This is a genomic window from Ancylobacter pratisalsi, assembly GCF_010669125.1.
GTDB lineage: Bacteria > Pseudomonadota > Alphaproteobacteria > Rhizobiales > Xanthobacteraceae > Ancylobacter > Ancylobacter pratisalsi.
Genome location: NZ_CP048630.1, coordinates 3089929 through 3144736 on the forward strand (window position 1 = coordinate 3089929; position 54808 = coordinate 3144736).

Below are 54808 nucleotides of genomic sequence, written 5' to 3' on the forward strand. Positions count from 1 at the left end.
GGCACCGGCACCGAGCTGTCACGCGGCGGCATGAAGACCAAGATCGAGGCCGGCAAGATCGCCACCACGGCCGGCGCGCACATGGTCATCGCCTCCGGCAAGGTGAAGAACCCGCTGCGCGCGGTGGAGCAGGGCACGCGCTGCACCTGGTTCCTCGCCCCCGCGACGCCCGTCGCCTCGCGCAAGCGCTGGATCGCCGGCGCGCTGGAGCCGCGCGGCGTGCTGCATCTCGACGCCGGCGCCGTCGCGGCGCTGCGCCGGGGTTCCTCGCTGCTGCCGGCGGGGGTGAAGCGCGTGGAAGGGGTGTTCGAGCGCGGCGACGCCGTCATCCTGCGCGGCCCCGACGGCGCCGAAGTGGGGCGTGGGCTGGTGGCCTACGACCACGACCACGCCGAGCGCATCAAGGGCAAGTCCTCCGACGAGATCGTCGGGATCACGGGGTTTGAAGGGCGCTCCGCGATGGTGCACCGGGATGATCTGGTGCTGGGTGGTTAGTGGGGGTGAGGGGGGTCTAAGTTTCTGGATTCTTTACTTATTAGTGAGACGCGCTAATATAACAGCATAACAGGAGGGCAAGTGTGGACCTCGCCCTCCTGTTATTCCAACACCCTTTTGGACGGGGCTGGGAGGCGAGCCGCGTTAGCGGCCAACTGATGTTGTACGGGCTATGGACCACATAGCGCTTCCTCCTTTCTCTCCGGGGTAGCCTCGCGCGCTTGAGCTCTGCCAAGTGTCGTGCGCGTAAGGCGAGACATCTAAAACGGCTCCCTAGATCTGCTTGGGGGCCGTTTTTATTTGAATCTCCTCATCTTCACCTTTGTAGATGAGCGAAAATGCATTAGCTGCAAGCATAAGCCATTTAATACGATCTTTATGGGGCCACTCCTTGCCCTCCTCGGGAAGCGTGGCAAGAAGTCCCTCTATGAAGGGGTGCCTTTTTGAAACGGAATTATGCCCATTACGGTCCGGCTTAACACTATTTTCTTCGAGACGAGTTTTTTCTACTTCCCCTTCGATTCCGCGCCTTTCTGACATGCCGCTTGACGCTGCTGGCTTAGAGCGCCGGCCGGAGTCACTGTTTCTGCTAGCGGGCTTTAGCCGTTTAGATTTACGCTCGGAAATTACACCAGCAGCCTCAAAAAGCCCGAGAAACAGCGTGACCATTCTGTCCTGCTGTCCTACCGGATTATAACCGCGAAAAGCGTCGCGTATCTCGGTTTCGTCGGCTCTTGCCGGGTCGACGTATGTAAGAACGTCTGCGTACGCGGAATTGAGCCACTCAACCAAGCAGCTTCGGTACTCGCTTTCGGGGGCAAGGCGCAGTCTCTCAAAAGTCTGCGTTGGCCGCCCTTCGGCGTCGATAAGATCGAGGCACTGCAATGCGTACAGCGTCCGTGAATTCAGGCTGTCAGAGATCCCAGCACGAGAGAGTACTTCCGCGTTGATAGGGGTAGGCATTCCCTTATTTCGAAATCGCTCGACCAGAGACAGGACCGACACCGTTGGTGCGTAAGGTCCTGGGGCATTTTTGGTAACCGGCATGGCCACGTCCTCGACTGTTAAGTCAAAGTATCAGATTCGCACACTGAGTCAACAGAATCTGTAATCGTAAGCGTCTGTTTTTGTAATCGTTTAAAGTACTGTAATATAACAAGAAAAGTGACGTAATCTGATCCTTCGCAAGGGGGAGGTAACGGTCGCCTGCCGAAATTGCGCGCCATCAGCCGACGCCGCTGTCCTGGGTATCCGAATCGCTGAGGCGGCATCAAGGCTAGTTGAATGTGTCATTGCCCCTTCCCGCCCTATCTTCCGGCGGATGAAACGCCGTACACTCCTCGCCGCCCCGTTCCTGCTGCTCACATCCTCGCTCGGGCGTGCCCAGGCGCTGCCCGCGCCGACGCCCGCTCCCCCGCCCGCTGAAGCCTCGCCGGCCGCGCTCGCCCCCATCCTCGACCGTGCCGCCGCGCTCGAACCGTTGCGCACCGTCCTCGTTGCGCATGAGGGCGCCCGCGTCGCCGCGCGCGCCTATCACGGCGCTCGGCTCGATTCCCCCACCAACATCAAGTCGGCCTCCAAGAGCATCGTCTCGGCCCTCATTGGCATCGCCATCGACAAGGGCGTGCTGGAAGGGGTGGACCAGAAGATCGCGCCGCTGCTCGCGCGCGACCTGCCGGCCGATCCCGATCCGCGCCTCGGTGAGGTCACGCTGGGCAATCTGCTCTCCATGCAGGCGGGGCTGGAGCGGACCTCGGGGCCGAATTACGGACGCTGGGTGGCGAGCGGCAACTGGGTGCGCGCCGCGCTGGTGCGGCCCTTCGTCGACGCGCCGGGCGGGGCGATGCTCTATTCCACCGGGTCGACGCATCTGCTCTCCGCCATTCTCACCCGCGCCAGCGGGCGCTCGACCCTGGCCTTGGCGCGGGAGTGGCTGGGGCCGATCGAGGGGTTCTCCATCGCCTCCTGGGCGCGCGACCCGCAGGGCATCTATTTCGGCGGCAACCAGATGGCGATGACGCCCGCCTCGCTGCTCGCCTTCGCCGAGTGCTACCGCAATGAGGGGCGCAATGCCGCCGGCGCGGCGGTGGTGCCGCGGGAGTGGATCGCGCAGAGCTGGCGCGTGCGCACCTTCTCGCGCTTCACCGGGGATGGGTACGGCTATGGCTGGTTCACGCGCGAGATCGCGGGCGCGCGCGTGCACTATGGCTGGGGCTATGGCGGGCAGATGCTCTATGTGGCGCCCGCGCGCGGGGTCAGCATGGTCATGACCTCCGATCCCACGAGCCCCAGCGGCCACACTGGTCACCGTGACGCTACTCACGCTCTGGCCGGATCGATCCTCGAAACGCTGGGGTGAGGGGTGGGGACGCGGCGGCGCCCGTTCCGCATGCAGGCTCACGGATAGGCATGATCAAAAACGCGCCATCCGTCGCGCCACGCGGGCCTGCGCCGCGACCGCCGGGTGCGCGTTCGCGAGGCGCGGGGCGGGAGTGGTCGTGTGTATACAATCACTTCGTCGGTTCTGTGCAACGCAGCAATCGCTGGCACGCTTCCTGCTCAAGACCCCCCGGCACGATCGCCCAGACCAGAGCAGGGGAACTGAAGCCGTGACGAAGAAGCCTGACGCGACCAACCCGTCGATCGAAACGCTGCTCGCTGCGCGCAGCTTCACCCGCCGCGTCCTGTTCAAAGGCGCCCTCGCCGCCGGCACAATGGCCGCCGCCGGCCCCTATCTGGTGCGCAACGCGTTCTCATCGTCCGGTGAGCTGAACATCCTAAACTGGTCCGACGAACTTCCGGACCCGGTGCTGCCCGAATTCACCAAGAAGACCGGCATCAAGGTGAATTCCACCCCGTTCTCGCAGAACGAGGAGCAGATCAACAAACTGCAGGCGACCGAAGGCGAAGGTTTCGATCTGTGCGCGCCCACCCGCGACCGGGCGCCCCAGTTCAAGGAACTCGGCGTACTCGCGCCCTTCGACACCTCGAAGCTGAAGCTCGACAATGTTCTGCCGGCGATGCTTGAAGGTTCGACCAGCGTGTGGACCTGGGATGGCAAGCTTTACCATGTGCCCCATTGCTGGGGTTCGGAAGCGATCGCCTGGCGCACCGATCTTGCGACGCTGAAGTATGAGGACCTCAGCTACGGCACGCTCTGGGCGCCGGAGTTCAAGGGCAAGATGCAGGGCCGCCCGCACTCGCTGCTGCTCGGTATCGGCCTGTGGTGGGACAAGACCGGCAAGCTCCCGTCCAACCGCATGCTCGATGCGTTCAAGGACGAGGAGACGATGAAGAAGATCTACGATCCGATCCTTGAGTTTGCTGTCGCCAACAAGGGTCAGGTCAAGCAGTTCTGGGATTCGGCGGACAACACCAAGTCCGGTTTCATGGAAAATGGCTGCGTGATTGGCCAGACCTGGGACGGGCCGGCACTGTCGCTTAAAAAGGATGGCAAGCCGGTCACCTACATGGCTCCGCAGGAAGGCGCGATCGCTTGGATCGACGGCTGGGCGATGACCAAGGCCGCGCAGAATGTCGAGCAGGCCTACGAGTTCATCAACTTCCTGCATACGCCGGAAGTCGCCGCGATGGTGGCCAACGGCTCGGGTTACAACCCGGTAGTGAAGGGCGCGGGTGCCTTCCTCTCGGAAGTCGCCAAGAAGAACTTCGCCGAAGCTTATCCCGGTAACGCGCTCGACAATCTTTGGAACCGTCCGCCGGAGCCGTCATGGTACGCCGAGCTTCGCACCCAGTATGCCGAGAAGTTCAAGGCAGCCTGAGCCGCCTGCCGTCCGCTGTTGTCCTGGACGCGCCACCGGCGTTGTCCGGGACAACGGGATATCCGTCGTTACGGCGACAAAGGGGCCGGACTGGTGCGCAGCCAGTCGGGATCGGGGCGCAGCAGCGGCCCATTGGGCCGTCATCGCAAATTCCGCTGAGTTGGAGAACCAATGGCCGCAGCCGTCGAGCTAGAGGGCGTGAACGTCACCTTCGGGGATTTCGTCGCGGTACGTGAGGCGAATCTCACCATTGAGCCGGGCGAGTTCTTCTCCTTCCTGGGCCCTTCGGGCTGCGGCAAGACCACGTTGCTGCGGACCATATCCGGCTTCATCGAGCCGACGCGCGGTACCGTGCGCATCGGTGGGAAGGACATGAAGGGCATCGGTCCGAACAAGCGGCCGACGGCGCTCATCTTCCAGAACCTTGCCCTGTTCCCGATGATGACGGTGGCCGAAAATATCGGCTACGGCCTGCGCGTGCGCGGCGTGCCGCGACACGAGCGTGACGAAAAGGTGAAGAACCTGCTCATCCAGGTCGCGCTCTCCGAGCATGGCCACAAGCAGGTTTCCGAGCTTTCAGGTGGCCAGAAGCAGCGCGTCGCCATCGCCCGCGCCCTGGCGGTGGAGCCATCTGTCCTGTTGTTGGACGAACCGCTGTCAGCGCTCGACCTCAAGCTGCGCCAGCACATGCGTGCGGAGCTTCGCGCCATTCAAAAGCGGGTGGGCATCACCTTCATCTACATTACGCACGACCAGGGCGAAGCTCTGACGATGTCGGATCGCATAGCGGTGATGAATGCCGGCGTTATCGAGCAGGTCGGCGACGGGCGCTCGGTTTATGCCGAACCGCGCACGCCGTTCGTGGCCTCCTTCGTGGGCGAGAACAACTCTATTCGTGGCCGCGTCATTTCGGCCGAGGACGGCATGGCGACGTTGGAGACGCCGCTCGGCATTCTGAAGGGACGCAACCCGGTTGGATTGCCCGCCGGTCAGGAAGCACTTCTCTTCGTGCGGCCTGAGGCGATGAAGCTCAATGTCGGTGGCTTGGCCTCCGGCTTTGATGGCGAGACGCTGGACGTCGCTTATGAGGGCAGCGTTACCCATGTGACCCTGCGCGTGCGGACAGGTCAGAAAGTGACAGCGACGGTTGCAGGTGGGGCGGGCATGCCACAATCAGGGCAACGCCTGCACATCGGCTTCCAACCCGAGGACGGGCTGCTGCTCGCCAGACCGGAGCGCACCTTATGAGTGGGCCCGGCGGCATAGCTCTCGTCTTCGGGCTGCCGATCGCGGTGGCGTTCATCTTCTTCGCGCTCGCCGCCTATGAGCGCCGTATGGGCATCGCGACCGGCCCCGGCTTCTTCCAGCGCAATGGAATGGCGATTGGCCTCTATCTGGTCATTGCGGTCAGCTTCTGGGCGTTTTTCATCATTCTGCTGCCGCAGCTGGCGATGGTGGACATGTCCTTCCGTCCCAAGCTGCCGCCGTCTCAGATGGGCGGACCCAAAGACCTCTACACGCTGGAGAACTATCGCTACTTCCTGTTCGGCTCGACCACGTCGACCGAAGAATGGAACTGGCTGCATATCAAGGCCTTCTTCCTCACGATCGGGGCGAGCGTCGCCATCACGCTGCTCAATTTCGCGATCTGCTACCCCCTAGCCTTTCATATGGCGCAGTCGGCCACTGCCGCGCGGCTCAGGGTATTGCTGCTGCTGCTCATCATTCCCTATTGGGTGAACGAGATCCTTCGCGCCTTCGCCTTCCGTGTGCTGCTATCCTCGGGTGGCATCATCAATCAGATGCTGATGGGCGTGGGTGCCGTGAACGAGCCGATCGATTTTCTCGGCGCCGATGTCGGGCTCTATATGGGCCTGAGCTACGCCTATCTGCTGATGATGATCTTTCCGCTCTACAACGCCATTGAGAGCCTGGACCGGAACCAGATCGAGGCGGCGCGGGATCTGGGCGCGCCCTGGTGGCACATTCATGCCTTCGTGGTCATGCCGCACGCCAAGCCGGGCATCGCATCGGGCTGCACGCTGGTGTTCATGCTCACGGCCGGCGCGCTCGCCGCGCCGCTGGTGCTTGGCGGGCCGCGCACGCTGTGGTTCACCCCCATCGTTTACGACCGCTTCTATCAGGCCTTCAACTGGCCCCAGGGGGCGGCGTATGCCTTCATCCTGCTCGTCAGCTGCATCGTCTTCGTGCTGGTCGTTCTGAAGGTGTTCAGGCTGAGCCTCGGGGAGATCACGCGATGAAGACCGGGGCGTTTCAGCGCGTCATGTTCGCGATTTATATCGCGATATTCTTCCTGTACCTGCTCGGCCCGCTGGCGGTTATGGGTGTGTCGTCCTTCAACACATCGCAATACCCGCAGGTCTGGCCGTTCGAAGGGTTCACGCTGTCCTGGTTCTCGGATCTCTTCGCCGATCAGGACATGATGTACGGGTTGCAGATGAGCGTGTGGATCGGGCTGCTTGTGGTGGCGATCTCGGTGCCCGTGGGGCTGGCCGGCGCCATCGTGATGACGCAGATTCAGCCTCGCATTCGTTCGACCTATTATCTCGTCGTAGTGTCACCGGTGCTCACGCCAGGCATCATCATCGGCATCTCGACGGTGGTGTTCTGGCGGCAGTTTACCGGGGTGACCGGCACCCGCTTTCTGTATGACGGGGTGGTGCTGACCGTTCTCGGCCAGGCGAGCTTCATTTCCGCCTATTGCATGCTGATCATCCTCGCCCGGCTGCAGCGCTTTGACCGTGCGCAGGAGGAAGCGGCACTCGACCTTGGCGCGTCCTATCCGCAGGTGTTCCGCCACATATTGTTGCCCTTTCTGAAGCCGGCGTTGTTCTCAGCCGGCGTGCTGGCCTTCCTGTCTTCCTTCGAGAACTACAACACGACCACCTTCTCCATTCTGGCCGACAAGACCCTGACCACCGTGCTGGCGGGTCGGGTACGCCAGGGCTCGACGCCCGCCATCAGTGCGCTGGCGGTGATGATTGTGGCGGCGACGCTTGCGGGGGCGTTGGTCTATGAGGTTGTGAAGCGTCGGGCGGACGCGGCAGCTGCGCGCCGCCAGCGCGCCGCGATTGCGGCCGAGGAGACGGAATTGTCGGGCGATGCCGGTGCCGTATTGGCGTGAATAGACGGACCGCGGCAAGCCTGACCCGTCCCGCTCGCCGCGGTTAAGCGAGCGGTCCCTCCGGCCGTCGGCGCGATCGGTCTCGTAGGCGGAACAGGCTTGCGGAAGGCCCCCGAGCAGATGTTGCCGTGCCGTCAGTCTCACGAACCCATGGGCTGAATCTCGAAACCGCGAGCGGGGCCGGCGGTATCGCCACCCGGAGCGGGGACATCCGAGATATCTCCCACCACTGGCGTGATGTGCAGTGTCATTAAGAAATGTATATAAATCAGTATCTTAGAAATAAATGGCCTCCCGGAAGGAACTGGACGGAGTCTTATAAATCAGAGGCTTAGTACTTGGTGGGAAAGAGATCTTATGCACGCAGTTGCTGGGTTTCGCAGGCGCGTCTTTCCCACAAGGATCGCCGGAACCCGCGCTTGTGGCGGGCCTGTGGCCCGGGTGCGAGGCGATAGAGGCGCCGTTCGATAATGTGCGTTGTGTTTGCATCCTCCCCGCCGCGCAAGATTCTGCGACTCCGCAATGGGTGGAAAAGCGGACTCTAGGCTCCGACCTTTGTTTCAGACCGTCTGATAATTGCACGTGTTTCGGCCATGCACACAGCTGCCACTTTTACTAACCATGCCGTTCCGCCGTCTGCATATAGGGCTCGCGCAGGGCTAAGCCGAGCGTTCTTGGCGAGATGATATGCCTCAGACTCGTACTTCAGCCGTCCTGAGAGCCAGATGAGACGAACTCGAAAGGCTGATGCTGAGTCGAGCATTGAGGCAAGTTCGGGGAAGTCGACCGCTCGAATTTTGAGCTCATCTTCGATGGGGAAGAGTTCAGGCACACGGCCATCGAGATGAAAATCTTGAAACTGGGTCAAGTCCCAATCATGAGAGATTCGATTGCGGGCGGAACGAACCCGATCAAGAGATTCCATTAGATCGGCAGAGAGAACATCGAACGCGTAAGCTAGGCGAATACGTTTTGATAAGTCAGAAAGCGGGCCGTATCCACTGAGCATCGCCGCCGTTCCACCCGGAATGCCTTTAGGCAGCGTCTTCTTGAATGCATTCTTTAGGAGATCATCGCCATACGCGCAGGTGACCACCGGCAAAAACCGCAAATCTTCCACTCCCAAGAGCCGAACAAGCTTCTCAAGATCGCTTAGATCGATCTGGTCGCGCGCAACAGATTCACGGAACTTCAGTATTGCATGGCTCTCGAACGACCGCGTGTAGTTCCGGTATATTTGGAGGCCTGCCTTCTCGCCTTGACCCAGTTCAAGAGCTTGAATGTCGGGATCGAGCCAATCGTCTTCCGTTTCCGGCATAGTGCCCCCCCGCGTAACTTGAGTGATGATCGACCAATCAGAGACGGCCCGCAACGAGTCGAAGGCCGACCTCGGCGGGTGAGGTTCCATTAAACCATTTATCGGCCGCACAGGCGGGGCTTCCCAAAAACAGCGAAATTCTGGTTGGAAAGAAAATAAGATAATGAAATCAATGACTTATTTTGGGTGGCCTCCCGGAAGGGAATCGAACCCCTGACCCCAGGTTTAGGAAACCTGTGCTCTATCCTGCTGAGCTACCGGGAGAGACCGAGCGTAAATGACTCCAATCGGGGGTGCGGATCAAGAGGGCAGGCCAATCGGGGCGAAGGAAAGTCCTCGCTCAGTTCCCTTGTTCCGCATCGACTTGGTGGGGCCGGGTGGCGTGATCCTGCCCCCTCAATTCATGTGAGTGTTCTTTAGAGCTCAATGACGACGGGACGACAGAAGCGGAGAGGCGCCGCCCTCGGCACGGCCCTTCTCGCCAATGACGCGGCATGTCCTTCTCAGGCCGCGCCCATTGCGTGATCCGGTCCTGATCTACTGCGTCATCGGAGTGGCGACGAAGGCGGGAGAGACGACGGCGAGACGAAGCAGTCAGCGGGTGGGCGGCGCGGCGCATCGGCGCTATGCTCGGACATTGCTGAAGGCGGAACGGCCAGGAGCACCGAGATGGTGTCAGGCTCAGGTGGAGGAGAAATGCCCCCGGCGCGCAAGGATGGCTTCGTTGAAGCGCCGGTCCACGATCACCCGGTAAGGGGTGCCTGCCGGGGCAGGTTCGGTGTGGGTGGCTCAACGGTGCGCGCCCGGCTTGCCCGGTTTCCAGGAGTGTTGCTCGGCGTCGTCCTCTTCGGTCTCGGGGCGACGGTTTCGGAATCGGCGCGTGCCGATGCCGAAACCTGCCCTTCGAGCTTCAGCGATCCTGTCCTCGTGAAAGAGATCAATGGTCTTGGCGACATTGTGCTGGCCGATGGGCGTACCCTGCGACTGGCAGCTGTGACCGTGGCCTCCCGCGAGGCTCGCGACGTCGCGATCTTCAACGCCATGCTGAAACGTGAGGTTGCGGGGCGCGCGATCGTCTTCGCATCAGTGACTGACGAGCCGGCCCGGTATGGCCGGCTTGCCGGGCTCGTTCGCCTGGCGGAAGATGAAGGCTCGATGAAGCCCAGCCTTCAGGAGCGTGCGTTGAGCGAGGGAGTTGCGGTGGGCGTGCCGGAGACAGGCTATCTGGGCTGCATGGAGAGGCTTCTTCTCGCAGAGCGTCCCGCGCGCGTGGGCAGGCGCGGCCTGTGGCGCCGTCTTCCGCTTGATGCGCGCGACGCGGACGCCGTGCGTGCTCAGATCGGGCGTTTCACAATCGTGGCAGGGCGGATTACCGGGGTTGGAAACGGACGCGCTGTGGATTACCTCAATTTTGGCCGGGTTTGGCGTCAAGACACGACCTTGCGGCTGACGGGCGAGGCGCGTGCAAAGCTGGAGCAGACGGACGTAACCACCGGAACCCTTGCGGGACAGATGGTTACGGCGCGTGGTGTCGTGTTCGAGGCCGGCGGCCCGGCGATCGACATTCGCTGGGTTGAACAGCTGCAGCATTGAGCCGAGGATGGTGGGCAAGCAGACGGAGAACGGGTGAAGACGTCGCAGCAGCGCGGAGAGGCAAGGCGAGCGGTGCAGTCAGGCTGGCAGGCCGGGCGCCGCTGGATGACGCTTGTCCTGGTCTGTGGAGCTGCTCTTGTCGCCGCTTCGTGCGCGAGCCTCGATGAATCGCGCACCGCCGATGCCAAGGTGCCCCAGCCTCCGCCGAAGCTCGAAGAGACGCTCACCCCTACGCAGCGCAAGGAACATGAGCGGCTGGTGGCGTCCTATGGCGGGGCCTATGACGACCCCAAGCTGCAGGCGATGATCCAGAACACCGTGACCCGGCTCGTCGCCGCCTCCGAGCGGCCGGACCTGAACTACCGGGTGACAATCCTCAATTCGCCCGCGATCAACGCCTTCGCGCTACCTAACGGATCGCTCTACGTGACCCGTGGCCTGCTGGCGCTGGCCTCCGACGATTCCGAACTCGCCTCCGTGCTGTCCCATGAGATGGCCCATGTCATCGCGAACCACGCGGCCACCCGCGAGGACCAGATGAAGCAGGCGGTGCTGGTGAGCCGGGTGATCTCCGATGTCGTCAACGATGCGGATCTCGGAGCGCTGGCTCTGGCGCGCAGCCGAATTTCCCTCGCCAGCTTCTCGCGCGGACAGGAACTCGAGGCGGACGCCATCGGCGTCGGCATCAGCGCGCGGGCGGGCTTTGATCCCTATGGCGCCGAGCGTTTCCTGACGACGATGGGCCGGCAGTCCTCGCTGCGTTCCAGCTCCTCCTCGATGGGCCAGAGCGCGAGTTCTCCCGATCAGACCGACTTCCTCGCCAGCCATCCGGCGACGCCGGAGCGGATTTCCATCGTGACGGCAAACGCGCGCGAATATGCATCGCCCAGCAAGCCGGGGGAGCGGGATCGCAAACAGTATATGGAGGCGATCGATGGCCTCGTGTATGGCGACGATCCCAAGGAAGGGTTTATCCGGGGGCAGCGCTTCTTCCATCCCAAGCTCGGCTTCACCTTCACGGCTCCGGGCGGCTTCACCCTGGAGAACACCTCGCAGGCCGTGCTTGGTGCCAGCACATCCGGGCGCGAGGCGTTGCGCCTCGATGCGGTGCGCGTCACCGGCGACCAGTCACTGGCGCAGTATCTTTCGTCCGGCTGGATCGAAGGGGTGGAGATATCCTCCGTCGAGACCCTGGTCCTGAACGGCTTCCCGGCCGCGACGGCGGTGGCGCGGGGTGATCAATGGTCGTTCCGCATGTTCGCCATTCGCTTCGGAAGCGATGTCTACCGGCTAATCTTCGCCGCGCGGGAGCTGACGCCCGAACTCGATCGTTCCTTCCGCGCAGCGGCGGAGACGTTCCGCCGGGTGTCGATTGAGGAAGCCGACAATGTGAAGCCGCTGCGCATCCGCGTGGTGACCGCGGGCATCACCGACACGCCGGAGAAGCTTGCCGCGCGCATGGACGTGCAGGACAGGGCGCTGGAGCGCTTCCTGATCATCAATGGCCTCGAGCGCGGCGCGAAGCTGTCCTACGGCGAGCAGTACAAGATCATCGCCGAATAGCCATCGCTAGGCCGCCCCGAAGGCGCCCCGCGGAACGTCCGGACCCTGCGTCAGGGCTATGCGCAACTTCTCAATGGCCCGGCTCTCGATCTGGCGCACCCGTTCCTTGGAAATGCCGAGCCGTGCGCCGAGAACCTCGAGCGTCTCGCCTTCCTCGGCTAGGCGGCGCGCGGCGATGATGCGCATCTCCCGCTCGTTCAGCGCTCGCAGGGCATCTTCGAGCCAACGCCGGCGGCGTTCGCCGTCGATATGCGACGAGGCCTGTTCGTCAGGCAGCGGGCCGGGCGCTATGAGCTGATCAATGCGCTCCGCGCCTTCGTCCTCGTTCGCCGACATTGGCGCGTTCAGCGAGAGGTCGGGAACATTGAGCCGGGCGTCCATGCGGGCGACCTCGACAGGGCTCACCCCCAGACTTTGCCCGATCGAGCGATGCATCTCTTCGCGCGGGATCGCACTGGCTCCGCCATTGGCACTGTCGAGCTTGGCGCGGATGCGGCGCAGGTTGAAGAAAAGCGCCTTCTGCCCGGAGGAGGTGCCGCCGCGAACGATGGACCAGTTGCGCAGCACGTAATCCTGGATCGAGGCTCGGATCCACCATGTCGAGTAGGTGGAGAAGCGCACGTCCCGCGCCGTCTGGAAGCGGGCCGCCGCTTCCATCAGGCCGATATGGCCTTCCTGCACAAGGTCCGACATCGGCAGCCCGTAATTTCGGAACCGCTTGGCAATGGAAATCGCGAGGCGCATGTGAGAATGGATGAGGCTGTGCAATGCCTTCTGGTCGCCCTGCTCGGACCAGCGCCGGGCGAGATCGTATTCTTGCTCCCTTTCAAGCAGTGGGGCCTTTCCAGCCGCACGCAGGAGGGGATCGTGTATGCTGCCCATCTGGTTCATGCGCCCTCTCCGGAAGAGATAGCGGGCCGGCGCGCGCTCTGCGGCGCGCCCCGGGCCAATTTGACCATCAACGTGGTGGGCGTGAAATGGTTCCGCTGCTGGCCTTCCGGACGCACAAAAAAGCCCGGCACGAAGCCGGGCTCTTTCGTTCAGGAGGAGGCGGCCGCGCTCAGGCGGCTTCTTCCGATTCTTCCTCGGTCGTCTCTGCTTCGGCTTCAGCTTCGGCCTCCGCCTCGGCTTTGCCGACACGACGCGGACCCTTCAGCAGGTTGGCCTCGATCAGCTTGATCGCCTCGGTTTCCGTCAGGTTGTCGACGGCGGCGAGCTCGCGGGCCATACGGTCGAGCGCAGCCTCATAGAGCTGACGTTCGCTGTAGGACTGCTCGGGCTGAGCCTCGGAACGGTACAGATCGCGCACCACTTCGGAGATGGCGACCAGATCACCGGAGTTGATCTTGGCCTCATATTCCTGTGCGCGGCGGCTCCACATGGTCCGCTTGACACGGGCGCGACCCTTAAGGGTTTCCAGTGCCTTCTTGAGGATGGTCGGCTCGGAGAGCTTGCGCATGCCTACCGATGCGATCTTCGGCACCGGAACACGCAGCGTCATCTTGTCCTTCTCGAACTGAATGACAAACAGCTCCAGCTTGAAGCCCGCGACTTCCTGTTCCTCGATCGCCGTGATACGCCCGACGCCATGGGACGGATAGACGATGTGTTCACCCGTCTTGAAACCCTGGCGGATGTTGTTGGCCGGCTTCTTCGTCGAGGTCATGCTTCGTCTGCTCCTGGGTCTCGGTTCGCAGCGCGCGCCATTATGGCGCGCAACCACCCCGCAAGGGCTGCTCGCGGGTAAAGAAACGCCGCGGCTCGGACAGGATGTCGAGCCGTACTTCAGCTGTCGACGGAAAATTCAGGGAAGCCCCTCGAGCGACTTGAACCGCACGTAGGACGAAGACCCGACATGAATTCCGGGAAGGGCGCTCCGGATCGGGAGCGTTGCACCATGGCAAACCCATTCGACTGCACACGCAGTCTTATAGCACAAACATAGCAGGAATCAAAATACTGCCGCAATGCAGCGCGCACGCCGAAGCGTCCGCCTGAGTCACTCGCGGCGGTCGGCGGGCATGGAAGGCCGAGGGGAGAGCCGCCTCGGATCAGTCCTGCTTACCCGGTTCGGCAGAAAGATACTGTAGCTTGTCGGGCACACCGTCCCAATCCTTCGCGTCGGGCAAAGGATCGTGTCGATCGGTGATGTTGGGCCAGGTCTTGGAATAGTCGGAGTTGATCTTGAGCCACTTCTCAAGTCCCGGTTCAGTGTCGGGCTTGATCGCTTCCGCCGGGCATTCGGGCTCGCACACGCCGCAGTCGATGCACTCGTCGGGATGAATGACGAGGAAATTCTCGCCCTCGTAGAAGCAGTCCACGGGGCATACCGAGACGCAGTCGGTGTATTTGCACTTGATGCAATTATCCGTAACTACGTAGGTCATTCATCCGGTCTCCGTGCGGGGCGTGTGATTTAGCCCACGGCCATCCCCTAGCGCACCGATCTGGGAGGCGCAAGGCGATTGGCTACGTCAGTTCGCATGGCTGCCCGGCGGATTGCTGGCGCCGATCTCCACATAGGTGGTCGCGGCGGTTTTCGCATCCCCGCGTCGTTGGGTGAAGCCCGTCACGCGCAGCACGCGCACGCGTGCGTCCAGCGCGACCGTTACCACGTCCTCCAGCCGAATCGAATGTCCGGGTGACGTGATGCGGGTGCCGTTCAGCCGCACGTGCCCGGCGCGCACCAGAGCCGTCGCACTTGTGCGACTGCGCACGCAACGCGCGTGCCACAGCCACTGATCGAGGCGCTGGCGCTCGGTTGGCGGCGTTGGGAAGGTGGCCAAGGTCGAATGGCCGCTTTCCGGTCAACCGCCGCCGTTCTTGTCCGATTCCATGCGTGCCTTCAGCGCCATGAGGGCGGCGAAGGGCGAATCGGGATCAACGGGGCGGTCGCGGCGCGAATCCGGCCGGGGTCCGGACGAGAAACGCTCCTGCGCGGGACGTGGCCGGTTGCCCTGGTCCTTTGCCGGACGATGGCTGCGGTTCTCCTGCCCGCGCTTGTCCGGCCGCCGGTCGTCGCCCCGGCCGTCCGGACGCCCGTCCGGTCGGCTCTCCGGGCGATTACGGCGCGGCTCGCGGGCCTCTGCGTTACGTGGGGCACCGCGATTCTCCCGCCGCTCGTCGCGGGAGGGCTGCCGATCATGCTTTTCGCCTTCAAGCCGCTCGGTCGCGGCTTCCGTGCCTTGACCACGCGGCGGCTGACGCCCGCCGCCCTTGCGGTGATGATTGGGGCGGGACTGTCCTGCCGGACGGCCGGGGCGCCACACCTCGATCATGGCGGGTTCCGCCGGCTCGGCGGAAACGGCCGGTTCACCAGCTGCATCCGCGAGTGCGGCTTCGGAGGGGCTGGCAGCCTCGGTGGCCGCTTCCTGGGTCTCTGCGCCCAGACTGTCAGCTTCCTGGGCGCCCGCTTCGGCGCCCGCCTCGTGCGCAGGCGTAGGTTCGCCCGCTTCGGCGACGCTCGTCTCGGCGGGGGCGGCAGCCTCAGAGGCGGTTGTCGCCGGCTCGACCGTGTCGGTCGCCTCGGCAACGGATTCGGTGGCGACCGGTTCGTCGGCCGCAGCATCAGAGGCCAGCGTATCGCCGGCCGAAACGTCGGCGGCCTGTGTCTCGGCCGCCGCGACTTCCGTAATGGTTTCCGGTGTCGCTGGCGCCTCAGCTTCCACCGGTGCGGGACGTCGCTCCATGCGATAGCCGAGCGAACGCAGGATCGAGGCGAAGTCGTCGCCCGCGCACCCTGCCAGTGACGTCATGGCGACAGTGGCAACGAAGCCGCTGCCGTCGAAGGCGCCCGCCGGTTTCTCTCCGGAAGCACCCGGCCGCCAGGCGAGCGCCGGGCGGATGAGATCTGCAAGGCGCTCCAGGATATCGACGCGCACGGCGCGCTCGCCGGCAACGCGGAAGCCAACAGCGCGGTAGAGGCCCTTCTGAATTTCCGGATCAACCGGGATCGAGGTGCGCCCGGAAGCCGCCAGATGCGGCAACTCGTCGATGCCCTTCTGCTGAAGGCCACCATGCTTCAGCGCCCAGAACTGGGTCGCCAGCGCACGCGGCGCGGGCTTGAGCAATGCCGGCAGGTAGATGTGGTGGGCACCGAAGCGCACCCCATGGCCGCGCAGCACGGCACGCGCTTCCTGCGCGAGGCTCTTCATTTCCTCCGCCACCTTGTGGCGTTCCAGAACACCGAGCGATTCCACCAGCTGGAAGGCGATGCCTCGTCCTATCCCGGTGATGTCCTCCGCTGCGCCAAGTGCGAGCAGCGGGCCGAGCAGCTTTTCGACATGCGCCTTGAGCCAGAGGTCGACCCGTGCCTGCACGCCATCGCGCGCGGTGCCGGTGAGATGCTCGTCGGCAATGACCTTGAGACGGGGGCTCAGCACCTCCTCGCCGGGGATCAGCTTGGCGACGGGTTCGCCGACCCAGCGCAACGTGCCGTCGGCGGACAGCACAAAGGCATCGTCCGGTGCTTCCGAGAGCCGCGCGGCGCGGGCCTCGATTTCACCAGCGAGAGCTTTCTGCGCCGTCGCGCGGAGTGCTTTCGCCTCCGGGCCGCCGGCCGATGCATCGGCTGCGAATTGGAAGCCAAGCAGATGGCCGATGACATGGCCTTCCACGACGACGTCGCCGGTCTTCGTAATTTCAGTCTCGAGCATCGCGTTCTCTCGCAGGCGCTTCATCAGCACGCTGGTCCGGCGATCCACGAAGCGGTGGGCCAACCGCTCGTGAAGCGCATCGGAAAGCCTATCTTCGACGCGCCGCGTCACACCTTGCCAGTGTTCCGGGTCGTCGAGCCAATCAGGTCGGTTCGCCGCGAAGGTCCATGTACGGATCTGCGCGATACGTCCCGACAGCGTGTCTATGTCACCTTCCGCACGGTCCGCCAAGGCCACTTGTTTGGCGAACCAGTCGGTGGATATACGCCCAAAGCGCATCAGGTCGCTATATACCGTCGCGACGAGGTCCGCATGGGAGGCTGGCGACACCTTCCGATAGTCGGGAAGCTGGCAGGCTTCCCACAGCCGTTCGATGGCGGCGGCTCCCGCCGCATGGCGGCGGATGTCGGGGTCGCGGGCGAGCCCTTCGAGGATCAGAACATCCTCGGCCGTGGGCGCCCGGGTCAGCCCTTCCTCGCGCGGAGCTTGAGCGAGGGTGCGGTGCAGAGCCTCGATCGAGGAGAAGTCCAGATCGCTGTTGCGCCACTGCAGAACGCGATGAGCATCGAAGCTGTGCGCCTCAAGCCGTTCGACCAGTTCGGCATCGAACGCATTGCAGCGGCCTGTGGTGCCGAAAGTGCCGTCGCGCTGCGCACGCCCGGCGCGTCCGGCGATCTGCGCCAGTTCGCCGGGGTTGAGCTTGCGGAACTGCCAGCCGTCGAACTTCACGTCGCCGGCGAAGGCAACATGATCGACGTCGAGATTGAGCCCCATGCCGATCGCGTCGGTGGCGACGAGATAGTCGACATCGCCGTTCTGGTACATTTCGACTTGCGCATTGCGGGTGCGCGGGGACAGTGCGCCGAGCACCACCGCCGCCCCGCCGCGCTGGCGGCGGATCAGCTCGGCAATGGCGTAAACCTCGTCTGAGGAGAAAGCCACGATGGCCGATCGTCGGGGCAGGCGGGTGATTTTTTTCTCACCGGCAAAGGTGAGCTGAGACAGCCGCGGGCGCACGAGGACATTTACCCCCGGCAGCAGTTTCTCCACCAGCGGGCGCATGGTGGCGGCGCCGAGCAGCAGGGTCTCTTCGCGTCCACGCCGGTTCAGCAGGCGGTCGGTAAAGATGTGGCCGCGGTCGAGATCAGCCGATATCTGGATTTCGTCGAGGGCTACGAAGGCGACGTCGAGGTCACGCGGCATCGCCTCGACCGTCGAGACCCAGAAGCGCGGATGGGCCGGTTTGATGCGCTCCTCACCGGTCACAAGCGCCACACTGTCCACACCGGCACGCTCGACCAGACGACCATAGACCTCGCGTGCGAGGAGGCGCAGCGGCAGGCCGATGAGCCCCGAGGAGTGGGCAAGCATGCGGTCAATGGCGAGGCTGGTCTTGCCCGTATTGGTGGGCCCGAGCACAGCCGTGACCCCGCGCGCGCGCAACGAGGGCGGGAGCGGCTTGGGTGATCTTGAACGGGAAGAAGCCGGCGAGGCGGCAATATTCATAGGCCGATAAGTCCGTCGAGCCGGCAGGAGCCAGTTCTTGTAGCACAGGACATCAAAATATAGGACCCCGCCGGTCCCTTTGCCCGCCGGATGAGAGAATTAAAGTGCTCGCTGTGGTCAGGGGGCGGCTGCCCGGGACGGACTGGCACGCTTGTCGACCATGGACTCGCTTATGAAGCTCTCCGCCTCAAGCTGCGCCACGCCGATGGCCGTGGTGACAGCGGCGCGGAACGGCACCAAGAGCCGCGTGCCCGCCACAGGTGCCAGCCAGACATACATTTCCTTGTTCTCGGTCATGTATTTCACCGCCTTGCGGCTGGGGCGGTGGCCGGAGACGGGGCGGTAGGCGATGCGGCAGACCACCGAGGGGCCGGCATAACCCTTCTCCGCTTTGACGTCCTCCATGCGCTCGTAGCTCAACGCGAGATCATAGCGCTGACGACCATCGAAAATGGAGAGGGTGCGCTCGCACGCTTTGGGTGAAACCGGGTCCTGCGTGCCGGGCACCATGATCAGCGTGGCTGTCATGGGGTCGAAAACGCCCTTCTTGTCCTTTTCGGTCACGGGGACACGGTCCTCGGACTGGTTGACCGGCGGCTCGACGCTCATATCGGTGACGCCGGCGCTGTTGAGCGCCAGACGGATCGCCTCGGACTTCTTGTCTGTTTCGGCCTCCATGGCGAAGGTGCGAGGGGCCAGCAGGCCGCGCTCCACAAGGCCACGCGCGCCGGCCGTTCCCTTGGCGGAAGCTACAGCCCTCACCACGCCGGTAAGCCGCGCACTGCCGGAGGCGGTATAGGTGCTGTCATCGACTTCGAGCAGAAAGGCCGCTCTGCCGAGCTCCAAACCCGCAAGCGACAAGCGATAACGTGCTTCGAGGCGCCCGTCCGCATGCGCGGGGTTCGTAACCGCACCAGCGCCGGCAAGTGCAACCACTGCCGTAAGGCACAACCGCAGCATCAAGAGGCCAATCCCGAATCGCCGGCGAAGCGCCGGTGTCCCAAATATGCCAGTTTCGGATGGGCTGGGAAGGCGGCGGAACTGTGACTCGCTTCCCTCACGAAAGCGACAGTCCTCGGCCCGGTATCGCGAGGCGGTGAATGCGGACAACCCGCCCTGACCCTGTGACGCGGTCTTGACGGGCGGCGGGCGCTTGCATATAGGAGCGCACTCTTAATCCTATGGATGCCGCATGCGGGATCGTCGGCTGTAAGATCAGCCTGCGGCGTTGCGGCTCGAACTTGAGGAAGTCCACGATGTCACGTCGGTGCGAACTTACCGGGAAGGCGGTTCTGACCGGCAATCTCGTGAGCCACTCGAACCGCAAGACCCGTCGGCGCTTTCTGCCGAACCTGGTGAACGTTACGCTCACCAGTGACGTGCTGAAGCGGTCGGTGAAGCTGCGCGTGAGCGCCAATGCGCTGAAGACTGTCGACCACCGCGGTGGCCTCGACGCGTTCCTCCTGAAGGCGCGCGTTGATGAGCTGTCGCCGAAGGCGGCGGATCTGCGGCGCGCTCTGGTGAAGGCCAACGCGGCAGCGGCGGCCTGATAGCGATGAAGATCGCCGGCACCGAGGTCACGATCTCGCAGCTCGCCTTCCCCGCGATTGCCATGATGGCAGTGGTGGCGGCGTCCAATGTGCTGGTTCAGTACCCCGTGCAACATTTCGGTCTTGCCGAGGTGTTGACGTGGGGTGCTTTCACCTACCCGCTGGCCTTTCTGGTCAACGACCTGACCAACCGTCGTTTCGGCCCTGCCGTCGCGCGGCGTGTGGTCTATTTCGGCTTCGCGCTCGCTGTTGTGCTGTCGATCTGGTTGGCGACGCCGCGCATCGCGCTGGCGTCGGGAACGGCGTTTCTGGTCGGCCAGCTTCTCGATATCGGCGTGTTCAACCGCCTGCGTCGCATGAGTTGGTGGCAGGCGCCGCTTGCCGGCAGCTTTCTCGGCTCGGCGATCGACACGGTCTTGTTCTTCTCCCTCGCCTTTGCGGGCGATGCCGAGATGTCGTTTGCGGTGACCTATCATCTCACCGGCATTACCGTGCCGCTGTGGGTCGGTCTCGCCTTCTTCGACTTCGTGGTGAAGATGGCGTGCGCGCTGCTCTCCCTGGTGCCCTATGGGGCGCTCATGGGGTGGCTCAAGCCGTGGGGCGGCGTGCAGGGTTCGCCCGCGCGCTAAGCTATTTCTGCTAGCGCAGGACCTTGAAGCGCAGCAGAAGCGTTCGCTGTAGAAGCGAAAAATTATTATCCGACAATAACGTGATGATGAGCTCGCCGGCTTCGTTCCGGTAAAGGCTGATCGCTTCCATATTGTCGATGGAGGCGGCGCGGTTCGCCGTGATCAGTGTTTCTCCCACGATCTCCGCCCCCGGCCGAACCTCGCTGAGAGGAAAACGGCGGATGCGCATGGCCACGCCACGTAACAGGTCGAAGCGGCGCTCCAGCAGGTAGACCATCTGATCGTCGGAGATCGCGGCATCAGTTGCCGAGAACTCGTCAATGCGCGCCAGTGAGAACGAGCCGGCGAGTTTCATCGGTTCGAGCGGATCGAACAGGAAGCCCTGCAGAATTCCGGCATTTGTCGGACTCTGTTCGGCAATCGCGATCAGGGGCGCGGGGGCGTTATCCGGCGGCGCGATGAGCGCCTCGATGCCTTCATTCGAGCCTAGCGCGTCGAGCGGGGGGCCGGAGAAAAGGCGCCGGGCGGGCGTGGCGAGCGGAGCCTGCCCGGGAAAGAGCCAGATCTCCTGCGTGCGTTCAATGCCGACGACGTAGCCGAGAGGGGTCCGGGTCAGCGATTCGACATCCCGGCGCCGCGATTTGGCGAGCGGCTTGCGGCCAGGTCCGAGCATTGGCGCCATGACTGCGCCGCTGATTCCGGTGGGGCGGTCGTCCTCGGCGGTTATCCGGCCCTTCAGCCAGAAGCCGTGATCGGTGACAGCGAGGAAATGGGCGCCATCGGGTTCAATCGACATTCCCGAAAGTCCGCCAAATTGCGGTGAGGTGGAGGTGAGCACCAGTCCGCCGAGGAAGCCGAGTGCGCCGAACTCCACAGCACCGCTTGCATCGAAGCGCATAAGCGGCGTCGCGGCGATGTCGAGCGGAACCGTTTGTGCCACGCCGGCGCCGGGACAAGCCATCAGAAGCAGCGTCGACAACACGGTGCGCAGGCGAGCGCCACGACCTCCACCGGCGCCGGTCGGTGAACCCATCATCGTATCTGAGGCCATTCGGTTTCAGTCTCGTGCCGGAAGCATGCGGGCGATGAGCCCGTCGCGACGGATGAAATGGTGCCAGAGGGCGGCAGCCACATGCAGCGCCACGATGGCGGCAATGACATAGGCGAGCGCGACATGGATCGGCCCGGTGCCAAGGCTCTTGCCGATCGCGGTTATGGTGAGGATGCCGAGAACCGGCTGCACCAGAATGGAGAGGTAGAGCAGGCCGTGGGTGGCATGTGCCGCGATCTCCATAGGACGTGACATGCCTGCCGGCAGAACGGGCGCGCGATGCGTGATCCGCCAACCCGTGCGTAGCACCGCCAACGCCAGTATGGCGTAGCCGGAGAACAGGTGGGTACGGAACAGATAGAAGCGCGGCTCCGTGCCGCGTTCGAAGAATCCCCATGTCCAGCCGGTGGCGAACTGCAGGATCACGAGCACGGCGACCAGCCAGTGAAGGCTCATGGCGACGCGGTCGTAACGGGTGGGCATCTCGGACACTCCTGTCGAACGATTCGATCCAGCGGGCGCGCTGCATATTGCAGTGCGAATATTTTCCGTGCCATGTCACCAGGCAGACAAGACGAGCAGGAGCCGTATTTGCCACGTGCCGCATCATCGGGAAGCCAGGCTGGGGTCGGGTCCTCCTCCTCCAAGACGGCACCGCAACATTCCGGCAAGCGCTCCGTCTATCCGAAGACGCCGCGCCGGCTGAAGCAGATCGAGGCCAAACGCACCGCTATCCTTGACGCGGCGCTGGGGCTTTTCTCCCGTTTTGGCCTGCATGGCACCACGGTGGAGCAGATTGCCGAGCAGGCATCGGTCTCCAAGACCAATCTTTTCTACTATTTCGCCTCCAAGGAGGAGGTGTATGTCGCCGTGCTGCGCCGCCTTCTGGACCAGTGGCTGGCGCCCCTGCGCGCGCTGGAGCGCGACAGCGACCCGGTGAAGGGCATCGGCGACTACATAAGGCGCAAGGTGGAATTTTCGCGTTCGCATCCGGAGGCGTCGCGGCTGTTCTGTCTCGAGATCGTTCAGGGCGCGCCGCTGCTGCGGGGTGAACTGGAGACCTCGCTGAAGGAACTCGTCGATGCCAAGGCGGAGGTGATCCGGGCCTGGGTTGTGGAAGGACGTCTTTCACCGGTAGATCCGCACCACCTGATCTTTGCCATCTGGTCCACCACCCAGCATTACGCCGATTTTGCCGTACAGATCGGCGCCTTGCTCAACACAGGGCTGGACGACAGCCAGTTTGCCGAAGAGGCTGTGCGCAACATTCAGCGCATCATTCTCGATGGTGTGCGCACCCGCCCACTTGCCTGAGGTGTGGGGCGATAGCCCCGCCCGACATTGCCTGCCACCGGAAGGAATTCGCCATGCACCGCCGTGCGTTGCTTCGCTCAGCCCTCGGCGTGTCGCTTGCCGCGACACTGATCGCTGCGCCGGGCGCCAACAAGAGCCAGCTCGCCGGTCGCACGCTCGACGTCGAGGCGTTGTTGTTCGACCCGGAAGCCCCGGTCGGTGGCAACCCCAAGGGTGACGTCACCGTGGTGGCGTTCTTCGACTATAATTGCGGCTACTGCCGTCGCTCCATGCCGGAGCTGGAACGCCTGGTGCGAGAAGATGGAGGTATCCGCCTCGTCTACAAGGACTGGCCGATCCTCGCGAAAAGCTCCGTCACCACCGCCCAGCTGGCTTTGGCAGCCAAGTATCAGGACAAGTATGAGGCCGCCCACAAGGCGCTGATGGAACTTGGCGGTCGTGCCTCCGCTGACCGGATCGATGCCGCGCTGACAAAGGCGGGGGTCGATGGAAAGATCCTGGCCGCCGACCTGAAGAAGCACGCCCGGGAAATCGGCGCGCTGCTCGGCCGTAACGACGAACAGGCCGAGGCGCTGGAACTGCCGGGCACGCCGGTCTATCTGGTCGGGCCGTTCAAGGTGGCTGCCGCGCTGGACTACGATGGCTTCCGCGATGTCGTCCAGGACGCGCGCAACCGCGCCGCCGGTAAATAGCGCCGCGGCTTTTCTTCCCCGTTCCGAGCGATCGGCGCTGGCACAGCCGTGCACGGCTTGCTGCGCCTTGGCCGGGGACTGTGAGCCATCGGATAATTCAATGTATGAGATTATTTAAAGTAATCGTTGGGCCGGCTTCTGATGTTCGGCTGACTGAAGTATACATGCCGTAGCTGGCGTTCTTCTGTCATAGATATATCCTATCCGGAGAATCGCAAAACCGTATATGCGTCTACGAAAGACTTCCATCCTTGGTGCGTCTCGCGCGAACGTTGGAAGAAAATTCATGAACGATTTGAGGATTTATTGAGATGAGCCTCCCTACTGGCGCTGCGGCGCGTTCGGGTTTCCAGTATGACGGCTATGGAACGCTCGGGCGGCTGGGCCTCATCTACATTGCCTCAAGCATCGTGATGGACGCCGAATGGGCAGCCATGGCCGCGCCGGGGCTCTCGATCCACACGACGCGGCTGCGCCTGCCAAAGGTCACGCTTGAAGGCATCGACGCGATGATGACGGCGCCGGAACTGGAGCAGTCGGCGCGGCTGGTCGGGTCGGCGCCGATCGACGTGATGTGCTTCGGGGGGACCAGCGCCTCGTTCGTCTACGGCACGGATTACGACAAGGCCTTGATCACACGCATGGAAAACTGGTCGCCGGGGGTGAAGGCGACCACGGCGTCGACCGCCTCCCTGGCGGCGCTCGCCAAGGTGAACGCCGGACCCGTGGCACTCGCGACACCTTATGTCGATGCGATCCACCAGCGCGCTATCAACTTCCTGGAATCCAATGGCCACAAGGTTTTGAACAGCGGCAACCTCGGCATTGACGAGGACTGGGCGCTGGCACAGGTGCCGCTGGAACAGGTGTTCGACCATGTCGTGGCCTGCGACCATCCCGAGGCGACGGCGATCTTTATTTCCTGCACCAATTTCCGCTCTTCCGGTGTCATCGAGGCGCTGGAGAGGGCGCTGGGCAAGCCGGTGATCTCGGCCGTGCAGGCCTCGTTCTGGCACTGCCTGGAGGTCACGGACATAAAGGGCGCACGGCCCGGCTATGGGCAACTCTTCCATGACCGTTTGGCATAGAAAGTCGTTTGAAATTAATAGCTTAAAGAGGATCCGCGATCATCGCCCGGGCACGAATTTCCGGGCGATGTAATGGTCCAGCGAGACCACGCCCGGCCCACGGGCGAGGATGATGAGCAGGCACGCGGCCCACGTGCCATGGGTGGGCCAGGCGTCGGGATAGACGAAGATTTCGATCACCAGCGTCATGCCCAGCAGTGCCAGTGCCGCGAAGCGGCTGGCGAGGCCGAGGACCAGCAGGACCGGGAACAGATGCTCCGCGAAAGCTGCCAGATGAGCGGCGATGACGGGGTCGACGAGCGGAAGTTTGTATTCGTTTTGAAAGAGATAGATCGCGGTGTCGTTGAGGTGCCAGCCCTCGACCTTGGTCTGGCCGGAGCGCCAGAACACCCCTGCGATCGACAGCCGGGCGATCAGGCTGATCGCATCATCGGGGATGTGGCTGATGAGGGCGATGAGGCGGACGATGAGGCCGGTGGGGCCGGTGAGTGCGGTGGCGCTCGATGGAGACGTCGCCGCGATGGGCGAGGGCGCGGCCACGGGTGGCTCGATCATCGCTGTTCTCCGAGGCTGAGGGTGGCGAACGCCCCGGCGCGCAGGGCGATGGCGAGGGCGAGGGACAGGTCAAAACCGGGCACTTCCGCCGCCATCTCGGCCGCCGGCCCGAGAGCCGCTCCCGAAACCAGTGAGCCGAGGAGCACGGCGGCGCCGGGCGGCAGGCGGTGGACTTCCACGCTGAGCCGGGGACGCACGACGAGGGCGTCCTCGCCGACCCATTCCTCGATCGGCGCCAGTGCCGCCTCGCCCGCATTCATCGCCCAGATGGTGACGACGGGGTGGGGCGAGCGCACCAACCCGAAGGCGGGATGAGGCGTCAGGCGAGCCTGCGCGAGGCTGTCGGGGGGAACGGCGGCCAGAACCGCCGGTTCCAGCGCGGCGACGTCGGCAGCGTGATAGGCGCGAGCCCGCGCCGATTCCAGCCGGGCAAGGTCCGGCAGATAGGCCAGCTCCCGCGCCGGCTCGAAGTCGGCGATGAAGTCGCCGAAATCGGCGGCGTAATCGAGCAGAAGCGGCGAGCGCGGCGGGTGGGCGCTGACATAGGCCGCGGCCATGGCGCCGAAGAAGTCCGACCCCACCACTTTCTCGACCGCTGGATAGCGCGACGCCACCGCACCGGTGAGGCCGGCCGCGACATTGTTGCGATAGACGCCGAAGCGCCGCGCCGGCGGGCCGGTCCACGCCGTGAGGCCGGAAGGCATGGGCATGGCCCGATCGACCAGAGCCGCGGCGAAGGCGGCCTGGGTGTCGTGCCGGGAAGGCTGCGGGTTGGGTTGAGAGGTGTACTGGGGCATCGGGGGCTCGCTTCAGGCCGCCCGGCGGCCAACGCGGCGCAGCAGGGTCTTGCCGGCATCGGCCTCGGCGCGGGCGAGCAGGGCCTGCGCCGCGACCGCCTCCGAGCGCAGCATCGGCCATTCCGGCACGTCATTGTCCCATTCGATCAGCGTCGCCACCGGCCCGGTGCGGGCCAGCACCTCCTCATAGAGCGCCCAGACCGGATCCTTGACCGGGGTGTCATGGGAATCGATCAGCAGCGGCGCGCCGGTATCGTCCACCGTCTCGGAATGACCGCTGAGGTGAATCTCGCGCACCCGTTCCAATGGGAAGCGGGCGAGATAGGCGCGCGGGTCGAGCCCGTGATTGGTGGCGGCGACGAACACGTTGTTGACGTCGAGCAGCAGGCCGCAGCCGGTGCGCGCGGACAGCTCGTCCAGGAAGTCGGTCTCCTCGATCGTGCTTTCCTCAAACAGCAGGTAGGTCGCGGGATTTTCCAGCAGCATCTGCCGTTTGAGGTGGGTCTGCACCTCGTCAATATGGTCGGCGATGCGGTTCAGCGTCTCGTCGGTATAGGGCAACGGCAGCAGGTCGTTGAGAAACACGGTGTCGTGGCTCGACCAGGCCAGATGCTCGGAGAAGCTTGCCGGCTCATAGCGCTCGCACACGCCCTTGAGCCGGTCCAGATGGGCGCGATCAAGCGGCTGCATCGAGCCGATGGACAGGCCGACGCCATGGATGGACAGCGCATAGTCCTCGCGCAACCGGCCGAGCTGGGCGTGCGGGGGGCCGCCCGCGCCCATGTAGTTCTCGGCATGCACCTCGAAGAAACCCAGCGGCTGAGGGGCGGCGATGATCTCGGCGAAGTGCTCCGGCTTGAAGCCGACGCCGGCACGGGCGGGAAGCGCTGAAAAGGCCATGGCGGTGTCCTTGGTTGGTTCGCCCCGGCAATCGCGAGGCAGGGCAGGCGCGGCATGTCGAGGGGCTGGAGGCGGGTGAGGCGGCGCGGACCGCGCCACCCGCCTCGCGGCCAGCGTCAGGTCGGAGCGGCGCCCTGGGTCAGGCTGCCCATGCCGTCGGGGGTCTTCATGGTGGTGCAGGTGCCGGTGGGGACGAGCTTCCAGGCATTCTTCTGGTAGTCGACCTTGGAGGTGCCGGCGCAGGTGGTGCCGGGCCCGGCCGCGCAATCGTTCTGCCCCTTCAGCGCGACGCCGTAGCACTTTTCCTTGGTGTCGGCGGCCGAAGCCGGCTGCAGGGCGACCAGCGAAAGCGCGGCGGTCAGGGATGCCGCGAGTGCCGCAGCGGGTATGCTTTTCATGGAAGGCTCCTGTGGTGCGTTACTCTCAGACGGGGCTGGAGACGACGCTCACATCGGCTTCAGCATGCCGTGACCCTTGGGGGTCATCATCTGGGCGCAGGTACCGGTGGGAACGAGCTTGAAGGAGGCCGGGTCATAGTCGACCATCGACTTGCCGGCGCAGTCATGCTTGCCGGCGGCGCAGTCGTTCTGGCCCTTCATGGCGACGCCGTAGCACTTCTCCTTGCCATCGGCGGCGGAGGCGGGAGTGATGGCGACCGTGGCGAGCGCGGAAGCGAGCGAGCCGGCGAGGGCGAGGGCTTTGAAGCTGGTGTTCATGGGTCTGTCTCCCTTGGAAGGTCAGATCATTCGTCTGACTTCCGGGCTACGCAGCCGGGCCGGGAAACGTTACAGAGAAGGCACGGATATTCGTGCCGCGGTGCGTGCGCTTTTTCCGGCGGCGGGTAAAAAGCGTGTCGAATGAAGAGTTTGCGGGTTTCATATGACGGTCGGTAACAAAATCGCGCGCGGCGACGTAAAGGAATGTATCGGGTGAGCCGTTCAGCTCGCGAGCAGGAATGGGCCGACTGGATGCGTCGCGCGATCGACGGAGACAGCGCGGCCTATCATCGTTTCCTGCATGCGGTGACGCCTCACCTGCGCAGCATGGCGCGCCGGCGCTGTGCCACCTATGGCGCGCCGGCGAGCGAGGCGGAGGATATCGTGCAGGAAGTTCTGCTGGCGGTGCATCTGAAGCGCGGGACGTGGGACCCGGCGCGGCCTATCGGCCCGTGGCTGGCGACCATCGTGCGCAACAAGCTGGTTGACGCCCTGCGCCGGCGCGGGCGCGAGGCCACGGTGACGGTGGACGACATTGCGGAGCTGCCGGCCATCGACGACCGCACCGACGGCTCGGACCGCGTGGATGTCGAACGCATGCTGGAGAAGCTGAAGGACCCGCAGCGCGATATCGTGCGCTCGATCTCGCTGGAAGGCGCGGGCGTGCGGGAAACCGCGACGCGGCTGCACATGAGCGAGGGCGCGGTGCGCGTGGCCCTGCATCGCGCACTCAAGTCACTGGCGGCAATCTATCGGAGGCAGAGCGGTGAAGACGACTGACCTGATCAGCCTGATGGCGGCCGATGCACCGGTGCGGATGCGGCTGGGCCGGATGCTGACGATCGCGCTTTTTGCCGGCATCGCGGCGTCGGCGATCCTGCTCCTGGCGTCCGTCGGGCTCAGGCCCAACATGGCCAGCATGATCGAGACCGCGCGGGTGCTGTTCAAGATCCTGTTCACGCTGACGCTTGCCGTGGCCGCCTCGGCACTGGTGTTCCGCGTCGGACGTCCGGGCGCGGAACTGGGGCGGCGCGGCCTGTGGCTGGCGGGGCTGGTCGGCGTGCTGCTGGTGGCGGTCGGCGCCGAACTCATGGTGTTGCCGCGCGGCGAATGGGTGGCGAGCCTGAAGGGCGGGCACGCGATGTTCTGCCTGTTCTTCATTCCGGTGCTGTCGCTGGCGCCGCTGGGCGGGTTTCTCATGGCCCTGCGCGAAGGCGCGCCCGACAATCCCGGTCTTGCGGGAGCCGCGGCGGGCCTGGCGGCCAGCGCGATCGGCGCGGCGCTCTATGCCTGGCATTGCCCGGATGACAGCCCGCTGTTCCTGGCGACGTGGTACATGCTCGCCGCCGCCATCGTTACCTTGGCCGGCTTTCTCATCGGCCGGCGCATCCTGCGCTGGTGAACGGGCGGAAATGAACGGGGCGCGCCGCGCGCGCCCCGCTCCGGGCCTTACAGGCCGCCGATGCAGACATACTTCATGTCGACATACTCATCGATGCCGTATTTCGAGCCCTCGCGGCCGACGCCGGATTCCTTCACCCCGCCGAAGGGCGCGACTTCCGTGGTGATGACGCCGGCATTGACGCCGACCTGGCCGTAGCTCAGCGCTTCCGAGACGCGGAAGGCGCGGCCGAGATCGCGGGTGAAGAAATAGCAGGCGAGGCCGAACTCGGTAGCGTTGGCGAGCCGCACCGCCTCTTCCTCGGTGTCGAAGCGGAACACCGGGGCCACGGGGCCGAAGATCTCCTCGCGCGCGAAGGCCATGTCCGAGGTGGCGTCGGCGATGACGGTGGGCTGGAAGAAGCGGCCGCCCAGCGCGTGGCGTCCCCCGCCGGTGACCACCCGTCCGCCCTTGCCGAGGGCGTCGGCAATGAAGCTCTCGGTCTTGGCAACCGCCTTGTCGTCGATGAGGGGGCCCTGCACCACGCCCTCCTCGAGGCCGGAGCCGACCTTGAGCGCGGCCGAGGCGGCGGCGAGCTTCTCGACGAAGGCGTCGTAGATGCCGGCCTGGGCATAGAAGCGGTTGGCGCAGACGCAGGTCTGGCCTGAATTGCGGTACTTCGAGGCAATGGCGGCCTCGACCGCGGCGTCGAGATCGGCGTCGTCGAAGATGAGGAACGGCGCATTGCCGCCCAGCTCCATCGACACCTTCTTCACCGTGTCGGCGGCCTGGCGCATCAGCACCTTTCCGACCGGGGTGGAGCCGGTGAAGGTGATCTTGCGCACGGTCGGGTTGGCGGTCATCTCGCCGCCGATCTTCGTTGCCGAGCCGGTGAGGATGTTGACCGCGCCGGCGGGGAAGCCGGCCTGCTCGCACAGCACGCCCCAGGCGAGGCCGGAATAGGGGGTCTGCGTCGCCGGCTTCACCACCGAGGTGCAGCCCGCCGCCAGTGCCGGGCCGATCTTGCGCGCCAGCATGGAGGAGGGGAAGTTCCACGGCGTGATCGCCGCGACAACGCCCACGGGCTGCTTGGTGACCAGAATGCGCCGGCCGCCCCAGGGGGAGGGAATGACATCGCCATAGATCCGGCGCGCCTCTTCCGAGAACCACAGCACATAGGCCGCGCTCATGCCGACCTCGCCCATGGATTCGGCGAGGGGCTTGCCCTGCTCGACGGTGAGCAGCTCGGCGAGCGCGCGCTGGTTGTCCATGATCGCGGCGTGGAGACGACGCAGCAGCTTGGCGCGCTCGTCGGCGGTGGTGCGCGAGAAGGTCTCGAAGGTGGCCTGCGCCGCGGCAATGGCGCGTGCGGTCTCGGCGGTGCCGCTGTCGGGCACGGTGCCGATGATCTCGCCGGTCGCGGGATTGGTGACGTCGATGGTGGCGCCGCTGTCGGCGCCGACCCAGGCCCCGCCAATGAAGTTCGCCTCGCGCTTGAAGTCAGCCCAGCTCATCTTGTGTTGCCTCCGGTGGCTTTGATGGTAGCCGTTCTGACAGAACGGAGCGCGGGAGGCTATGCCCGGTTGGTTGCAAGGGCGGTGGCGCCCCTACACCACGATATTGGCACGTGGCATGCTTCCGTAGCGCCAGCCCACGTGCCTTGCGGGAGCACTCATGTCCGTCTTCATGGTGACCTTTGATATCGCAGATGCCGAAAATGCCGCCGCCATGGTCGAGGCGATCAGGCAGATGTCGTGGAGCCAGCTCGGCCCCACCACCTATGCGGTGAACACCGAGGAGACCGACGAGGACCTGTTCTTCCGGCTGCGCGCGTTCACGCGCGACAAGGACAGCCTCTATGTGGTGCTGATGCGCAAACCCTATCGTGGCGCGGGCTTTCGCGAGGTGAACTACTGGCTGGAAGACAATCTGCGCTGGTAGCGCGGGAGCCCGCCAACAAAAAAGCCCCGGCACGGGCCGGGGCTTTCACCGTCAGGAGGTGACGCGCGCTCAGTTGTTGCGGTTGCCGAACAGCTGCAGCAGCATCAGGAACAGGTTGATGAAGTCGAGATAGAGCGTCAGCGCGCCCATGATCGCCTTACGGCCCGCGACGACGTCGTCGTCACCGGCGAAGTACATCTCCTTGATGCGCTGGGTGTCGTAGGCGGTGAGGCCGGCGAACACCAGGACGCCCGCGACCGAGATCACGAACTGCAGCATGGTGGAGCCGAGGAAGATGTTCACCACCATGGCGATGATGATGCCGATCAGGCCCATCATCAGGAACGAGCCCATGCCCGACAGGCTGCGCGAGGTGGTGTAGCCGTAAAGGCTGAGGCCACCGAACGCCGCCGCGGTGATGAAGAACACCCGGATCACGCTCTCATGCGTGTAGACGAGGAAGATCGAGGCCAGCGACACGCCCACCAGAGCGGCGTAAAGCCAGAACACGCCCTGCGCCGCGCCCACGCTCATGCGGTCGACGCGGAAGCTGAGGAAGAACACCGCCGCGAGCGGCGCCAGCATCACCACCCAGCGCAGGGGGCTGAAGAACAGCGCGACGCCGAATTCGTTGAGGTACAGGCCGGGGGCCAGCGCAGCCGAGGTCGGTACGTCCGAGACGGCAAGCATGTAGATGCCAAGCGCGGCGGCGCCGGTGATGGCCAGGCCCAGCGTCATGTAGTTGTAGACGCGCAGCATGTAAGCGCGCAGGCCCTGGTCGATCTCTGCCTGCGTCCGCGTCGCCGTCGCTCCGAAGCGCGGCACGGAGACGTTGCGGTTGAAGTCGGACATGGACGAAATTCTCCCAATGACTCAAGACCGGGCGGCTTCCGACAGCATGCCGGATAGTCCCCGAAAGGTATCCTGCCGGAATATGAGGTGCGGCCCGCCCGCTCGCAAGTGAAGTTTGCGACAGGTTTCCGGCGCCTGGCGCATTCGCCCGCTCACGGCGGGCTACAGATTGCGCAGGATGCGGGCAGGCTTCTGGCCGAGCGCGCGCCAGGTGCCGATGAGTCCGAAGCCCACGGTCAGCACCAGTGCGACGCCCGCCGCGCCGAGCGCGGCGCCGCTCGACCAGGCGAAGCCGAGCTTCATCACCTGCGTCACCACGACATAGGCCGCGATGGTGCCGGCGCCGACCGCCACCAGGGCGGTGACGAGGCCGAGCGCGGCATATTCCAGCGCATACGCACCGATGAGGCGGGCCCGCGTGGCGCCCAGCGTCTTCAGGATCACCGCGTCATAGACCCGGTGGTGCTGCCCGGCCGCGAGCGCGCCGGCCAGCACCAGCACGCTGGCCAGCAGCGTGACCAGGCTGGCGCCGCGGATCGCCATCACCAGATTGCCGACGATCTCGCCGATCTGGGTCAGCGCCTCCTTCACGCGCACCGCTGTGATGGCGGGGAAGTCGGCGGCGATGGCGCGGGCCACCGCCCGCTCGGTCGCCTCGCTGCCGCCGCCCGGCAGGGTCAGCGTGGCAAGCTGGGTGTGCGGGGCGCCGGCAAAGGTGTTGGGCGAGAACACCATGACGAAGTTGATCGCCAGACGTTCCCATTCCACCTCGCGCAGATTGGCGATCTTCGCGGTGATGGTACGGCCGAGCACGTTGACGGTGACCGGATCGCCGATCTTGAGCCCGAACGCATCGGCGATCTCCTTCTCGAACGAGACCAGCGGCGGGCCGGAATAATCGGGTGCCCACCATTCGCCGTCGACGATCGACGACCCTTCGGGCACGTCGCGCGCATAGGTGACCCCGCGATCGGACGAAAGCACCCAGGCGAATTCCGGCGGCGGGGTGATGGTGTCGACCGGGCGATCGCCCAGCGTGATCAGCCGCCCGCGCAGCATCGGCACGATCTCGACATCGCCTTCCGGTGCCTTCTGCTTCACGTAAGCGGCGAAGTGGTCGGCATCGGTGCTGGGAATGTCGAGGAAGAAGAAGCTCGGCGCTTGCGCCGGCAGGCTGGCGCTCAGCTCGCGCGTCAGGCTGCGGTCGATCAGCGCCAGCGTCACCAGAAGCGTCAGGCCGAGGCCGAGCGAGAGCACGATGGTGGGGGTGAGCGCCGCCGGGCGGTGGATATTGGCCAGCGCCAGCCGCATGCTGGTGTTGCGCGGACGCGGCAGCCGGCGGGCGAGCGCCATGATGGCGAGCCCGACAAGGCGCAGCGTGACCAGCACGCTCACCGCCGCGACAAGATAATAGACCGCGATCCGGCGCTCCTCGGAGGCCGCGACCGCGAGGCCCGCCAGCGCGGCGATGGCAAGGACCGTCATCACCACATAGGCCCGGCGCGGACGTCGCCGGCCATTTTCCACGTCGTCGCGGAACAGTGCCGAGACCGGCACGTCATGGGCAAGGCCGAGCGGCCACAGCGCGAAGGCCAGCGCAATCAGCGCGCCATAGGCGGTGGCCAGCACCAGCGCCATGGGTTGCACGCCGGGCTGGATCGGGACCGGCAGCAGGTAGCCGAAGGCTGCGTTGACCGCGAAGGGCAGCGCCGCGCCGACCGCGAGCCCGAGCGCGATGCCGACGGCGGCGATGAGCCCGACCTCGACCAGATAGATCGAGAACACCGTGCCGCCGGGCGCGCCCAGGCTTTTCAGCGTGGCGATGACGCCGCGCTTGGTGTCGAGATGGCTCTTCACCGCATTGGCGACGCCAACCCCGCCGACCAGCAGCGCGGTGAGACCGACAAGGGTGAGATATTCGGTGAACCGCCGGACATTGGTTTCCAGCCGGGGCGCGGCGGCATCGCGGGTGCGGACCTCGAATCCGGCCTCGGGTGCGCCCTGCTGCACGCCGTCGACGAAATCGGTCAGGGCGGCCGGCCGGTCGAGCTGCACGCGGTAATGCCAGCGCACCAGGCTTCCCGGCTGCAGCAGCGCCGTGGCGCGCAACGCGTCGAGCGAGACCATCAGGCGCGGGCCGAAGCCGATGCCGGTGGAGAGCATGTCCGGCTCGCGCGTGATCAGCCCGTTCAGAACCAGCGTCGCCTCGCCGAGATGGAAGGTGTCGCCGGGCTTGATGTTCAGCCGTTCCGCCAGAATCGGATCGGCGACGGCGCCGAACACGCCGTCATGGGCTGCCAGCGCCGGCTGTAGCGGCTGGGGCGGATCCAGCTCGACGGTGCCGACCATGGGATAGGCGGAATCCACCGCCTTGGCCTCGACCAGCGAGGAGACGAGCGCGTCGCCCTCGCCGGCGCGTGCCATGGCGCGCAGCGTCGCCACCGAGGACACCCGCCCGCCGGCGCGCAAGAGCGCCAGCTCGTCGGCCGAGGCCTCGCGCTGCACCAGCGTGAAGGCGGCATCGCCCCCGAGCAGCGAGGTGCCCTCGCGCGACAGCCCGTCGGTGAGCGAGCGCGAGAACGAGCCCACCCCGGCGATCGCCGCCACGCCGAGGGCAAGGCAGGCCAGGAACACGCCGAAGCCGCGCAGGCCCCCGCGCAGTTCGCGCAGCGCGAAACGCAGGGCGATGGAGAAGCGGGTGGTCAGGGCGAGCGGCGCGGGGTGCGCGGCGCCGGCCGTGGCGCCAAGGCTGGTGAGGCTCATGCCGGCGTTCCTGCCTGGGCCAACAGTTCTTCGCTTACGATCTCGCCGGAGCGCAGCCGGACGGTGCGGTTGCAGCGGCTGGCAAGCGTGGGATCGTGGGTGACGATCACCAGCGTCGCACCGCGCCGGGCCTGGGCGGCGAAGAGCAGGTCCATGATCTGCCTGCCCGTGTCCTCGTCGAGATTGCCGGTCGGCTCGTCGGCGACGAGAATGCGCGGCTCGGGCGCCAGGGCCCGCGCCACCGCCACGCGCTGCTGCTCGCCGCCGGAAAGCTGGGCCGGGTAATGATCGAGCCGGTGGCCGAGGCCGACCGCAGCCAGTTCCGCCGCCGCGCGCTCGAACGCGTCAGCGCGCCCGGCCAGTTCCAGCGGGACGGCGACGTTCTCCACCGCGGTCATGGTCGGGATGAGGTGGAAGGCCTGAAACACGATGCCGACATTGCGGCCGCGAAAACGCGCCAGGGCGTCTTCGTCCAGCCCGGTCAGCATTTCCCCGGCGACCGCCACGGTGCCGGCATTGGCCTGTTCCAGCCCGGCGAGCACCATGAGCAGGCTCGATTTTCCCGATCCGGACGGGCCCACGAGGCCGACCGCCTCACCCTGACCTATATTGAGCGACACACCCTTGAGGATGTGAACCCGCGCGGCGCCCGCGCCGAGGGAGAGTTCAACCTTGTCGAGGCAGATGGCCGGGGCGGCGGTGGCGGAAGTGGATTGGGAGCTGGACGGCATGGTGTCCTTTGCGTTCGTCGGTGCGTTTTTCAGCCTGCGGCGACCCTGCGTCAGGAATGCGGGCGGTCCGGCAGCATATGGTGCGCTGCATCCTGTCCGAAAGGTGCGCGGGGCCGTGTTGGGCCTGTTTGCCACCCTCGCTCTCGCCGGATTGATCGCGCCGGGGGCCGCGCACGCCGCGCCGCTGCGGCTGGTGGCGTTCGGCGACAGCCTGACGGCGGGCTACGGGCTGCCGGCGAATCAGGCCTTCCCCGCCCAGCTGCAGGCCGCGCTGAAGGCGAAGGGGCACGATGTCGTGATCGAGAATGCCGGCGTGTCGGGCGACACTTCGAGTGCCGGCCTTGCCCGCATCGACTGGTCGATACCGGAGGGCACCGACGGGGTGATCCTCGAACTTGGCGCCAATGACGCGCTGCGCGGCATCGACCCGTCCATCACCGAGACGTCGCTTTCCGGCATGCTGGCGCGGCTGAAGGAGCGCGGCATACCGGTGCTGCTGGCGGGCATGGTGGCGCCGCCCAATCTGGGCCGGGACTATGCGGAGCGCTTCAACCCGATCTATCCCCGGCTTGCCAGGCAATATGACGTGCCGCTCTACCCGTTCTTCCTCGACGGTGTCGCCGGGCAGGCCGGGCTCAACCAGGCCGACTCGGTCCACCCCACGGGGGAGGGCGTGAAGGAGATCGTCGCGCGCATGCTGCCGGTGGTGGAGGCGTGGCTCGCCACGCTTCAAGCCGGCAAGCAGGGCTGAACGGGACGGGGCTCCGGTCGCTCAAGGTGCTGGCCGGCTGAGGCCGCGCGCTTTGCCCAGTTTCCCTTTCGGTGGGTTGCGAGGCACGGGGCCGGGGGGATACACTTCGCGTCCAATCCCCCCGACATTTTCCGGACATTCGACATGCAATATCGCCCGCTGGGCCGTACGGGCCTTGAGGTCAGCGCCATTTGTCTGGGCACCATGACCTATGGCCAGCAGAACACCGAGGCCGAGGGTCATGCCCAGCTCGACTACGCGCTCGACCAAGGCATCAACTTCATCGACACCGCCGAACTCTACTCGATCCCGCCCAAGGCCGAGACGCAGGGCTCGACCGAGCGAATCATCGGCACCTGGCTGAAGGCACGCGGCAATCGCGACAAGGTGATCCTCGCCACCAAGGCGGTCGGACTCTCGACGATGACCTGGTTCCGCAAGGACGGCTCGCCCGCGCGCCCGGACCGCCGCCAGATCCGCGAGGCGATCGAGGGCAGCCTGCATCGGCTTCAGACCGATTATATCGACCTCTACCAGCTGCACTGGCCGGGTCGGCCCATCGCGCAGTTCGGCTCCAGCCCGTCGCGCTGGGTCTCCGCCGAGGGCGAGGAGACCCCGATCGCCGAGACGCTCGACGCCTTCGCCGAGCTGGTGAAGGAAGGCAAGGTGCGCCATATCGGCCTCTCCAACGAGAGCCCGTGGGGCACGATGCGTTTCCTCATGGAGGCCGAGCGCACCGGCGCCCCCCGCATCGCCTCGGTGCAGAACGCCTACAACCTGCTGAACCGGACCTATGAGACCGGGCTTGCCGAGATCAGCCTGCGCGAGGATGTGGGCCTGCTGGCCTATTCCCCGCTCGGGCAGGGTTACCTCTCGGGCAAGTACCAGAACGGCGCCCGTCCGGCCGGCAGCCGCACCGCGCTGTTCGAGCGTGGTCAGCGCTACGAGACGCCGGGCTGCGAGGAGGCAATCGCGGACTATCTCGCTATCGCCCGCGAAGCCGGGCTCGATCCCTCGCAGATGGCGATCGCCTTCTGCCTGTCGCGGGAATTCATGGCGTCGGTGATCATCGGTGCGACGACGATGGAGCAGCTCAAGACCGATATCGCCGCCATCGACGTCACCCTCACGCCGGAACTGGAGGCGAAGATCGACGCCGTGCACCAGCTTCGCGGCAACCCGGCGCCCTGAGCACGGGGCGCCGGCGCGTCACCGGACCGCCGCCGCAATGCCGCCGTTGCGACGGGGCAGTCACGACATCGGGGGGCGGGGCTTCGGCTCCGTCCTCCGCCGCCGCTTCGATCTGGCTCAGTCCTTCGCGGTGGGCGCCTGTTCCGGTTCGACGCCGTGCCGCGTCATCAGCGGAACCTGTGCCATGGCGAAGATCAGCGTCATCGGCAGATAGCCGAAGGTCTTGAACGCGACCCATGTGTCGGTGGACACGGAGCGCCAGACGATCTCGTTCAGCACCGCCATGACGATGAAGAACACGCCCCAGCGGATGGTCAGTTCGTGCCAGCCGCGCTCGGTAAGCTCGAACACGTCGCCCAGCACATAGGGCAGCAGCGGCTTTTTCAGCGCCAGCCCGCCGAGCAGCGCCACGCCGAACAGCGCGTTGACGATGGTCGGCTTCATCTTGATGAAGTGGTCGTCCTGCAGCCACAGCGTCAGCGAGCCGAACACCAGCACGACGCCCGCCGAAATGAGCGGCATGACCGCGATCTTGCGGGCGATGATCCACATCAGCGCCAGGGCGATGAAGGTGGCGACCATGAAGGCGCCGGTGGCGGCGTAGATTCCCGCCCGCCCGTTGGCGATGAAGAACACGACGAGCGGTCCCATCTCCAGCGCGAACTTCATCGCCGGGTGCATGGAACGCAGCTTGGTGTCGCCGGACGTGTCGTTCATGGCAGGATCGGCCTTTCGGGAGGTTCAGTCGTCGAGCCGGGCCGCTTCGGGCGGGAGGCTCATCGGGGGTGGGATCCGGCTGGATCGTGGACAGGGGGTCGAGGATGAGGCCCCACGCCGCGCCGAAGAGCCGCGTGGGGCTGGCATTCAATGGCAGTAGATCTCGCCCTTCACCTGGCAAAAATGTGTCTTGAAGGACTTCGGGAGTTTTTCTCCCTTGTCGATGACGAAAAACAGCACGGTCTTCTGCTTGTCGAGGCCGCCACGGGACTTGCACCAGTTGAAAGCGTAGTTGGCGGCGCTGGACATCATCTGCTCACGCTCCTTGCCGCAATCCTTCGCGTAGTTGTGGTCCTCGTACGACCTCGATTGGGCGGCGGCGGCGTCAGGGGGGCTCGCCAGCATCGCGGTGGTGGAGAACGCGACGGCGGCGGCCGCGGTGCGCAGTGTTCTACCGCCTTGCCGCGTCTTGTTGCCTTGCATCGATGTCCTGCCTTTCCGATCCGGTAATGGAATGAACGGGCTGGAGAACCTCGCAGGGGCCGGCTTCCAAGAGGCCGGGCCTGGTCTTCAGGGCTGGTCTTCGAGACCGACGATGGCGCGGGCGAAATCGCGGGCTTCGAAGGGCTGGAGGTCGTCGACGCCTTCGCCGACGCCGATGAGATGTACCGGCAGGCCGTATCTGGCCGCGATGGCGACAAGAATACCGCCGCGTGCCGTGCCGTCGAGCTTTGTCATCACCAGCCCGGTAACGCCGGCCACGCGCTTGAACGCTTCGACCTGGGACAGCGCGTTCTGCCCGACGGTGGCGTCCAGCGTCAGCACCACGGCGTGCGGGGCGTCGGGCTGCTGCTTCTTGATCACGCGGACGATCTTCTCCAGCTCGGCCATCAGTTCGGCGCGGTTCTGCAATCGCCCGGCGGTATCGATGATGAGGACGTCGGCTCCGTCCGCGCGCGCCTTCTGCAGCGCGTCGAAGGCCACGCCGGCGGCGTCCGCGCCGGGCTCGCGCGAGACCACCGAGGCGCCGGTCCGGTCCGCCCACACCTTGAGCTGTTCGATTGCGGCGGCGCGGAAGGTGTCGCCGGCCGCCAGCACGACCTTCTTGCCCTGCGCGTGGAGGGTCGCGGCCAGCTTGCCGATGGTGGTGGTCTTGCCCGAGCCGTTGACGCCGACCATCAGCAGCACGAAGGGCTTCACATCCGCCGCGAACACGATGGGATGCGCGACCGGCTTCAGCACCGTCTCGATCTCGGCGGCGACGAGGGCGCGCACCTCCTCGGGCTCGATGGTCTTGTCGTAGCGGCCCTTGCCCACCGCCTCGGCGATGCGGGTTGCCGTCTCCACGCCGAGATCGGCGCGGATGAGGATGTCTTCCAGATCGTCCAGCGTGGTGGCGTCGAGCCGGCGCTTGGTGAACAGGTCCGTGATGCCGGTGGAAAGGCTGGACGCGGTGCGCGTCAGGCCCTGCGTCAGGCGCTTCCAGAAACCGGGGCGGGGGGCGTCGTTGGTGGGGGCGTCGTTCATACGTGTCAGGCCGCGATCAGACGCGCGCCGTCGTGACCGGCGATGCGCAGGGAAAGAAGGGTGCCCGGCGGCAGGGGTCGTGACAGGCGCACCGGTGTGAAGCCGGGCGTGCGGCCGATGCCGCCACGCTCGGTGAGAATGTGGCGCATGGTGCCCACCTCGGCGGCGAGATGACGCTGCAGGGCACTCGCGCCCTTTTCGCGCAGGCGCCTCGCCCGCTCGCGCACCACCTCGGTGGCAAGCTGCGGCATCCGCGCGGCCGGCGTATCCGGGCGGGCGGAGTAGGGGAAGACGTGAAGATGCGTCAGCCCGCAGGCGTCGACCAGATCGAGCGACTGGCGGAAATGCGCCTCGGTTTCCGTCGGGAAGCCGGCGATGATGTCGGCGCCCAGCACCACGTCCGGCCGCCGCCGCCGCAGTTCGGCGCAGAATGCGATCGCCTGGCGGCGCGAATGGCGACGCTTCATGCGCTTGAGGATCAGGTCGTCGCCGGCCTGAAGCGAGAGGTGGAGGTGGGGCATCAGCCGTTTCTCCTCGCCGATCGCGGCCATCAGCTCGTCATCGACCTCGACCGCGTCGATGGAGGACAGCCGCAGCCGGCCGAGCGTGGGGCAATGGCGGAGCACCGCGCGCACCAGCGTGCCGAGCCGGGGCGCGCCGGGAAGGTCGGCGCCATAGGAGGTGAGATCGACGCCGGTGAGGACGATCTCGCCATAGCCTTCTTCGGCGAGCTGGCGCACCCGGTCCACCACCGCGCCCATCGGCACCGAGCGGGAATTGCCGCGCCCGAAGGGGATGATGCAGAAGGTGCAGCGGTGATCGCATCCGGTCTGGATCTGGACGAAGGCGCGGGTGCGGCCCTCGATCGCCTCGCCCGCGCCTTCGAGTAGATGGGGCGCGGTCTCGCGCACATTCATGATGTCGCCGACGATCGCGCGCGCCTGCGTGCCGATGCCGAAGTCCAGCGCCTGCCGGGTCTCGGCCCAGCGCGCCGGGTCCAGCTTCTCGGCATTGCCGAGCACGCGGTCGACCTCGCTCATGGCGGTGAAGGCGGCGGGGTCGATCTGCGCGGCGCAGCCGGTGACGACGATGCGCCGGGTGGGATCCTCGCGCTTGAGCCGGCGGATGGTCTGGCGCGCCTGTTTCACCGCCTCGTTCGTGACGGCGCAGGTGTTCACCACCACGGCGTGCTCCAGCCCGGCGCGGTCGGCGAGTGCGGCGGCGCTCGCGGAATCGAGCGCGTTGAGCCGGCAGCCGAACGTCACGACGTCTACGGCCATCGCGTCAGTTCGCTTCGACGCGGAAGCTGTCGCCGAGCATGGCAGCGGTCAGGCGGCCGTCGAACTCGTGCTCGGCCGGGCCGGTCATGAGGATGTGGTCGTCGCTGGCGCGCCAGTCGATCATGAGGTCGCCGCCGGGCAGCGTGACCCGCACCCGCCGGCCGGTGAGGCCGAGGCGGGCGGCCGAGACAGCGGCGGCGCAGGCGGCGGAGCCGCAGGCGCGGGTGAGCCCGGCGCCGCGTTCCCACACCTTGAGCACGATATGCTCGGGCGAGACCACCTGGGCGAGCGAGATATTGGCGCGCTCGGGGAAGATGGGATGGTGTTCGAGTTCCGGCCCGTAATGGGCGAGGTCGATCGCCTCGACATCGGGCACCCAGAAGATGGCATGCGGGTTGCCGACATTGACCACGGCGGGCGCGCGCAGCACCGGGGCGTCGGACGGGCCGGCCTGAAGTTCCAGCGCGCGGGTGTCGGCGACCGGGCCGGCGAGCGGAATGGCCGCCCAGCCGAAATGAGGCACGCCCATGTCGGCGGTCACGCCGTCGGGCTCGACCGTGCAGTCGAGCCGGCCGGCGACGCTTTCGAACACCACGTGCTGGCGCCCGGTGCGGGCCGCCTCGTAGAGCGCGATGCAGCGCGTGCCGTTGCCACAGGCGCCGGCCTCCGAGCCATCGGCGTTGATGATGCGCACGAACGCCGCCGTATCCGGCTGCCGGGGCGGATAGAGCGCCATGATCTGGTCGAAGGGCAGCACGTCCGGCCGGGCCAGCGCGCGCGCCTCCGCCGGCGGCACGGGCAGGGGAGCGTCGCGCAGGTCCAGCACGACGATCTCGTTGCCGAGGCCGTTCATCTTGACGAAGGATCGATTTTCCAGCGCTGCCATGGTGCTTCGCGATCGCGGTGGAGAGCTTTCCGTCCTTATATGGCCAAGCGCCCGACAATGGCCAGAGCCAATGACTGATGCGCGCCGGGCACGATCACGCGAGCAGGGCCGCCCGGGGGCTTGTGAGCGTCGCGGCCCGCCGCGCGCGGTGCTAGAAGGGGCCTGCCTGTGTGCTCCCTGCGGTGATCTGATGTCGACTGTGCTTTTGCTTCCCCGCCTTCTTCCGGCCCGGCTCGCGCTGGCCTGCGCGCTGGTGCTGGCGGGTCTGCCCGCCGCGCGTGCGCAGACGCCCGATGCGTCGGCCCAGCCTCCTGCGGTGGACGCGCCCGCGGCGGACGCTCCCGCTTCGGATGCGCCGTCCAGCGAGGGGCCCTCGGGCGAGATGCCCGACGGCGAGCCGCCTGCCGCCGCTGCCGAGCCGCCGATGGACGACGACAACATGGTGGCCCCGCCGGTCGTCGACCCGAAGGCGGTGGAAACGCAGGCGGTGCCGCCCGGCGGCGATCCGCTCAAGCGGCCGGACGGTTTCGGCGATGCGGCCGTGATGCAGCCGGTGCCGGTGCTGATGAAGCAGGGCTACAGCAACTGGGACCAGGGCTTCCAGTCCATCGTCAGCGCCGTGACGGAGATCGACGCCGAGCTGGCCCGGCTGAAGCTGACGCCGACAGGGGCGCCGTTCATCCTCTACACCTCGACCGATGATGGCGGGTTCCAGTTCGAGGCCGAGGTGCCGTTCACCGGCGCCACGACCGAGAAGCCGAAGGAGGGCTTCGCGTTCTCCGCCTCGCCCGCCGGCAAGGCGATGCGCTTCACCCATCGCGGGCCGTATGACGCGATGGACCCGACCTACGAGCAGATTTCCAACCTGCTCGACGCCAAGGACCTTGAGGCGCAGGACCTCTATATCGAGGAATACCGTTCCGACCCGCGCACCACGCCGCAGGACGATCTGGTCATCGACATCTGGGTGCCGCTGAAGTGAGGCGCGGACGCGGGGCGGCGCGTGCATTCGCCTCGCGCCGCGCTCTGTGCTATGAGGCGGCGAAACGCACATCTTCGATAAAGCCATGAACCTGATCGATACCACTGCGGCCACCGCCGCCGGGGCAGGCGTCACCGTTGCCGCCGCCACCATTGCCAAGGACACGCGCCGCTCCCTCGCGGGGCTGGACCGTGCCGGCCTTGCCGCCGCGCTCGCCGAGATCGGCGTGAGCGAGCGCGAGCAGCGCATGCGCGTGACCCAGCTCTGGCACTGGATCTACCTGCGCGGGGCGCTGTCGTTCGACGAGATGACCAATGTCGGCAAGGGCCTGCGCGAGAAGCTCGGCGCGGCGTTCACCCTCGCGCGGCCGGAGGTCGTGGTCGAACAGGTGTCGAATGACGGCACCCGCAAATGGCTGCTGCGCCTGCCGCCCGATATCGCGGGCGACAAGCCGCACGATGTCGAGATGGTCTACATCCCCGAGAGCGACCGCGGCACGCTGTGCGTCTCCTCGCAGGTCGGCTGCACGCTCAACTGCTCGTTCTGCCACACCGGCACCCAGCGTCTGGTGCGCAACCTCACCGCCGCCGAGATCGTCGCCCAGGTGATGGTGGCGCGCGACCGGCTGGGGGACTATCCCGGCCGCGAGCGCGCGACGGGTCCGGGCCTGCCCACCGAGGGCGAGCGGCTGGTGACCAACATCGTGTTCATGGGCATGGGCGAGCCGCTTTATGCCTATGACTCGGTGGCCGGGTCGATCGACATCCTGGCCGATGGCGAAGGGCTGGGCATCGGCAAGCGCCGCATTACGGTTTCCACCTCCGGGGTGGTGCCGGAGATCGAGAAGCTCGGCCGCGAGGTCGGGCCGATGCTGGCGATCTCGCTCCACGCCGTGCGCGACGAACTGCGCAACGAACTGGTGCCGATCAACAAGAAGTACCCGCTGAAGGTGCTGCTTGAGGCCTGCCGCACCTATCCCCCCGCTTCAAACGCCAAGCGCATCACGTTCGAATATGTGATGCTCAAGGGCGTGAACGACAGCCCCGCCGACGCCAAGGCGCTGGTGCGGCTGCTCGCGGGCATTCCGGCAAAGATCAACCTGATCCCGTTCAACCCGTGGCCGGGCACCAAATATGAGTGCTCGGACTGGGAGACGATCGAGGCGTTCTCCGACATCGTTTTCCGTGCCGGCTATTCCAGCCCCGTGCGTACGCCGCGCGGGCGTGACATTCTGGCCGCCTGCGGCCAGCTCAAGAGCGAGACCGAGAAGCTCAGCGCACGCGAGCGCCTCGCCCTGCGGGCCATGGCGGCAGCGGCCGAGTAGACGCGCGTAACCGGGCGGAAGGCCCGGCCAGGGAGAGTGCCATGCTGGACCATATCGGTTTTCCCGTCGCCGATTTCGCGCGTTCGCGGGCGTTCTACGTCGCCGCGCTGGCGCCACTCGGCATCGGCGTGGCGATGGAAGTCAGTGCCGAGGAGACCGGCGCCGACGCCCATGCGGGCTTCGGCAGCCAGGGCAAGCCGGAGTTCTGGATCAACTCGGGCGGCGCGTTGACCGGCGGGCGCGTTCATGTGTGCTTCGCCGCGCCGGACCGGGCGAGCGTCGATGCCTTCTACGCCGCCGCCATGAAGGCGGGCGGGCGGGACAATGGGCCGCCGGGGCTGCGCCTGCACTATCACCCCAATTATTACGGCGCCTTCGTGCTCGACCCTGACGGGCACAATATCGAAGCCGTCTGTCACACGCCGGCATGAGTGCAATGGACAACCTGCTCCGTCTTCTCCTTCGCGTCCTGCTGGTCCCGCTCGGCGTCGTCTTCGGCATGATGGCGAGCATGGCGGTGATCATGATCGGCTACTGGCGGATCGGTGATCTTCTGGCCGGGGTGGTCGATGTGCAGGCGGTGGCGCTGTTCGACGCGCTGGCGGCGGCGAGCTTCGCGCTGATGGCGGTGATGCTGGCGATGTGGGTGATCGCCGCCATCGGCATCCTGTTCGCGGAGATGTTCGCCATCCGCTCCTGGATGTTCCATGCCGCCAATGGCGCGGTGTCGGCGCTGGCGGCGGCGGCGCTGTTCTCGCCCTATCCCGACACCCCGGTGCCCTTCGACGACGGCACGCTCTATGTGCTCGGGGCGGGGCTTGCCGGCGGTCTGGCCTATTGGCTGGTGGCAGGCTGGAATGCGGGCTTCTGGAAGCCGCTCGGTGCGCCGCGCCCGGAGGCCTACGCCGCCCCGGCGCCGGCCCCTGCCGCGCCGATAGACACGCCGCCGGCCCCGTAGCCCGTGGCGGGCCGGGCTCAGCGGGCTTGCACGCGCGCGCGCCATGCCTATAGTCCGCGCGCTTTCAGGCACCAACTCGGGGCTTCGGCCCTTTTCTCGTGCGGAACTGATCATGGCTAGCGACGTCAAGCGGGTGGTACTTGCCTATTCGGGCGGTCTCGACACTTCGGTGATCCTCAAATGGCTGCAGACCACCTACGGCTGCGAGGTGGTGACCTTCACCGCCGACCTCGGGCAGGGCGAGGAGCTGGAGCCGGCGCGCAAGAAGGCCGATCTGCTCGGCATCAAGCCGGAACACATCTTCATCGAGGACGTGCGCGAGGAATTCGTGCGCGACTACGTGTTCCCGATGTTCCGCGCCAACGCCCTGTATGAAGGGCTGTACCTGCTCGGCACCTCGATCGCCCGCCCGCTGATCTCCAAGAAGCAGATCGAGATCGCGCGCAAGGTCGGCGCCGACGCGGTGTCCCACGGCGCCACCGGCAAGGGTAACGACCAGGTTCGCTTCGAGCTCAGCTATTACGCGCTGGAGCCGGACATCAAGATCATCGCGCCGTGGCGCGAATGGGACCTGCGCTCGCGCGAGCAGCTGATCGCCTTCGCCGAGAGCCATCAGATCCCGATTGCCAAGGACAAGCGCGGCGAAGCCCCGTTCTCGGTCGACGCCAACCTCCTGCACTCGTCCTCCGAGGGCAAGGTGCTGGAAGACCCGGCGATCGAGGCGCCGGAATTCGTCTATCAGCGCACCATCGCGCCGGAAGATGCGCCGGACAAGGCGACCATCATCACGGTCGGATTCGAGAAGGGCGATGCCGTCTCGATCGACGGCGAGGCGCTCTCCCCGGCGAGCCTGCTCACCCGGCTCAACGAACTGGGCAAGGACAACGGCATCGGCCGGCTCGACCTGGTGGAAAACCGCTTTGTCGGCATGAAGTCGCGCGGCGTCTACGAGACCCCCGGCGGCACCATCCTGCTGAAGGCCCATCGCGGCATCGAGAGCATCACCCTCGACCGCGGCGCGGCGCATCTGAAAGACGACATCATGCCCCGCTATGCGGAGCTGATCTATAACGGCTTCTGGTTCTCCCCGGAGCGCGAGATGCTGCAGGCCCTGATCGACAGGAGCCAGGAATTCGTCACCGGCGAGGTGCGGGTGAAGCTCTACAAGGGCAATGTCGACGTGATCGGCCGGACCTCGCCCTACTCGCTCTACAATCAGGACCTCGTGACCTTCGAGGAAGGCGCCGTCGCCTATGACCACCGCGACGCCGCCGGCTTCATCAAGCTCAACGCGCTGCGGCTGCGCACGCTCGGCAGCCGCGCCCGCCAGATCGGCGAGTGACGGAAGGCGCGGGCCTGAACAGGCAATGGCGACCCATAGAGAAGGGGCGGCGCGCGTGAAGCGGCCGCCCCTTCGGCGTTAAGGGCGTTTCCTCAATTTCCGTGCCCGTGCGGGCGTCAGTCCAGCGGCACCTTGCGGTTGTCGCCAAGGTCGGGCGTGCGGCCCTGCATGCGGGCGGCGGCCATCTTCAGGGCGACCAGAACGCTGTTCGAGGGTCCGTCCCAGTATTCCGCGCTTTCGGGGATGAAGCGCAGCACCTGGATGTTCGGGTCGTTCTTGCCGCGCGGCCAGAAGGTGGAGGCCGCCTCGTTCCACAGCTCGTCGATCTTGGCCGGGTCGTGCATGACCTCGCTCTCGCCGGAAACGGAGAGGTAGTTGCGATCCGCCTTGTCGGCGAAGATCAGCGCCGATTGCGGGTCGCTCTCCAGTTCCTCGTCCTTGTGCCCGCGCTTGTCGGACAGGAACCAGACGCAGCCCTCGTCCCGCGCGACCATGGCGTGCATGGGCCGGCTGCGCAGGGTGAGGCCGTGCTTCGACACCAGCATGCAGGTGCGGATGTCGTCCATCATGTCCCAAACCTTGTCGATGGCCTGTTCGGTGGTCTTGCTGTCCATGGGATGTCTCCTTCTCAGGGAAGCAACACATGGGAGGGGGACGTGGTTCCCTCGAAGTCTCCCGGCGCGGGGGGGGGCGGTGCTACGTGCAAATCCGCTGTCATGCCGGAGTGGCAGGTCTATGGTAGCCCCTTGTCGCCTCAAGGAGATTGCCATGCCCTGGTCGCTCACCGTCGGACATGTCTACGGCACGGCGGTTCGCATCCACGTCACCTTCCTGATGTTCCTGGTCTGGATCTGGGCCGCCTATTACCAGCGCGGGGGCGCCGGCGCGGCGTGGGAGGGTGTGGCCTTCGTGGCGCTGCTGTTCCTGTGTGTGCTGCTGCATGAGTTCGGCCACATCTTCGCCGCCCGCCGCTACGGGGTGAAGACGCCGGAGGTGACGCTGTGGCCCTTTGGCGGCATCGCGCGGCTGGAGCGCATTCCCGAAAAGCCCTCCGAGGAACTCGTGGTCGCCATTGCCGGCCCGCTGGTGAATGTCGTCATCGCCCTGGTGCTGCTGGTGTTTCTGGGCGGGCATGTCGGCATCGAGCACATCGCCAATATCGAGAACCCGCAGACCAGCCTGCTCGCCAAGCTCGCCGCGGCCAACATCTTCCTCGTGGTGTTCAACCTGATCCCGGCCTTTCCCATGGATGGCGGGCGGGTGCTGCGGGCGCTGCTGGCCATGACCATGGGCCACGCCCAGGCGACCCAGATCGCGGCCTCGATCGGGCAGGCGCTGGCCATCGCCCTCGGGCTGCTGGGGATCTTCGGCAACCCGATGCTGATCATCATCGCGGTGTTCGTGTTCCTCGCCGCAAGCGGGGAGGCCGGCTCGGTGCAGATGAAGCAGGCGGCGCAGGGGCTGCTGGTTCAGGACGCCATGATCACGCAGTTCGAGACGCTGGGCCCGCAATCGAGCGTGGGCGATGCCGCCGAGGCGCTGATCCGCACCACGCAGAAGGAATTCCCCATCGTCGACGGCGCGGGGCATCTGCGCGGCGTGCTAACCCGCGACGCGATGATCCACGCGCTGCAGAAAAGCGGACCGGCGTCCTCCGTCATCGAGGCGATGCAGGGCGAGGTGCCCACCGTCCAGTCCCGCACGCCGCTCGATGCGGCGTTGCGGCTGCTGACCGAGAAGCGCGTACCCGTGGTCGGCGTGCTGGATGGAAGCGGCAAGCTGGTTGGCCTGCTGTCGCCGGAGAATGTCGGCGAGATGATGATGCTGCGCGCCGCGCGCCCCGACGCGCGCTTCGGGCCCTGGGCCCGGCGCGGCCCGGCGGGGCCGACATCGCCGTAGGGCCGCTAGAGCGTTCCCAACCGACGCGGGTGTCGGCTGGCGCGAGGAAGGTTGGCGTGAAGAAAACACGTCGAGACGAACAGCGGGACGCCTTCCGTTCACGGCGTCGCCCGCTCACGGAGCGCGCCGGAGTCGAACCCGGCAGGGCATCGACACCCTCACCTCCGAGGCTCGGCGATCCTCGCCTCGCAGGGGGAGAGGGTGACAAGAAGACCGGCCGTGGCCTTCCCGACGGTGCGCCTATTCGGCTTCCCGCACGCCGGTGATGCCGCTGTAGGACGGCGGGTCGCTGGCCGGGAAGCTGTCTTCGAGCGTGTCGTCGATTTCGCTTTCGGTGGGTTCATCCGGCCGTTTGGGCGGCGGGGGCTCGTCACCGGTCACGCCGCTGAAGCTCGGCGGGTCGCTGGCGGGGAAGGTATCCTCGATCGTCTCGTCGACTTCCTTCTCCGAATAGTCGGCGGGATCAATCGGCTCGCGGCCTTCGTTCATGATCATTCGTCGTCCCTCGTTTACCGGTGTCGCCTTCAAGAATTGGTCCTCGCGCGAGCGGCTTCAAGGCTTTCGGGGGCGCGACAGATTTCTTTCGTGCGCGGCGGAACCTTTCGCAACCGGCCGCGTTATCAGGGTTCGCCGCGCCTGCGCGCGGGCGCGTGCGTGAACTTGCGAACCCGTTTGCGAGGAGGAAGCGCATATGAACGCGGAAAACACCGCCGTGCGGCTGCAATACTGGCCGCCATCCCACACCGTCGACGCTCCCGACACCTGGCCCGAGAGCTTCGAGTTCGGAACCCTCGACGACGCCGTCGCCTTCGCCATGACCCAGGCCCCCGCCGGCCGCGAGGTGGCATGGGTGCGCACCGCCGAGGGCGAGGTGCTGAAGATGGCGCAGATTCGACGCCTCTGGGAGCTTCGGCAGGCGCATTGAATCAAGGTCTTGAGGCCTTAAGGCGGTCGCCGCGGGCGTTTTGATTGCCTTGGCGGGCGTTCTGGGTATAGTGCGCCGCAAAATTCAACGCGGACCCGGAAAGGCTTCGGGTCCGCTTTTTGGTGTTTGAATATGAAGCTGCGCAACATTGCCATCATCGCCCACGTCGACCACGGCAAGACCACCCTCGTCGACGAACTGCTGAAGCAGTCCGGCTCCTACCGCGAGAACCAGCGGGTTGCCGAGCGCGTGATGGATTCGAACGACCTCGAAAAGGAGCGCGGCATCACCATCCTGGCCAAGGCGACCTCGGTCGTCTGGAAGGACACCCGGATCAACATCGTCGACACCCCCGGCCATGCCGACTTCGGCGGCGAGGTGGAACGCATCCTGAACATGGTGGACGGCGCCATCGTTCTGGTCGACGCCGCCGAGGGCCCGATGCCGCAGACCAAGTTCGTGGTCGGCAAGGCGCTCAAGGTCGGCCTGAAGCCGATCGTCGCCATCAACAAGGTCGACCGCTCGGACGCCCGCGCCCAGGAAGTCATCAACGAGGTGTTCGACCTGTTCGCCGCGCTCGACGCCAATGACGAGCAGCTGGACTTCCCGATCCTCTACGGTTCCGGCCGCAACGGCTGGATGGCGGATTCGCCGGAAGGCCCGCAGGACCAGGGCATGGCGCCGCTGTTCGATCTCGTGCTCAAGCACGTGCCCGAGCCCACCGTCGATGACGGCCCGTTCCGCATGATCGGCACGCTGCTGGAAGCCAACCCCTTCCTCGGCCGCATGATTACCGGGCGCATCACCTCGGGCTCGATCAAGCCGAACCAGTCGATCAAGGTTCTGGCGCAGGACGGCTCGCTGGTCGAGCAGGGCCGCGTCTCGAAGATCCTCGCCTTCCGGGGCATCGAGCGCCAGCCGATCGAAGAGGGCGTGCAGGGCGACATCATCGCCATTGCCGGCCTTTCCAAGGGCACCGTCGCCGACACTTTCTGCGATCTGGTCGTCGACGCCGCGCTGAAGGCGCAGCCGATCGACCCGCCGACCGTGACCATGTCCTTCATCGTCAACGATTCGCCGCTCGCCGGCACCGAGGGCGACAAGGTGACCAGCCGCGTGATCCGCGACCGCCTGCTGCGCGAGGCCGAAGGCAATGTGGCGCTGAAGATCGAGGAAGCCGCCGACAAGGATTCGTTCTTCGTCTCCGGCCGCGGCGAACTCCAGCTCGCGGTGCTGATCGAGACCATGCGCCGCGAAGGCTTCGAAATCGCCGTGTCGCGCCCGCGCGTGGTGTTCACCAAGGACGAGAGCGGCGAGATTCTTGAGCCGATCGAGGAAGTCCTGATCGACGTCGACGAGGAATATTCCGGCGTCGTTGTGCAGAAGATGAGCGAACGCCGCGCCGAGATGGTGGAGATGAAGCCGTCCGGCGGCAGCCGCCAGCGCCTTGTGTTCTATGCTCCCACCCGTGGCCTCATCGGCTACCAGGGCGAGCTGATGACCGATACGCGCGGCACCGCGATCATGAACCGCCTGTTCCACGCCTATCAGCCGCACCGTGGCGAGATTCCCGGCCGCCGCAACGGCGTGCTGATCTCCAACGAGGCCGGCGAGGCGGTGGCCTACGCGCTGTGGAACCTCGAAGATCGCGGCCCGATGATGATCGAGCCCGGCTGGAAGGTCTATCAGGGCATGATCGTGGGCGAGCACAACCGCGAGAACGATCTCGAAGTGAACGTTCTCAAGGGCAAGAAGCTCACCAACATCCGCACCACCTCCAAGGATGAGGCGGTTCGCCTCACTCCGCCGATCCGCATGACGCTGGAGCGTTCGCTGGCCTGGATCCAGGACGACGAACTGGTCGAGGTGACGCCGAAGTCGATCCGCATCCGCAAGCGCTTCCTCGACCCCAACGAGCGCAAGCGCGAAGAGCGCCGCAAGGAAACCGAGGGCGTCTGACGCCTTTGTCGATACGGGGGCGCTACGCCCCCGTATTTATTTGGTATCGGCTCGCCTGCCCAAGCGTGAAGCGTGGCGGCGGAGCCACGCCCCGGTGGATCGATCGTGCGATCGGGGATGAAAGCCCTTGATCCCGGAGAGCGCATTTGCTCCCATCAGGGCAATGAGCACGCTTCTTGTCGAGACACGCCGGGCCCGCCCGATGGATGCCGCCGACATTGCCGAGATTCACGACTCGGCGTGGCGCACGGCCTATCGCGGCCTCATTCCCGGTGCCGAGCTGGAGAAGATGGTCCAGCGTCGTGGTCCCTTGTGGTGGGAGACCGCGCTGCGACGTGGTTCGCGGGTGCTGGTGCTGACGCTGGGCGACGCCGTCGCCGGCTACGCGAATGTCGGGCGCAACCGCGCACGCGGCCTGCCCTATGAGGGCGAAATCTACGAGCTTTACCTGCGTCCGGAATATCAGGGGCTGGGCTTCGGCCGCCGCCTGTTCACGGATGCGCGCAAGGAGCTGGCCAATGCCGGCTTCGACGGGCTCGCGGTGTGGGCGCTTGCCGCCAACGAGCCGGCGCTGGGCTTCTACCGCGCGCTCGGGGGCATGGGCGTCGCCCGCTCGACCGAGACCTTCGGCGAGCGCACGCTGGAAAAGCTCGCCTTCGGCTGGAACGGCTGAGGAAAGGCCAGGGCGCCCGCCCGTGGGGCCGGTGATCCATAGACCGGAAAGTGGTTACGGCAGGCGCTTCAGCCTTGCAGCAGCGCCTGGAGCCTTGCGGTGAGTTCGGCGGGGTCGCCGGTCAACCGGAAGGTCTTCAGCCGCGCCGTGGCTCCTGAAACCAGCTCGACGCGCGAGGCCGGCAGGCCGACCGCCTTGCTCAGCAGCTTCGCCAGCGCCGCATTGGCCTTGCCGTCCTCCGGCGCCACGCTGACGCGCGCCTTCACGGCGCGGCGCCCGTCCGCCAGCTCGACAATGCCGTCCAGCCCGTCACGCCCCCCACGCGGGGTGGCCCGCACGGTGAGGACGACTCCCTCCGGCGTGCTGGACCAGGGCAGGGCGCCGGGAGCGGGCAGGCCGGACGTGCTCAGACCAGGATCTCGAAGACGAGGTTGCGGATGAAATACAGGCCGATGATGAGGACGACCGGCGAGATGTCGATGCCGCCAAGATTCGGCAGGATCCGCCGCAGCGGCGCCAGCGCGGGCTCGGTGATGCGCCAGAGGAATTCGCCGACGCTGCGCACGATCTGATTGTGCGGATTGACGACATTGAAGGCGACGAGCCACGACAATATGGCCGAGGCGATGAGGATCCAGACGTAGAGCGTGATCAGCGTGTCGAACAGCCAGAGAAGCGAGTACATCGCGAGCCTCGGAAGGAGAGTCGGTGGCGGATGCCAAAGGGGATGCTGGCATGATGCTTAAAGGCGCCGCCGCATTGCGGCAACCCCGATTCACAAGGCATAGGGATAGCGCGCCTACGTGCCTTGACAGCGGGCGGGCGGGAACCGTACAAGGCGCGGCCTAAAGCGTGGGGCCGTAGCTCAGTTGGGAGAGCGCTGCAATCGCACTGCAGAGGTCAGGGGTTCAAATCCCCTCGGCTCCACCAAAAAGGCACTGAAATTCTTCGTGAATTTTCGCGGGACCGCGTAACGCGCCGCACATTGTTCCCATCATGTGATTCACATTCGGCCGCACGCTGCCTGATGCAGCTGTGATGCCGCGTCGCCGCAGTGCCTCCAGCGCGGAGCCGGCGGGAAGGCGTTTTCGTCGCCTCCCACGTGGTTGCCCCCTGCCGCCCTTCCGAATCAGGAAGACGGAAGCCCCGCAGGCCGGCCACGCGGTGCGCCTGCGGCCGGGGACAGTCTAAGGCTGAGTTCTGCCGAGTGTGTCGGCCATTGTCGCCCCGCGCATGCCCAGCGGCCTTGCGGGCCCGGTCGTGGTGTCGCGGGAGGTCTGGTGCTCGGATTCCGCGTTCACCTCGGCACCGATCAGGATGACCACCACCGAGATCCAGATCCAGATCATGAAGGCGATGATGGCGCCCAGCGAACCATAGGTTTCGTTGTAGCTGGCGAAGTTGGTCGCGTACCAGGAAAAGCCCATGGAGGCGGCGATCCAGAAGGCGGCGCCGCCGAGACTTCCCAGGCTCAGCCAGCGCCAGCGCGCATACTCCCGGCTGGGGCCGAAACGGTAGAGCAGGGCCAGCGCGAATGAGAGCACCAGGAACAGAATCGGCCAGCGCGACAGGCGGACGAACATCTCCCCGCCGATCTCGGGCACATGGTTGAGCACGATGGGCAGCACGATCACCGCGCCCACGGCGCCCACCATGATGAGGATGGCGCCGGCGGTGAACAGCAGCGAGATCGCGTTCAGCATCGCGAAGCTGCGCTTCTCACGCTCGGCATAGACGATGTTCAGCGCGTCGAAGAGCGCCTTCATGCCGGCATTGGAACTCCACATCGCCATGGCCAGACTGAAGAAGAAGGCAAGCCCCAGGGAGGTGCTGCCGCTGCCGGAAATGCGCTGGACCTGAGTGCTGATCACCTCAATCCCGCTGTCCGGGATGATGCCGCGCCACTTGTCCATCTCCGACAGCACGACCGTCGGCTCCGTGAACAGACCGAACAGCGACACGAACGCCGCCAGCGTCGGGAACAGGGCGAGAATGGAATAGAACGTCACGCCCGCGCCGATGGCGAGCACGCGATGCTCGGAAATATTGCGATAGATGCGCAGGCTCACATCCCACCAGCCGCGCGCGGGGATGCCCGTCGGCGCGGTCGCGAACCGGCCGATGTCCGAGGCAGATTCGCCCGTGGCAAGTCGGTCCGAGGCAGGTCCGCACGTGGCCGTGCCGGTCCCGATGGTCTCGACCGGCGCCGCGCCGGCCGCCTGATTGGCCTTGCGCTGCAAAGCGGCGGCAAAGGCGAGAACGCCCATGGCGCCGGCAACGAGTACGGCGTCTGTTCTCAATCGTCGGTTCAAAGCCGGCCTTTCGCGGTGGGATGGTACGTCAACGGTAAGTACCGTTCAAAGTTCCCGACGCAAAGGCCCGCAGGGGCGGGGGAGCAGGTCTAGGCGCGCGCCGCCGGCCGATCAGCCGGCGGCGGCCATTTCCAGCCGGCGGTTGAAGCGCAGCGCCAGCAGCGTGCACACCGCGCCCGACAGCAGATAGGCGCCGGAGGCCGCGAGGCCGAAATGGCTGGACAGCAGAAGCGCGGCAAGCGGGGCGAAGCCGGCGCCGAACAGCCAGGCGAAATCATTGGTCAGCGCCGACGCCGTGTAGCGATATTTCGGCGCGAAATTGGACGCCACGACGCCCGAGGACTGGCCGAAGGAAATGCCGAGCAGGGTGAAGGCGAGCACCATGAAGGCGGCCTCGCCGATGACGCCGCCGGCCAGTAGCTGCGGGGCGAAGCCGCTGAACACCGCGATGGCGGCCGCCGAGCCGGCGAGCAGTGTGCGCCGCCCGATCCGGTCGGCGATGGCGCCGGAGGCCACCACCGCCGCCAGGCCGAAGAACGCGGCAATGGCCTCGATCAGCAGGAAGCGGGTCGGGCGTTCATCGGTGAAGAGGAACACCCAGGACAGCGGGAACACCGTGACCATGTGGAACAGCGCGAACGTGGCCAGCGGCGCGAAGGCGCCGGTGAGGATCGCCTTGCCCTCCGCCCGCACGGTTTCGGTGATGCGCTGCGGCTCAAGCGCGCCACCCTCGAACAGGCGGGTGTATTGCGGCGTCACCGCCATGCGCAGCCGCGCGAACAGCGCCACCACATTGATCGCGAAGGCGACGAAGAACGGGTAGCGCCAGCCCCAGTCAAAGAAATCCGCCGCCGAGAGGTTGCCGAGAAAGAAGGCGAACAGCGCGCTGGCGATGATCAGGCCGATCGGCGCGCCGAGCTGGGGCAGCATGGCGTACCAGCCGCGCCGTCCCTCCGGCGCGGTCATCGCCAGAAGCGGGGCCAGCCCGTCCCAGGTGCCGCCCCAGGCCAGACCCTGGCCGATGCGGAAGATGGCCAGCAGCCAGATCACCGCCGGCCCCAGCCG

56 protein-coding genes, 2 tRNA genes and 1 pseudogene (2 of these 59 running past the window's edge) are annotated in these 54808 nt (G+C 65.9%); 28 read left to right on the forward strand and 31 right to left on the reverse strand.

Annotated elements, in window-relative coordinates:
• Positions 1-495, forward strand: the end of a protein-coding gene (proB, locus tag G3A50_RS14530; protein WP_163075934.1) for a glutamate 5-kinase. Its footprint begins 666 nt before the window's first position; only the last 495 of its 1161 coding nucleotides appear in the window; its start codon lies off the left edge, out of view; the stop codon is at positions 493-495.
• A 273-nt stretch (positions 496-768) separates the two neighbouring features.
• Here proB and G3A50_RS14535 read toward each other — a convergent pair whose 3' ends face one another.
• Entirely contained in the window at positions 769-1542 is a 774-nt protein-coding gene (locus G3A50_RS14535; protein ID WP_163075935.1) for a DUF5343 domain-containing protein, read from the reverse strand.
• Between the two features lie 274 nt (positions 1543-1816).
• On the opposite strand from G3A50_RS14535, the gene G3A50_RS14540 reads away from it, so the two are divergent.
• From G3A50_RS14540 to G3A50_RS14560, 5 genes are all read left to right on the forward strand, one after another.
• A complete protein-coding gene (locus G3A50_RS14540) occupies positions 1817-2854 on the forward strand; it encodes a serine hydrolase domain-containing protein (protein ID WP_163075936.1) in 1038 nt (345 codons plus the stop codon).
• Between the two features lie 250 nt (positions 2855-3104).
• On the forward strand, positions 3105-4277 hold the full coding sequence (locus G3A50_RS14545) for an extracellular solute-binding protein (RefSeq protein ID WP_246251725.1): 1173 nt from the start codon (positions 3105-3107) through the stop codon (positions 4275-4277).
• 171 nt (positions 4278-4448) lie between these two features.
• Positions 4449-5525 (forward strand): ABC transporter ATP-binding protein, encoded by a 1077-nt coding sequence (locus G3A50_RS14550; protein ID WP_163075937.1) that lies wholly within the window; start codon positions 4449-4451, stop codon positions 5523-5525.
• A complete protein-coding gene (locus G3A50_RS14555) occupies positions 5522-6538 on the forward strand; it encodes an ABC transporter permease (protein WP_163075938.1) in 1017 nt (338 codons plus the stop codon). Before G3A50_RS14550 ends, G3A50_RS14555 begins: the two co-directional genes overlap by 4 nt.
• Positions 6535-7422: an ABC transporter permease gene (locus G3A50_RS14560; RefSeq protein ID WP_163075939.1), complete on the forward strand. Its 888-nt coding sequence runs from the start codon at positions 6535-6537 to the stop codon at positions 7420-7422. The genes G3A50_RS14555 and G3A50_RS14560 overlap by 4 nt, the downstream gene beginning before the upstream one ends.
• 541 nt (positions 7423-7963) lie before the next feature.
• On the opposite strand, the gene G3A50_RS14565 is transcribed toward G3A50_RS14560, so the two are convergent.
• Positions 7964-8740: a hypothetical protein gene (locus G3A50_RS14565; RefSeq protein WP_163075940.1), complete on the reverse strand. Its 777-nt coding sequence runs from the start codon at positions 8738-8740 to the stop codon at positions 7964-7966.
• 187 nt (positions 8741-8927) lie between these two features.
• Positions 8928-9004 (reverse strand) — tRNA-Arg (locus G3A50_RS14570).
• Positions 9005-9436: 432 nt separating this feature from the next.
• Here G3A50_RS14570 and G3A50_RS14575 point away from each other — a divergent pair.
• Positions 9437-10333: a nuclease gene (locus tag G3A50_RS14575; RefSeq protein WP_210255145.1), complete on the forward strand. Its 897-nt coding sequence runs from the start codon at positions 9437-9439 to the stop codon at positions 10331-10333.
• 105 nt (positions 10334-10438) lie between these two features.
• A complete protein-coding gene (locus G3A50_RS14580) occupies positions 10439-11896 on the forward strand; it encodes a M48 family metalloprotease (RefSeq protein ID WP_163077675.1) in 1458 nt (485 codons plus the stop codon).
• A gap of 6 nt (positions 11897-11902) precedes the next feature.
• Here G3A50_RS14580 and G3A50_RS14585 read toward each other — a convergent pair whose 3' ends face one another.
• The 6 genes from G3A50_RS14585 to G3A50_RS14610 form a co-directional block, all read right to left on the reverse strand.
• Positions 11903-12787 carry an RNA polymerase factor sigma-32 gene (locus G3A50_RS14585; RefSeq protein WP_163075942.1) on the reverse strand — a complete coding sequence of 295 codons (885 nt, stop codon included), beginning with the start codon at positions 12785-12787 and terminating at the stop codon, positions 11903-11905.
• Positions 12788-12956: 169 nt separating this feature from the next.
• Positions 12957-13562, reverse strand: coding sequence for a CarD family transcriptional regulator (locus G3A50_RS14590; RefSeq protein ID WP_163075943.1), 606 nt, complete (start codon positions 13560-13562; stop codon positions 12957-12959).
• A 385-nt stretch (positions 13563-13947) separates the two neighbouring features.
• Positions 13948-14283, reverse strand: coding sequence for a ferredoxin FdxA (gene fdxA / locus G3A50_RS14595; protein WP_163075944.1), 336 nt, complete (start codon positions 14281-14283; stop codon positions 13948-13950).
• Between the two features lie 87 nt (positions 14284-14370).
• On the reverse strand, positions 14371-14682 hold the full coding sequence (locus G3A50_RS14600; RefSeq protein WP_163075945.1) for an RNA-binding S4 domain-containing protein: 312 nt from the start codon (positions 14680-14682) through the stop codon (positions 14371-14373).
• A gap of 21 nt (positions 14683-14703) precedes the next feature.
• Positions 14704-18057, reverse strand: coding sequence for a helicase-related protein (locus tag G3A50_RS14605; protein ID WP_163075946.1), 3354 nt, complete (start codon positions 18055-18057; stop codon positions 14704-14706).
• A 117-nt stretch (positions 18058-18174) separates the two neighbouring features.
• Positions 18175-18918: a DUF3108 domain-containing protein gene (locus tag G3A50_RS14610; RefSeq protein WP_484477007.1), complete on the reverse strand. Its 744-nt coding sequence runs from the start codon at positions 18916-18918 to the stop codon at positions 18175-18177.
• 395 nt (positions 18919-19313) lie between these two features.
• Between G3A50_RS14610 and rpmB the strand changes: the two genes are divergently transcribed.
• Together rpmB and G3A50_RS14620 are read left to right on the forward strand one after the other, a co-directional pair.
• Positions 19314-19607 carry a 50S ribosomal protein L28 gene (gene rpmB, locus G3A50_RS14615; RefSeq protein ID WP_163075948.1) on the forward strand — a complete coding sequence of 98 codons (294 nt, stop codon included), beginning with the start codon at positions 19314-19316 and terminating at the stop codon, positions 19605-19607.
• A gap of 5 nt (positions 19608-19612) precedes the next feature.
• The gene (locus G3A50_RS14620; RefSeq protein ID WP_163075949.1) at positions 19613-20236 is read left to right on the forward strand and encodes a queuosine precursor transporter; all 624 of its coding nucleotides are present in this window, start codon (positions 19613-19615) and stop codon (positions 20234-20236) included.
• A gap of 10 nt (positions 20237-20246) precedes the next feature.
• Here the strand turns inward: G3A50_RS14620 and G3A50_RS14625 are convergent, their stop codons facing one another.
• Together G3A50_RS14625 and G3A50_RS14630 are read right to left on the reverse strand one after the other, a co-directional pair.
• Entirely contained in the window at positions 20247-21287 is a 1041-nt protein-coding gene (locus G3A50_RS14625) for an esterase-like activity of phytase family protein (RefSeq protein ID WP_163075950.1), read from the reverse strand.
• A gap of 6 nt (positions 21288-21293) precedes the next feature.
• Positions 21294-21770: a cytochrome b gene (locus G3A50_RS14630; RefSeq protein WP_163075951.1), complete on the reverse strand. Its 477-nt coding sequence runs from the start codon at positions 21768-21770 to the stop codon at positions 21294-21296.
• Positions 21771-21878: 108 nt separating this feature from the next.
• On the opposite strand from G3A50_RS14630, the gene rutR reads away from it, so the two are divergent.
• The 3 genes from rutR to G3A50_RS14645 all read left to right on the forward strand — a co-directional run bounded on the left by rutR (position 21879) and on the right by G3A50_RS14645 (position 24381).
• Positions 21879-22601 carry an HTH-type transcriptional regulator RutR gene (gene rutR / locus G3A50_RS14635; RefSeq protein WP_281355815.1) on the forward strand — a complete coding sequence of 241 codons (723 nt, stop codon included), beginning with the start codon at positions 21879-21881 and terminating at the stop codon, positions 22599-22601.
• 53 nt (positions 22602-22654) lie between these two features.
• Positions 22655-23293 carry a DsbA family protein gene (locus G3A50_RS14640; protein WP_163075953.1) on the forward strand — a complete coding sequence of 213 codons (639 nt, stop codon included), beginning with the start codon at positions 22655-22657 and terminating at the stop codon, positions 23291-23293.
• Between the two features lie 311 nt (positions 23294-23604).
• Complete coding sequence (locus G3A50_RS14645; protein WP_163075954.1) at positions 23605-24381, forward strand: maleate cis-trans isomerase family protein; 777 nt, start codon at positions 23605-23607, stop codon at positions 24379-24381.
• 39 nt (positions 24382-24420) lie between these two features.
• On the opposite strand, the gene G3A50_RS14650 is transcribed toward G3A50_RS14645, so the two are convergent.
• The 5 genes from G3A50_RS14650 to G3A50_RS14670 form a co-directional block, all read right to left on the reverse strand.
• Positions 24421-24936: a DoxX family protein gene (locus tag G3A50_RS14650; RefSeq protein WP_163075955.1), complete on the reverse strand. Its 516-nt coding sequence runs from the start codon at positions 24934-24936 to the stop codon at positions 24421-24423.
• Positions 24933-25733, reverse strand: coding sequence for an HvfC/BufC N-terminal domain-containing protein (locus G3A50_RS14655; protein ID WP_163075956.1), 801 nt, complete (start codon positions 25731-25733; stop codon positions 24933-24935). The genes G3A50_RS14650 and G3A50_RS14655 overlap by 4 nt, the downstream gene beginning before the upstream one ends.
• Before the next feature lie 12 nt (positions 25734-25745).
• A complete protein-coding gene (gene bufB / locus G3A50_RS14660; RefSeq protein ID WP_163075957.1) occupies positions 25746-26633 on the reverse strand; it encodes an MNIO family bufferin maturase in 888 nt (295 codons plus the stop codon).
• A gap of 116 nt (positions 26634-26749) precedes the next feature.
• Positions 26750-27031 carry a BufA1 family periplasmic bufferin-type metallophore gene (locus G3A50_RS14665; protein ID WP_163075958.1) on the reverse strand — a complete coding sequence of 94 codons (282 nt, stop codon included), beginning with the start codon at positions 27029-27031 and terminating at the stop codon, positions 26750-26752.
• 48 nt (positions 27032-27079) lie between these two features.
• Positions 27080-27349 (reverse strand): BufA1 family periplasmic bufferin-type metallophore, encoded by a 270-nt coding sequence (locus G3A50_RS14670; protein WP_163075959.1) that lies wholly within the window; start codon positions 27347-27349, stop codon positions 27080-27082.
• A gap of 213 nt (positions 27350-27562) precedes the next feature.
• On the opposite strand from G3A50_RS14670, the gene G3A50_RS14675 reads away from it, so the two are divergent.
• Positions 27563-28129, forward strand: a complete 567-nt coding sequence (locus G3A50_RS14675) for a sigma-70 family RNA polymerase sigma factor (RefSeq protein WP_163075960.1) — start codon at positions 27563-27565, stop codon at positions 28127-28129.
• Positions 28116-28751 (forward strand): NrsF family protein, encoded by a 636-nt coding sequence (locus tag G3A50_RS14680; RefSeq protein ID WP_163075961.1) that lies wholly within the window; start codon positions 28116-28118, stop codon positions 28749-28751. The genes G3A50_RS14675 and G3A50_RS14680 overlap by 14 nt, the downstream gene beginning before the upstream one ends.
• Before the next feature lie 47 nt (positions 28752-28798).
• Here the strand turns inward: G3A50_RS14680 and G3A50_RS14685 are convergent, their stop codons facing one another.
• A complete protein-coding gene (locus G3A50_RS14685) occupies positions 28799-30244 on the reverse strand; it encodes an NAD-dependent succinate-semialdehyde dehydrogenase (protein ID WP_163075962.1) in 1446 nt (481 codons plus the stop codon).
• Between the two features lie 160 nt (positions 30245-30404).
• Between G3A50_RS14685 and G3A50_RS14690 the strand changes: the two genes are divergently transcribed.
• Entirely contained in the window at positions 30405-30671 is a 267-nt protein-coding gene (locus G3A50_RS14690; RefSeq protein WP_163075963.1) for a hypothetical protein, read from the forward strand.
• 69 nt (positions 30672-30740) lie between these two features.
• On the opposite strand, the gene G3A50_RS14695 is transcribed toward G3A50_RS14690, so the two are convergent.
• From G3A50_RS14695 to G3A50_RS14705, 3 genes are all read right to left on the reverse strand, one after another.
• Positions 30741-31523 carry a Bax inhibitor-1/YccA family protein gene (locus G3A50_RS14695; RefSeq protein WP_163075964.1) on the reverse strand — a complete coding sequence of 261 codons (783 nt, stop codon included), beginning with the start codon at positions 31521-31523 and terminating at the stop codon, positions 30741-30743.
• A 162-nt stretch (positions 31524-31685) separates the two neighbouring features.
• Positions 31686-34286, reverse strand: a complete 2601-nt coding sequence (locus G3A50_RS14700) for an ABC transporter permease (RefSeq protein ID WP_163075965.1) — start codon at positions 34284-34286, stop codon at positions 31686-31688.
• Positions 34283-35017 carry an ABC transporter ATP-binding protein gene (locus tag G3A50_RS14705; RefSeq protein WP_163075966.1) on the reverse strand — a complete coding sequence of 245 codons (735 nt, stop codon included), beginning with the start codon at positions 35015-35017 and terminating at the stop codon, positions 34283-34285. The genes G3A50_RS14700 and G3A50_RS14705 overlap by 4 nt, the downstream gene beginning before the upstream one ends.
• 115 nt (positions 35018-35132) lie before the next feature.
• On the opposite strand from G3A50_RS14705, the gene G3A50_RS14710 reads away from it, so the two are divergent.
• Positions 35133-35768 (forward strand): arylesterase, encoded by a 636-nt coding sequence (locus G3A50_RS14710; RefSeq protein ID WP_343037816.1) that lies wholly within the window; start codon positions 35133-35135, stop codon positions 35766-35768.
• 144 nt (positions 35769-35912) lie between these two features.
• On the forward strand, positions 35913-36959 hold the full coding sequence (locus tag G3A50_RS14715; RefSeq protein ID WP_163075968.1) for an NADP(H)-dependent aldo-keto reductase: 1047 nt from the start codon (positions 35913-35915) through the stop codon (positions 36957-36959).
• A gap of 117 nt (positions 36960-37076) precedes the next feature.
• Here G3A50_RS14715 and G3A50_RS14720 read toward each other — a convergent pair whose 3' ends face one another.
• The 5 genes and pseudogenes from G3A50_RS14720 to dapF all read right to left on the reverse strand — a co-directional run bounded on the left by G3A50_RS14720 (position 37077) and on the right by dapF (position 41369).
• Positions 37077-37676, reverse strand: a complete 600-nt coding sequence (locus tag G3A50_RS14720; protein WP_163075969.1) for a septation protein A — start codon at positions 37674-37676, stop codon at positions 37077-37079.
• A 147-nt stretch (positions 37677-37823) separates the two neighbouring features.
• Positions 37824-38159 carry a hypothetical protein gene (locus tag G3A50_RS14725; protein WP_163075970.1) on the reverse strand — a complete coding sequence of 112 codons (336 nt, stop codon included), beginning with the start codon at positions 38157-38159 and terminating at the stop codon, positions 37824-37826.
• Between the two features lie 87 nt (positions 38160-38246).
• Positions 38247-39167 (reverse strand): annotated as a pseudogene (gene ftsY / locus G3A50_RS14730) (signal recognition particle-docking protein FtsY); the annotation flags it as partial.
• A gap of 41 nt (positions 39168-39208) precedes the next feature.
• Positions 39209-40483: a tRNA (N(6)-L-threonylcarbamoyladenosine(37)-C(2))-methylthiotransferase MtaB gene (gene mtaB, locus G3A50_RS14735; protein ID WP_163075972.1), complete on the reverse strand. Its 1275-nt coding sequence runs from the start codon at positions 40481-40483 to the stop codon at positions 39209-39211.
• A gap of 4 nt (positions 40484-40487) precedes the next feature.
• Positions 40488-41369, reverse strand: coding sequence for a diaminopimelate epimerase (dapF, locus tag G3A50_RS14740; protein WP_163075973.1), 882 nt, complete (start codon positions 41367-41369; stop codon positions 40488-40490).
• A 190-nt stretch (positions 41370-41559) separates the two neighbouring features.
• Between dapF and G3A50_RS14745 the strand changes: the two genes are divergently transcribed.
• The 5 genes from G3A50_RS14745 to G3A50_RS14765 all read left to right on the forward strand — a co-directional run bounded on the left by G3A50_RS14745 (position 41560) and on the right by G3A50_RS14765 (position 45975).
• Positions 41560-42351, forward strand: a complete 792-nt coding sequence (locus tag G3A50_RS14745) for a GyrI-like domain-containing protein (protein WP_163075974.1) — start codon at positions 41560-41562, stop codon at positions 42349-42351.
• A gap of 85 nt (positions 42352-42436) precedes the next feature.
• Entirely contained in the window at positions 42437-43675 is a 1239-nt protein-coding gene (rlmN, locus tag G3A50_RS14750) for a dual-specificity RNA methyltransferase RlmN (protein WP_163075975.1), read from the forward strand.
• 41 nt (positions 43676-43716) lie between these two features.
• On the forward strand, positions 43717-44106 hold the full coding sequence (locus tag G3A50_RS14755; protein ID WP_163075976.1) for a VOC family protein: 390 nt from the start codon (positions 43717-43719) through the stop codon (positions 44104-44106).
• Positions 44107-44111: 5 nt separating this feature from the next.
• On the forward strand, positions 44112-44633 hold the full coding sequence (locus G3A50_RS14760) for a hypothetical protein (RefSeq protein ID WP_163075977.1): 522 nt from the start codon (positions 44112-44114) through the stop codon (positions 44631-44633).
• Between the two features lie 112 nt (positions 44634-44745).
• Positions 44746-45975: an argininosuccinate synthase gene (locus G3A50_RS14765; protein ID WP_163075978.1), complete on the forward strand. Its 1230-nt coding sequence runs from the start codon at positions 44746-44748 to the stop codon at positions 45973-45975.
• Positions 45976-46091: 116 nt separating this feature from the next.
• On the opposite strand, the gene G3A50_RS14770 is transcribed toward G3A50_RS14765, so the two are convergent.
• Positions 46092-46589, reverse strand: coding sequence for a pyridoxamine 5'-phosphate oxidase family protein (locus tag G3A50_RS14770; protein WP_163075979.1), 498 nt, complete (start codon positions 46587-46589; stop codon positions 46092-46094).
• Positions 46590-46743: 154 nt separating this feature from the next.
• Here G3A50_RS14770 and G3A50_RS14775 point away from each other — a divergent pair, with 154 nt between their 5' ends.
• Entirely contained in the window at positions 46744-47874 is a 1131-nt protein-coding gene (locus tag G3A50_RS14775) for a site-2 protease family protein (protein ID WP_163075980.1), read from the forward strand.
• A gap of 240 nt (positions 47875-48114) precedes the next feature.
• Here the strand turns inward: G3A50_RS14775 and G3A50_RS14780 are convergent, their stop codons facing one another.
• Entirely contained in the window at positions 48115-48402 is a 288-nt protein-coding gene (locus G3A50_RS14780; protein ID WP_246251727.1) for a hypothetical protein, read from the reverse strand.
• 163 nt (positions 48403-48565) lie between these two features.
• Between G3A50_RS14780 and G3A50_RS14785 the strand changes: the two genes are divergently transcribed.
• From G3A50_RS14785 to G3A50_RS14795, 3 genes are all read left to right on the forward strand, one after another.
• Complete coding sequence (locus tag G3A50_RS14785) at positions 48566-48799, forward strand: hypothetical protein (RefSeq protein ID WP_163075981.1); 234 nt, start codon at positions 48566-48568, stop codon at positions 48797-48799.
• A 132-nt stretch (positions 48800-48931) separates the two neighbouring features.
• The gene (gene typA / locus G3A50_RS14790) at positions 48932-50758 is read left to right on the forward strand and encodes a translational GTPase TypA (RefSeq protein WP_163075982.1); all 1827 of its coding nucleotides are present in this window, start codon (positions 48932-48934) and stop codon (positions 50756-50758) included.
• A gap of 163 nt (positions 50759-50921) precedes the next feature.
• Positions 50922-51431 carry a GNAT family N-acetyltransferase gene (locus tag G3A50_RS14795; protein WP_163075983.1) on the forward strand — a complete coding sequence of 170 codons (510 nt, stop codon included), beginning with the start codon at positions 50922-50924 and terminating at the stop codon, positions 51429-51431.
• A 68-nt stretch (positions 51432-51499) separates the two neighbouring features.
• On the opposite strand, the gene G3A50_RS14800 is transcribed toward G3A50_RS14795, so the two are convergent.
• Together G3A50_RS14800 and G3A50_RS14805 are read right to left on the reverse strand one after the other, a co-directional pair.
• Positions 51500-51808, reverse strand: a complete 309-nt coding sequence (locus G3A50_RS14800; RefSeq protein ID WP_246252478.1) for a DUF167 family protein — start codon at positions 51806-51808, stop codon at positions 51500-51502.
• A gap of 29 nt (positions 51809-51837) precedes the next feature.
• The gene (locus G3A50_RS14805; protein WP_163075984.1) at positions 51838-52116 is read right to left on the reverse strand and encodes a YggT family protein; all 279 of its coding nucleotides are present in this window, start codon (positions 52114-52116) and stop codon (positions 51838-51840) included.
• A 169-nt stretch (positions 52117-52285) separates the two neighbouring features.
• Here G3A50_RS14805 and G3A50_RS14810 point away from each other — a divergent pair.
• Positions 52286-52361, forward strand: a tRNA-Ala gene (locus tag G3A50_RS14810).
• A 257-nt stretch (positions 52362-52618) separates the two neighbouring features.
• On the opposite strand, the gene G3A50_RS14815 is transcribed toward G3A50_RS14810, so the two are convergent.
• Complete coding sequence (locus G3A50_RS14815; protein WP_163075985.1) at positions 52619-53731, reverse strand: YihY/virulence factor BrkB family protein; 1113 nt, start codon at positions 53729-53731, stop codon at positions 52619-52621.
• Between the two features lie 123 nt (positions 53732-53854).
• Positions 53855-54808, reverse strand: partial view of an MFS transporter gene (locus tag G3A50_RS14820; protein WP_163075986.1) — the 3' portion only. 366 nt of this gene lie beyond the right edge of the window; only the last 954 of its 1320 coding nucleotides appear in the window; the start codon falls outside the window, past its right edge — the gene reads right to left on this strand; it ends in the stop codon at positions 53855-53857.

What these genes read in the sequence shown, in the direction of transcription:
- dapF (WP_163075973.1), bottom strand. Translation starts at nt 41,369, where the DNA reads ATGGCAGCGCTGGAAAATCGATCCTTCGTCAAGATGAACGGCCTCGGC.
- G3A50_RS14685 (WP_163075962.1), bottom strand. Translation starts at nt 30,244, where the DNA reads ATGAGCTGGGCTGACTTCAAGCGCGAGGCGAACTTCATTGGCGGGGCC.
- G3A50_RS14580 (WP_163077675.1), top strand. Translation starts at nt 10,439, where the DNA reads ATGACGCTTGTCCTGGTCTGTGGAGCTGCTCTTGTCGCCGCTTCGTGC.
- G3A50_RS14565 (WP_163075940.1), bottom strand. Translation starts at nt 8,740, where the DNA reads ATGCCGGAAACGGAAGACGATTGGCTCGATCCCGACATTCAAGCTCTT.
- mtaB (WP_163075972.1), bottom strand. Translation starts at nt 40,483, where the DNA reads ATGGCCGTAGACGTCGTGACGTTCGGCTGCCGGCTCAACGCGCTCGAT.
- G3A50_RS14725 (WP_163075970.1), bottom strand. Translation starts at nt 38,159, where the DNA reads ATGCAAGGCAACAAGACGCGGCAAGGCGGTAGAACACTGCGCACCGCG.
- G3A50_RS14655 (WP_163075956.1), bottom strand. Translation starts at nt 25,733, where the DNA reads ATGCCCCAGTACACCTCTCAACCCAACCCGCAGCCTTCCCGGCACGAC.
- G3A50_RS14620 (WP_163075949.1), top strand. Translation starts at nt 19,613, where the DNA reads ATGAAGATCGCCGGCACCGAGGTCACGATCTCGCAGCTCGCCTTCCCC.
- G3A50_RS14715 (WP_163075968.1), top strand. Translation starts at nt 35,913, where the DNA reads ATGCAATATCGCCCGCTGGGCCGTACGGGCCTTGAGGTCAGCGCCATT.
- G3A50_RS14785 (WP_163075981.1), top strand. Translation starts at nt 48,566, where the DNA reads ATGAACGCGGAAAACACCGCCGTGCGGCTGCAATACTGGCCGCCATCC.
- G3A50_RS14640 (WP_163075953.1), top strand. Translation starts at nt 22,655, where the DNA reads ATGCACCGCCGTGCGTTGCTTCGCTCAGCCCTCGGCGTGTCGCTTGCC.
- G3A50_RS14650 (WP_163075955.1), bottom strand. Translation starts at nt 24,936, where the DNA reads ATGATCGAGCCACCCGTGGCCGCGCCCTCGCCCATCGCGGCGACGTCT.
- G3A50_RS14670 (WP_163075959.1), bottom strand. Translation starts at nt 27,349, where the DNA reads ATGAACACCAGCTTCAAAGCCCTCGCCCTCGCCGGCTCGCTCGCTTCC.
- G3A50_RS14540 (WP_163075936.1), top strand. Translation starts at nt 1,817, where the DNA reads ATGAAACGCCGTACACTCCTCGCCGCCCCGTTCCTGCTGCTCACATCC.
- G3A50_RS14665 (WP_163075958.1), bottom strand. Translation starts at nt 27,031, where the DNA reads ATGAAAAGCATACCCGCTGCGGCACTCGCGGCATCCCTGACCGCCGCG.
- rpmB (WP_163075948.1), top strand. Translation starts at nt 19,314, where the DNA reads ATGTCACGTCGGTGCGAACTTACCGGGAAGGCGGTTCTGACCGGCAAT.
- typA (WP_163075982.1), top strand. Translation starts at nt 48,932, where the DNA reads ATGAAGCTGCGCAACATTGCCATCATCGCCCACGTCGACCACGGCAAG.
- G3A50_RS14760 (WP_163075977.1), top strand. Translation starts at nt 44,112, where the DNA reads ATGGACAACCTGCTCCGTCTTCTCCTTCGCGTCCTGCTGGTCCCGCTC.
- G3A50_RS14585 (WP_163075942.1), bottom strand. Translation starts at nt 12,787, where the DNA reads ATGAACCAGATGGGCAGCATACACGATCCCCTCCTGCGTGCGGCTGGA.
- rlmN (WP_163075975.1), top strand. Translation starts at nt 42,437, where the DNA reads ATGAACCTGATCGATACCACTGCGGCCACCGCCGCCGGGGCAGGCGTC.
- G3A50_RS14630 (WP_163075951.1), bottom strand. Translation starts at nt 21,770, where the DNA reads ATGCCCACCCGTTACGACCGCGTCGCCATGAGCCTTCACTGGCTGGTC.
- G3A50_RS14745 (WP_163075974.1), top strand. Translation starts at nt 41,560, where the DNA reads ATGTCGACTGTGCTTTTGCTTCCCCGCCTTCTTCCGGCCCGGCTCGCG.
- G3A50_RS14605 (WP_163075946.1), bottom strand. Translation starts at nt 18,057, where the DNA reads ATGAATATTGCCGCCTCGCCGGCTTCTTCCCGTTCAAGATCACCCAAG.
- bufB (WP_163075957.1), bottom strand. Translation starts at nt 26,633, where the DNA reads ATGGCCTTTTCAGCGCTTCCCGCCCGTGCCGGCGTCGGCTTCAAGCCG.
- G3A50_RS14645 (WP_163075954.1), top strand. Translation starts at nt 23,605, where the DNA reads ATGAGCCTCCCTACTGGCGCTGCGGCGCGTTCGGGTTTCCAGTATGAC.
- G3A50_RS14770 (WP_163075979.1), bottom strand. Translation starts at nt 46,589, where the DNA reads ATGGACAGCAAGACCACCGAACAGGCCATCGACAAGGTTTGGGACATG.
- G3A50_RS14560 (WP_163075939.1), top strand. Translation starts at nt 6,535, where the DNA reads ATGAAGACCGGGGCGTTTCAGCGCGTCATGTTCGCGATTTATATCGCG.
- G3A50_RS14720 (WP_163075969.1), bottom strand. Translation starts at nt 37,676, where the DNA reads ATGAACGACACGTCCGGCGACACCAAGCTGCGTTCCATGCACCCGGCG.
- G3A50_RS14535 (WP_163075935.1), bottom strand. Translation starts at nt 1,542, where the DNA reads ATGCCGGTTACCAAAAATGCCCCAGGACCTTACGCACCAACGGTGTCG.
- G3A50_RS14625 (WP_163075950.1), bottom strand. Translation starts at nt 21,287, where the DNA reads ATGGCCTCAGATACGATGATGGGTTCACCGACCGGCGCCGGTGGAGGT.
- G3A50_RS14550 (WP_163075937.1), top strand. Translation starts at nt 4,449, where the DNA reads ATGGCCGCAGCCGTCGAGCTAGAGGGCGTGAACGTCACCTTCGGGGAT.
- G3A50_RS14705 (WP_163075966.1), bottom strand. Translation starts at nt 35,017, where the DNA reads ATGCCGTCCAGCTCCCAATCCACTTCCGCCACCGCCGCCCCGGCCATC.
- G3A50_RS14805 (WP_163075984.1), bottom strand. Translation starts at nt 52,116, where the DNA reads ATGTACTCGCTTCTCTGGCTGTTCGACACGCTGATCACGCTCTACGTC.
- G3A50_RS14755 (WP_163075976.1), top strand. Translation starts at nt 43,717, where the DNA reads ATGCTGGACCATATCGGTTTTCCCGTCGCCGATTTCGCGCGTTCGCGG.
- G3A50_RS14700 (WP_163075965.1), bottom strand. Translation starts at nt 34,286, where the DNA reads ATGAGCCTCACCAGCCTTGGCGCCACGGCCGGCGCCGCGCACCCCGCG.
- fdxA (WP_163075944.1), bottom strand. Translation starts at nt 14,283, where the DNA reads ATGACCTACGTAGTTACGGATAATTGCATCAAGTGCAAATACACCGAC.
- G3A50_RS14695 (WP_163075964.1), bottom strand. Translation starts at nt 31,523, where the DNA reads ATGTCCGACTTCAACCGCAACGTCTCCGTGCCGCGCTTCGGAGCGACG.
- G3A50_RS14590 (WP_163075943.1), bottom strand. Translation starts at nt 13,562, where the DNA reads ATGACCTCGACGAAGAAGCCGGCCAACAACATCCGCCAGGGTTTCAAG.
- G3A50_RS14690 (WP_163075963.1), top strand. Translation starts at nt 30,405, where the DNA reads ATGTCCGTCTTCATGGTGACCTTTGATATCGCAGATGCCGAAAATGCC.
- G3A50_RS14765 (WP_163075978.1), top strand. Translation starts at nt 44,746, where the DNA reads ATGGCTAGCGACGTCAAGCGGGTGGTACTTGCCTATTCGGGCGGTCTC.
- G3A50_RS14575 (WP_210255145.1), top strand. Translation starts at nt 9,437, where the DNA reads ATGCCCCCGGCGCGCAAGGATGGCTTCGTTGAAGCGCCGGTCCACGAT.
- G3A50_RS14555 (WP_163075938.1), top strand. Translation starts at nt 5,522, where the DNA reads ATGAGTGGGCCCGGCGGCATAGCTCTCGTCTTCGGGCTGCCGATCGCG.
- G3A50_RS14775 (WP_163075980.1), top strand. Translation starts at nt 46,744, where the DNA reads ATGCCCTGGTCGCTCACCGTCGGACATGTCTACGGCACGGCGGTTCGC.
- G3A50_RS14795 (WP_163075983.1), top strand. Translation starts at nt 50,922, where the DNA reads ATGAGCACGCTTCTTGTCGAGACACGCCGGGCCCGCCCGATGGATGCC.